Here is a 57671-nt window from a genome sequence, read left to right on the forward strand (position 1 = left end):
CACGACTGCCTTTCCGGTTAGCCTTTATGTACTCGACTAACGGATCTTGCTTTTTTCTCTTTGTCTTCATAGCTTTATTGCTTTTATATCGCTTTCACGAACGCAAAGATACGAAAAGAATTCATTTCACCTCACTATCGTCCCAAGGGTATTTTCTTTTCGGATTTCGAGGGAACCAGCCTTTCTGCACACGCTCCTCCTGCTCGAAAATCTCCTTGATCGTCCAGAACGATGAGAAGGCGAATACGCCGCAAATAGCGGACACAAACACGCTGTCTATAAACAGGGAAGCTATCACCCCTAAAATCCCCAAGACAAGGAATATCCACCAGCACTTCGTCCCCCAATAATACTCGGCCTTCACGACTACCGGATGAAACAGACCGATAATCAAGAATGTAACGATACCGATCAACAACCCATCAAAATTTATCATATCCATATCTGAATATTTATACTTATTACTATTATATGTAACAAATATACAAACAATATTCCACTTAACTAATCATTTCTTTCTATGAAGAGATAGAAACTTCTATTCGTAATAATCGTCTCACAAAGATGAAACGATCTTTTCATATACGTGATACGATCTTTTCACCCTTGTGATACGATCTTTTCACATAGGTGAAAAGATCAAGACCTAAAGAAGCTTACACTTAAAGTAGCACAAAAAAAAGTCACATCCATTGTTAGTGGACATGACTTCTATATTGTTTTCAAATAAGATTCTTATCTGTTGCTTTCCTCCGCAGGTGTAGTAGTAGCGGGAGTTTCCTCTGCCGGAACTGCCGGTTGTTGAGCCGTACCAAAGTCCGGAGCGATCGTATTCGGATCGATAGAGATAGCGTCGTTTACTTGTTGCTTGATCTCAGATTGAGCGGCATGCTCCGCTCTGGGGATAAATGCGGTAATCAAGATACTCAATACGATTACGGTACCCGCCAAACTCCAAGTAGCTTTCTCCAAAAAGTCCGTGGTCTTACGTACACCCATGATTTGGTTAGAAGAAGAGAACCCTGAAGCCAAACCTCCACCTTTCGAGTTCTGGATCAACACGATCAAGATTAATAGTATAGAGGCGATCAGGATTAAGATAGAAATAAATACGTACATCTTAGTTTTATTTTTTAGTGTTAATAATCAACTTTTCCAAAAATCTGATTTGGTCTGCAAAGTAAACATTTTTTTCTGGATATTTCAAGCTTAAGTTTTTAATAATTTGCAAAGCCTTATCATATCGCTTCTGTTTTATATAAATCCGAGCTAAAGTTTCCGTAAGGCACGAGTCTTCCAGCGATTTGGACTGCTCATCATCCAAATCTTTCACCGACTCTGGAGTCTCCGCACGGCTGTTTTCCTCTCGGATTTCCAGCCCGCTACCCGGCATACGCTGTTGGTCATTTTTAATGAACGAATCGATCAAGTCGTGATGTCGAAGCCTATTCTCCGCATCCTCTCCAGATGGCTTCTCTTCTTCCTCTTTCGATAATGACCAAAACATATAATCTGACGATACCGATGGCTGGAACAGGAACGGAGCTTCTTTCTTAGGCTCCGGTTCCTCGTTACGGTTAGAGAGGAATGCGTCTATCAAGGAGAAAGTATCCTCTTTTCGCATATCCGGCTCATGCTCCACACGGGAGTTCAAGCCATATTTATCTCCCTCTATCAGTTGGAACAGCTTTTTCCGATCCGGCAAGAATATCGCCATCCTCTCCAGCTCCGAGGTAAAACTCATATCATTTAATACGGCCAGATTCTTTAGATACAACATCCGTGCCACTTGAAAATACGGGTAATCCTCCACGATTCGTCGCAACTCAAGAAGAGTCCCCTCGGTCAATTCCGAAGGCTCCTCCATCAAACGATATAAATCCTCCGCCCTCATTCTACCAATTGGCAACCGTAGCGTTATAGATTTGGTCTACTATTTCCTCTATGATTTCCTCGCATAATGTTCCCTCTACCTGCTGCGGCATCAAGTTACTGTCGAACTCACGGTAAGCGGAGAACGACTGCTCAAAATCCTCATCCGGGTTAACCCGGTTGGAGTAACGAACCCGCACCGTGATCGTCAACCTCGTCTGCGAGGCGATAGCATCCTCCTTCACGGCCATTGGAGCGAAATCGTAACCAGTGATCTCACCCTCCAACTCAAGGTCGCCATTGCTCGGAACCAGTTGCAGACGAGTCTGACGGATGTAAATATCCTTCAAATCCTCCGTAAACTGCGGCGCAAGGGTCGGATTCACGTAGGGAGCTTGGTTCGTGAAGTCACGAATCGTAATGGTCTTCACCTTCGTATAATCGATAGAGGCTCCATTAAACTTATAGGAAATAGAGCAAGCCGTAGCCAATACCGTCAAAAATGAGAGTATAAGCCAATTGGCTGCCGACAAACGTATGTTGACAATCTTCTTTAGCATATTTTATTCCAAATTGTATTCCTTGATTTTTCGATATAACGTACGCTCCGATATCTTCAAGTCGGCTGCCGCGTTCTTCCGTCGCCCGTTATGCTTCTCCAGAGCCTTACGGATCATCTCCTTCTCCACCTCTTCCAAGGATAAAGTCTCCTCTTCCACATCCTCGGCATCTTGGATCGTCGGGTGCATGGCATGAACCGCCGCCGGATGGATCGGATGCGCATAAGGGGTATCGTCCGCCACCGTTGGCATCGGGATATTCCCTCCCATGATATCATGCACTAATTTCTTTAGCTCGTTCACGTCCTTTTTCATATCGAACAAGACTTGATAAAGGATCTCCCGCTCGCTGTTAAATATCTTTTGATCCGGATCTTGCTTCACCAATACCGGATATTTCTCAACGTTCACGTTCGGCAGATAAAGGCGCAGGACATCCGCCGTTATATCCCGTGTCTCCTCGATTACGGAGATACGTTCCGTGATGTTTTTCAATTCACGCACGTTACCCGGCCAACGGTAAGAAACCAATAATTGACGGGCCTCATCATCCAAGCGGATCGGCGGCATCCGGTATTTCTCGGCGCAATCACTGGCGAACTTACGAAATAATAAGACGATATCTTCCGGACGCTCCCGCAAGGGAGGCACTTGAATAGGCACCGTATTCAAACGATAGTACAAATCCTCCCGGAATTTACCTTCCGAAACCGCCTGCACTAAATTCACGTTCGTAGCGGCAACGATACGAACGTTCGTCTTCTGTACCTTGGAGGAACCGACCTTGATAAACTCACCCGTCTCCAACACACGAAGCAAGCGTGCTTGCGTAGGAGTTGGCAACTCTCCTACCTCATCCAAGAAGATCGTTCCACCGTCCGCTACCTCGAAATACCCTTTACGGTCGGCTAACGCCCCGGTAAAAGAACCTTTCTCGTGCCCGAAAAGCTCCGAGTCTATCGTCCCTTCCGGAATGGCGCCACAGTTTACGGCTATATATTGTCCATGCTTACGCTGACTGTTCTGATGAATAATTTGAGGGAAAGTCTCCTTTCCGACACCACTCTCTCCTGTAATAAGAACAGATAAGTCGGTTGGCGCTACCTGGAGCGCAACATCGATCGCACGATTTAATCCGGGGTTATTACCAATAATCCCAAAACGCTGTTTTATCTGTTGTACATCAACCTTCATCACTCTTTCACTTTTAAAATCTGTAATTATTTCAGTTACTCTGCCAAAATTACAAATCTTAATTCAAACTACCACTATTGATAACAGATTCTATCGGTCGTTTCTTATTTTTTAGCACCATATGTACGTTTATACAAGAACTCGGCAAGATCCTTGTCTTCCGGGATGGCGGCGATCTCTTCCGGCGAGATAGGCTCACCGATATATACATCCGCTTTCTTTCCACGCTTATTGAAAGCCTCTGTAGGAATACGCAAGGTACGTATTTGCCAGCTGATATTCCCTAGCCAATAGAAAAAATGGGTATTTTGGAAATCAAAATAAACAGGGTATACCGGTGCTTTCGCCTTACGAACTAAGCGGATCACGCTATGCGCCCACGATAAATCCCGTACCTGTTTCTCTTTTTTATTATAAAATGAGATCGCTCCAGCAGGGAAGAAACCCATCGGATGACCTTCTTTCAAGCGTTGCAGGGATAGTCGAACGCCATTGACATTCGCCGGATTCGCCCCTCGCTTGTGGGAATCGGGCACCACGGATATGAAATTATCCTCCATCGCCCCGATCTTGGTCAAGATGCCATTCACCATCACCTTAAAGTCCGGACGGCGGGAAGCGAAAATATCAATCAGCATGATTCCATCCAACGACCCGATCGGATGGTTGGAAACGGTAACAAAAGCCCCTTCCGGCAGATGATCTAAAATCTCCTTATTATGAACCTCATAGCTGAGATCGATAATGGGGTCATGCAATAAAGCGGAAGTAAACTCAGCGCCCCGTAAATGACAATTCCGGGCATGTACCTTATTAACCAGATCCACACGTAAGCACTTTATCAGCAACTTACCTAACCATGTCCCCACTCGCCCCTTGAAGAACGGGGCCATCTCTTGCAAATCGTAAATGTCAACAACACTCTTCTTCATACTTTATCCTAAAAACGAGGCACACATCTTCTCATGTTTCCTCATCACTATCGCTAGTACGATGTTCAACACGATGATCTCGTATAGGTAATAAGCCCAGACCTGTCCCGTTAGTACGATCACAAACATAACCATCGTCCGGCCATTAAAGGTCAACAAGTCTATGTAACGCATTAAATGACGACTCTGTTTACGAAAGTCCACACGGATATTCTCCGGAATATTATCCCCATACTTCGCGTGCAAATTTTGTAACATACTCTGTAAGGTAGGCGTAGCCTTCACTTGCAACATCGTATACCAACGATATAAGAAGTAGAAAAACTTGTTAATGCCATACTTCATCTCCTTATGTTTCGCCTCCACCTGCTCCAAAGACTGAAACTCCGAGCCTTTATCCTTACTGATAAAATAAAGGTGAAGCGTCTTATAATAATCCGTGATATTCGCTTGGACTAAATGAGACAAACCGGATAAGACCGCCAAGGCAAAGAACCAATCCGTACCGTAATCATGAGACAAACGAAGAGCGAATCCGATATAGATCGAAGCGAACCAGATATCCCCGGCGAATCCGTCCAAGATACGCCCGATAGCGGACTTGATTCCTGTAAGACGTGCCAGCTGCCCATCCACGCAGTCGAGGATATTGGCAAATACCAACAATAATATACCGCAGATATTATATGTCAAATTATCGTGATAAAACATAAATCCGACCGTCGCACCCACGAAGATCGAGATAACCGTAATCATATTCGGGGTAATCCCCGTGCCTCGCAACATACGAGCAATACGAAATCCTATCGGACGATAAAAAATTCGGTCTATCTTATTTTCTGTTTCTATCGACTTTAACGATGCTTCGTATTCCTTATCCAACTCGCTCATTTGTTTCTTATTTATACGAGTAACCGCCATCCACAACGACTACCTCGCCATTAAAATAACTATTCTCTATCAACATTTTATAAACTTCCGCCAATTCATCCGGGTCGCAGAACCGTCCCAAAGAGACCTTGTTCTCTATATTCCGACGGATCTCGGCAGGCTTTGTTTTCTGCCATTCCGTATCGACAAAACCGGGAGCCACGGCATTCACACGCAGTTCATAGGGAACTAAGAACTTCACCATGTTTTTGACCAGCGCATGAACAGCACTTTTCGTCACCCCATATGCCAAAGATACCGAATGAGGCTGTATTCCCATCAAGGAACCCGTAAACACGATACTTCCCCCCTTATTAATCCGTCCAACAATCTTCTGTAAAAGGAAGATCGGGAAATGGATATTAGCAAAGAAAACCCGGTCCCAATCCTCGAATGAAAGTTCCTCAAAAGGATCCCGACAGGTCATTCCCGCATTGAACACAAGGCCGTCCAAACGTAGCCTATTCTCCTCCAAGAAAGAATCGATAACCCCGATCGTATTCCGATCCGAGATATCGGCCCGCAGAATAGAAACCTGTATATCGAAACGCCCCACCAACTCGCTACGTACCTCCTCGGCGGTCGCTTGGTCGGAAGCATAAGTCAGTATAAGGTTATATCCGGCCTTTCCTAAACAGGACGCTACCGCCTTTCCTATCCCTTTTGTCCCACCGGTAATTAAAATAAATTTATCCATGAAACTGATCGTTATTTAGCGGCAGATCCTTTCACTGTTTCCGGCTTCGCCTGACGTTGGGTTGTCAGATTCGCCTCATAAGAATCATGTATCGTTTTTTTCAGATTCGAGGAGGAAACCCCCGTTCCGTAAGGGAAATAAAATACCTGAACGCCTAAATCTTTCAGATAGTCGTACTTTCCGAACCAGTCATCACCTACCACGAAAGCGTCGATGTTCAGCTTCTTCACGATTTCCGTGTGATCCAAGGAATGTTGTGGAATAACGATATCGGGAGTCTTCAACGCCTCGATGATCTGCAAACGTTCATGGAACGGAATGATCGGCTTCGCTTTATAAGAAGAGACCAACTCATCTGTACTAACCCCGACGATCAATATATCCGCCAAACTACGGGCGTAATTGATCATCCTAAGATGATTATAATGGAACATATCAAACGTTCCGGATGTATATACTATCGTTTTGTCTTTAAACATAATCGTAATTTTCGTTTTAAACCGCAAACTTACGCAAACTTTTCCTATCTTAAAAGTTTAAAACCAAAAAGCGTCCCACGTCCCATACAAAAATGTCATGTCAATAACATCCATTCGTTATTAACATGACATTTTATGTATTTATTGAAACTTGTCAGGAAAGATCTACTATAATCCGTCCGTATCGTCGTCTTTCGTCAAATCCAATTTCTCATTATCTCCCCCCCTATCGAAATATTGCTTACGCAACGGGTTGGCGGTAGCCTCCTGATAACGTAACCGGTTCCGGAAGATATCCAACGCCGCATATAAGGCTTGGCGGAACGACTCTTCTGAGGCCACGTTCTGCCCGGCTATGTCATAAGCTGTTCCATGTGCCGGAGAAGTCCGTACGATCGGCAATCCTGCCGTATAGTTCACCCCGTCATCCATCGCCAACGTCTTGAAAGGAGCGAGCCCTTGATCATGATACATCGCTAAGACACCATCAAATTTATCATACATCTGCGAACCAAAGAAACCGTCAGCCGCATAAGGGCCAAATGACATTACGCCTTTTTTCTCCGCCTCTTGCATTGCCGGTATGATAATCGTCTCCTCTTCCGTACCCAGCAATCCGGCATCACCGGCATGAGGGTTTAAGGAAAGAACCGCGATACGTGGCTTCACAATACCGAAGTCTTGCTTTAACGACTGATTGAAAATACGCAGCTTATTCACGATATCGCCCACGTTGATGGAAGACGCAACTTGCGACAATGGAATATGCCCCGTCACCAAAGCGACACGAAGATCATCTTTCATCAAGATCATCAAGGCTTTTTTATCCAAGCCACCGAAGCATTTCTCCAAATACTCAGTATGCCCGGGAAAATGAAAATCCTCGTTCTGGATATTATGTTTATTGATCGGGGCGGTAAGCAGTACATCCACTACTCCCCGCTTCATATCCGTAACTGCCGCTTCCAACGCCTTGAAAGCCGACTCACCGGCAACCGGCGTAGATTTCGACAACTCCACCTTGGTCTCGTCCTCCACGCAGTTAATAATGTTCACCCGGTTTACTCCTGCATCCTCCGCATGCGAAATAATATTCATATTGATAGGAGGAAGCTCCAATGCCTTCCGGTGATAAGCGGCTATCTTGGACGAGCCATAGATAATCGGCGTGCAAAGCTCCGCCATGCGGGTATCGGAAAAGGTCTTTAATATCACCTCATAGCCGATACCATTTATATCTCCGTGGGTGATCCCCACTTTAATCAGTCGTTCTTCCATATATTTTGTTTGTTTATTACTTTTTCTCTTTTGGGATATCTAATGTCTCAGTTACCGGTTCATCAAATTCACCCGGCAAACGTAACGTAAATAAGGCAGCTTCTATTCTACGCATGAAATTACGCTTGTCTGTCTCCGGAGCATACACAAATCCCTCGGCTACAACCACACGATGATTCTTTTCATCCAAGCGGGTGTGGCTTACGAACGGGCCTCCCATCATATCGCCTTGCATTCTCCACAAACCGCGCATCACGCCGCAATATTTACCATTTAAGGTTATTGGCGTATACTCCACTCCCGCACGCGTTTCTGTTTGCATATAGGAACCCGGGAACGAACCCGGCAGATTCGCCTTCAATACAGAATCTCGTTTAGCGACCAGATATTCCTCCGTAAACGTATTCGGATCAGTATAAGGGAAAGTATATACGATTAAGTCCATACGGCCTGTGTTAGCGTTATTGGAAGACCAGAAGAAATCTGTCGTATCCTTATAGTACGTGAAGTTTGCCGGAGCGTTTAACATCACGTTCAGGTCGCTTTTCAAGTTATCCATAACCACCATACTATATTCCTTTTGTAATTGCTCTATCGCACGATTCATCTCCACCTTTACGAAGAAGTTGACCAACGCCTTCTCATGGGTCTTTGAATACTCGACGATCGACTCCGTATTAGGAGCTTTCAGCGAAACAACCACCTGTCCTCTAGCCCAGACATTATTCTCGTAGCCTACAGAAACTTTCGTATAAGCGGTGGGATCTATCGTAACCACTAATATATTCCTTACATACCGTAACAGACCTGTAAAATCCTTTGGTTGTACGTAGGTAATCTTCAAAGAAGGCTCGGCTTGCGGCAGTCCGGGCACCGAAGAGGCCAACTCAGACTTTATGGCTTCTCCCGCAGGGCCTTTCCAATCCTTTTGATCCATAACCACGACAACCTCATATGCGAAGCCCGTAGCTTGAGTCATCACAGAACCTGAATTACATGCTCCCATCAAAACAAGAAGCAGCAACATACCGATGAATAAAGAACGTGTTTTCATACCTGTGTGTTTTATATTATACAAATGTAACATTTTTCGCGGTAGAAAGCATTCCACAAGCGGCGAAAATATCCTCCCCTCGTGATGCCCTTATCGTACATACAACTCCTTTGGCGTTTAAGAAATCCCGGAACGCCTCCATTTTAGCGATATCGGAAGTCTCTAAAGACACATTCGGTATCGCATGAAAACGGATCAAGTTTACCCGACAAGGTATTCCACCTAATAAACAACTCAAAGCTTCGGCATGTTTCAAGCTATCGTTCAAATTTTTAAAAACAATGTACTCAAAAGAGACACGTCGTTGATGCGAAAAATCATATTGTTTGATTAAATCGATCACCTCCCTCGCTGGGAATGCCTTTTCAACCGGCATCAAGGAAAGACGTTCCATAGGATAGGGCGAGTGCAGACTTACGGCCAGATGACATTCGCTCTCCTCTAAAAAGCGTTTCAAGCCTTTCGTCACACCGATGGTTGAAACCGTGATACGCTTCGGGCTCCACGCATATCCATACGGGGCCGTGAGTATTTCCAAAACCTTGAAAAGCTCGTCTACGTTATCCAGTGGCTCCCCCATTCCCATGAAAACGATATTCGTCAATGAATCGTTTTCCGGCAAAGACTGGATCTGGTTCAATATCTGGTTCGCTGTCAGGTTTGCCGTGAAGCCTTGTTTTCCCGTCATACAAAACAAGCAATTCATTTTGCATCCGACTTGAGAAGAGACGCAAAGAGTCGCCCGATCATCCGTAGGAATATAAACAGACTCAACAAAACGCCCCGGTCCGGCAGCATATAGATATTTGATCGTACCGTCTTTCGACTTTTGATACTCAGATGGCGGATAAGCCCCGATCTCGAATGAATCCTCTAATAAAGCACGTTTGGCTACCGCTATATTCGTCATCTCCGAAATCCGGGTTATTTTCTTCTTATAAATCCAATCGGCCATTTGCTTAGCCGCATATGCGGGAAGACCCACCTCAGACGCTACACCTTTCAGTTCCTCCAAGGTCATCCCTAATAATTGTCTTTTGTCAACCATTCTATCGATATTTTCTTATTCGCGAAAGTACGAGAAATATTCCACAAAATAAAGATCCCCTGTTTTGTCGTCAAGATATATTTATTTTGACGGCAAAACAGGGGATCTTTTTTATCTTAAGTATAAATACTCTTTATTAATAGAAACGGATACGGTTGTCTTCCACCTTAGCGTTGTTGACCATAGATTGGATAGCTTGGAATCCTACACGATACGCATTCGAAGCATCCAACGCACGGATTTCCTCAGCCTCGTTGAACTCCTTACCATCTTTATTTCTTGCGTATACTTTGAACACATATACACCGTTGTTACCTTTAACCGGAGCACTTACTTGGTCAACTTGAGCCATAGAAACCATAGCGTTCAAGTTCGGTTCGATACCGATACCAGCGATACGGCGAGTACCAAAGTTCACGAACTTCACAGAGTCTACAGAAGAACCCATCGTTTCAGCATATGCCTCAACTGAAGTTAAATTCTTAGCAGCCAATTCCTGAGCGATCTTATCGCCTTTCTTCTGGGCAGCCAATTCAGCTCTCAAAGCCGGAGCGACCATATCAACCGGACGATACCCCTCGGAAATACTTCCTTCTACAGCAGCCACGACAAATTTATCACTACACTCGAAGATCTCAGAGATAGAACCTTTATCGTTCTGGAACGCCCAACGAATTACCGGACGTGAATTCTTGATAGAACCTAACAACTGATCATCTGTAGTAACCGTTGCACCTGAAATCAAGTTATAACCGGCTTCCTTCGCATTCTCCTCCAATTTAGCCATAGAGTTGTTCTTAGATACGAACTGATTCAACTCATTGTAGATGTTGCTATAGGTCTTAGAGCTAGGAGATACAGTCATGTCGATATCTGCGATCTTATATTTTTCAACATTTCCTGTTTTCTCTGTTACTTTTACAAGGTGAGTACCATATAAAGATTTCACAACCGCTACCTCATTCAATGGAGTTGAGAAGACAGCCTTCTTAAAATCATCATTCACACCTCTCAAAGCGGTAACCTCTGTAAACCAACCTAGTTCACCACCATTCTCGGCAGCTTGGTCTGCTGAGTATTTCTTAGCTAATTCAGCGAAATTAGCGCCACCTTTCAACGCCCCCATCAAGCTATCAGCCAAAGCTGTTGTCTCAGCCTCAGATTTACCGGCCAACATGATGTGGCTAACTTTTACTGAGTCCGGAGCGACCGTCTTATCGACTAGCTTAAACATTCTGTATTTGTCATTCTCGAATACAGGACCATAAACAGCGCCAACCTCAGAAGTCGTAGCGAATTGTTTCATCTCAGGATCCAAAGCCTTCTCCGTGAAGAAAGCGTCAACATAAGGAACCTCAGAGTTCTCGTTTACTACATCAGCCACTCTTTCAGACGTAGCCAGCTCCTCTTTCAAGCTCTCGATCTCGGCCTGTGCCTTATCATAATCCTCTTTACTCGGACGGATATCTACGGCGATATATTTAATTACCTTAGATTCTTTTTGTTTATAAAGCTCCTTGCGTTGGTTATACAATTTCTCGATCTCGCTCTTGCTTACCTCAATCGTTGAATCCGGAATCGTAGCATATGATTGCATAGCGTAAATGATATCCGAATTCTCGGCATTATCATTATAAGCTTCCTTAGCGTCCAATGAATTCGCGGAAATAGCCTTGCTCAATAATGTCGTATATTTTTGCTCCAAACGTTGACGTTTGATGTTCTTCTCCCAGAACAACCAGAAGTTCTTAGCTTGAATCAGCTGTGCCTGTTGATCTGCCGGATAGCTAGCGATATTATCGGAATCGATTTGTTTCAAGAAATTCAACAAAGCGGCCTTATCAAAAGCACCAGTCTGAGGATTCGTAAACATTTGCATTTGTTGGATCAACGGAGAGATATTCTCACCTTGAACCATATCGAACAATTCTTCCGGACTTACTCCCATACCTAATTTAGCAGTAGCCTCGTCCAACACGACCTCTTGTACCATCGCATCGAATACGGACTGGCGAATCTGTGTCATATATTCCTCGGGCAGGCTGGCTGAACCGGATTGCATCTTATACATCTCGGCCATCTCATCAACGCGACCTTGATAATCTTGAATTTTTACAACCTCTCCATCAATCTCGGCGATCCGTTCCTGTGATTGCCTAAAATAAGTAGAACCAGAGTTTAAAAAGTCTCCAATGATAAAAGCGAACAATGCCAAACCCACCACGAGTACCAGCAGTCCTGCTTTGCTTCTAATTTTTTCCAGCGTAGCCATTTATCTTTATTATTTTTTAAAGTTTATTATTTCACATTTTAAGGGCACAAAGATATGAAAAAAAGGAAATTCCACAGCATATAATCCTTTTTTTTATCAAATCCCTACTTTCATACGTACAAGTTCGATCTTCGTAGCCGTTACTTTGATTATCTTAAACGAATATTTATCGATCTGGACAGTCTCGTTCAATTTCGGGAATTTTTGATAGAAGTGCAAGATAAAACCGGCGATGGTGACATAATCATCCGACTCCGGAAGATCCAACCCGAACATTTCGTTCAAGGTATCAATCTCCATTCTACCCGACAGCAAATACTCATTGTCCGATACTTTTTTAGCCACATGCGACTTCATATCGTGCTCGTCCTCAATCTCTCCGAAAATCTCCTCCACCAAATCCTCAAGTGTCACGATACCCGACGTACCGCCAAACTCATCCACGACAACAGCCAAGCTCTTCTTCTCTTGCATCAGCAGTTTCATCAGTTTATTCGCCGCCATCGTCTCCGGAACGATCGATACGCTACGGATATGCTGGGTCCAATCCTCCGGATTCTTGAAAAGCTCGGAAGAATGGATATACCCGATAATATCGTCAATATTCTCGTTATACACCAATATCTTCGAAAGTCCTGTCTCGATAAACTTAGAACGCAATTCCTCTATCGTAGCAGACGTATCACAGGCTACAATCTCCGTCCGGGGCACGATACAATCCCTCAAACGGACATTCGAGAAGTCTAAGGCGTTTTGGAAAATCTTAACCTCCGTATCCATATCCGAATTTTGCGGAGCATCTTCCAGACTTTGCTGTATAAAATAATCCAAGTCTACCTTGCCTAATGCCTGAGGTGAACTTTTCAAGTTCTTCACGCCCCCTAACTTCAAAATCAAAAAAGATAGCAGGGATGAGAACTTGGAGACCGGATACAGGATGATATATATGATAAATAATGGTATCGCAAATATATTGAGTGATAAATTAGGATTCAACTTAAATATGGTCTTGGGAATAAACTCCCCGGCAAACAAGATCAAGATCGTAGATATCACGGATTGGATAAAAACGATCAATGCCTCATTCGCAACCACCTTGGCTATAAACGGCTCCAATACGATTGCCATCTGAAGACCATAAACGACCAACGCAATATTATTTCCTACCAACATGGTAGAGATAAACAAATTTGGATTACGATAGAAAATACCCAGTATCTTACTGGATAGACTACGTTCCTTCTTATCCAGCTCGAAACGAAGCTTATTGGAGGAGATAAAAGCGATCTCCATCCCGGAAAAGAATGCGGAAAATGCGAGGGAAATTAAAATATAAGTCAGCGTCCCCACCTTAATTACTTTTTATTGAATCTATTTGTGACACATCTACCCGGGCACTATCCCCCTGAGCTGTCCGTGTCGTATCGGCCGGAGCATCGCTCACCGGGAAAATACCTTGTGAGTTAAATATCTTATACTGAGTCATATCTTGGTTCGACTCAAAACCTATACCTGTTATGATCTTATCTTCTTGCTCGATACGCATAAACTTATCAGAATAAACCTTCTCTTGCTTCTGGTCCCAGAACAATTGGGAAGTCTCAAAATGCTCCCCTTGCAGACTTTCCACCTCTACATTACCGATCAGCTCCCAAAGCCCTTTTTTATCATAATAATAGGCTGTATCCGCCTTAATACTCGCTTCTGTCTGGAATAAGGTATCGAACTTCTCCACGTAGATCCCCTCGGGGAAATACCAATGGGGTTCCGCCGCCTTCCCATAAATCTGCCACTCTTTCGCTTTCAAGCGATATCTCGTGATACCAGAATCGGAGATCAAGGATGACACATCCGTAGCCTTCATCGTATAAGTCTTGTCCGGGTCAAACTCAACATCAACCACCTCCTTATGCTCCTTACTGCAAGAGGCAGAAAACAAAAGAAGCATAACAACCACCACGAAGGTAGTTGTTATGCCCATATTTTCCGTTTTACAATGAAAACGATTTCCTATCATAATTACCGAATCGTTGTACGCTCTCCGATCCAACCACCGACAGTGAAAGGTTTGCCCTTCTCCAAATCCGGGTGCATGAAGATCTCCTCCGTAGAAGGAAGGTGAGCACGATAAGATGATATCAAAGTATTAGCCTCTTCAGCAACACTCGGATCTACCTGTTTCGCTTTCTCAAATTTATCGATAGCGGCATTATAAGCAGCTCTTGCCAATACTCCATCATTCGGGAAGACAGATTTAGAAGTAGCGGCATACATCTTGCCGATCAATAAATAAGCATTGCCATAGTTAGGATTTACCTCCAAAGCTTTCTGGCAATATTGTCTAGCCTTTGAATAAGCATTTTGCTCAAACAGCAACAATGCGATCATATAATAATCATCAGCTTTTGAAGTCGCGTCCGTTTCTAAATTCGCGGCCTCATCAAAGTATTTAATAGCCGTATCATAATCCTTTATCTTAACGGCTTTCTTTCCTAGCCCAACAGCAGCCTCGGCACTAGGTTCTTGACGATAAGCATAGTCTGATGCCAAAAAGTAAGCCTCGATTTCTTGGCAACCTGTTCTTCTCAACAAGGATATAGTCTCTTTCAAATAAGGTAAGTTGTCCTTATTCTCCTCGATCTTAGCAGCATACAAATTCTGCAAAGTCTCGCAATCGGCAGCACCACTATTCGCAAAGGCATTATCAACACCACTCTTATATGCGGTCAAGGCATTCACTTCTTTTTGATTGTTTGCAGCCTGCGCAGCTTTTAACTGAGCATCCAAGCCACCAGAAACCTTCAAATAATCTTGAATATACTGTTCTTTGAAATTCGGATCGTTAACCATTTTCTTCATAGAAGAGAAACTAAACAAGGAGAGACCTAGAGCCTCCGTATCAGCACCTTTCTCATCAACGATCTCCTTCAACCAAGTATAGGCCTGATTATAGTCGGCATTATCGCCAGTTTGCGCTAAATAATCTTGCACTTTTCGAGCAACGATCCAGTCTTTTCCATACCGGCGATCATTTCCAAAATATTTCACACGCTTGTCGTAAACTCCCATCAAATCATCAATAAGAGCTTTCTTCTTAGCGGGATCTTTCTCTTGGGCGATCTTCCAGCCCATGATTTTCACACCGTACAAATAGATATCTTTTGTAGCGGCAGGACACTCATCGTACACGATCTTCCAGAAATCAAAGGCGTCTTTGAAGTTTCCGGCTTTCGCGTAAGGAACGAACAAGCTGATATTGGTAATACAACGTACGCTATCCTCACCGGAACCGAACTGTGTACCATTATCTACTCCTTTCTGCGCATAAGCGCCTAACGTACCCATAGTACATCCAAGCGCTAGTAATAAAACTTTGATCTTCATATCTCTTTCTATTAAAGTTAGCTATAATATTTATATTCCTTCAAAAAAGTATCATACTCATTAGACCCTTTCGGCCATTCCCGGTTTAATCCACTTTTCGTTTAAAAAACCATAATTCGTTAAATGTATAGTTCACCGTAAACCGGAAATACTGCTCATCAATCATTGTACGTAATTCCGGACGGATCTTCACGTATTCAAATGACAGGTTCACTAATGAACGGTTATCGATCAATGGAAGCCCAAAACCGACACTCGCCCCATATTCATTATAACCATGTCCTTTATAACCATTCTCCTCGGAGCGACTGACTCTTAAGTACGAATTGCTATAATGAAAACCGGCACGGTATCTGATACGCCCCAAATAATTACGATTATCATAACGAGGAATAAACTCGGCACCAGCCGCCACACGTGTACGGTTCTTGAATTGGCCTTTCTCGTTATCAAAATAAGCGTTCGCCCAGTCCTCATATAAGAAGTCCGCGGCTAATGTCAACCGATTCTCTTTCACATAGGAGATACCCGCTCCGTAAGAGTTCGGCATATCAAACCGATAATTCTTAATTGTATCGTTCCTTGTATATCCGGATGTAGCCGAAGAACCGACAAGCTGAGTATCATACACAGTCGTATTCAACTTTTTTCCGGGAGAGTAAACGAAACCTACCGTGACATGCTCCGTCTTACTCAAAGGATGCGTATATTGAATACCAAAATCTAACTTTAAATCACGAATCTCATAACGTTGGTTTCTATACACATCGTCCGCCCCTGTCGAGCTCGGGAAAATCAAGTTGCGGGAATGTGTTATATTTCCAAATAAAAATCCGGCGTTCACACCAATGGAAAGACGCTTCTTCCAAATATCATAGGAGAGCCCTAAATAGGCATCGCTTAAGCCACCTTCGCCACTAAAGCTTTCTCCCCAACTTAAACCACCCTCGGTACGGCTCTCGCCGAAATCATATCCTACATATGAATAAGGTAATAAACCAATACTCATCGCTAAACGCCGGGTGATCGGAAATTGCATGGCGATATACTCCACGTTTCCATTCATCTGTCGTTGCTTGTTCGTACCGTCATAGAACCAAGACACCTGACCGGACGCACCAAAATCAAAAAGGAATGTCAACGAATCCATGCAACTATAAGATGCTGGATTTAATGGATTTATCTGTTTAGAGGACCTTAATCCATAACCGACTCCACCCATCGCCCTTCCGGCACCAAAAGATCGATCCGCCAACTCTCCATATCCAAATCGCGTATAAGGCGAGTTCGTGTTATTTTGAGCCCACAATGGCAATTGTGTAAAGATAAGAAAACTTATTATTACTACCTTATTAATTTTCAACATTATACTCTAAGATTCTGTTTAATCCTGTCAACACTAAATTAATGTCTGCAAAGATGGAGTTTTTTAGCCGTCTTTCAAAATAAAACGAATGACCGCCTGTTAAAAAAACCAAAAGATCCGGATATTTTACTTTCAGCTCGTCAATATATCCGTCCATCTCGTAAACAATCCCATTCACCACACCCGCTTGGATAGCCGTTTCCGTACTTCTCCCGATAAGCGGTATATCATCCTCTTCCGTTACCAAAGGCAGTTTCTTCGTAAAATGGTTCAACGCTCGAAAACGGGTTGTCATCCCCGGAGAGATATTCCCTCCCAGAAAGATACCCGGCGCTTCTATCACCTCATACGTGATAGCGGTACCGGCATCGATAACCAGCAGATTTTTTCCCGGCCGCAAATAATTCGCCCCCACGACAGCGGCCAAACGGTCCTTGCCTAGCGTTTTCGGCGTCCCATATTCCACCTTGATCGGTAAAGCTACATGTTCATCCAGAAAGACAAAACGCTGAAGCTTATTTTTTAGATAAGCGATCAACTCATCGTCCGTATCTATCACCGTCGATAAAATGCCTTGCGTAAAAGCGTACTTCTCAAAAAGAGCAGCGACCACAGATACACCGAATTGCTTGTATACAAAAGAAGCCTCTATATGCCCATTTTTATACACAGCGACCTTTGATGACGTGTTACCTTGTTCTATAATAAGATTCACTTCTCTGATATTTTCCGCAAAGAAAAACAAAAATGATGAAATAACACGCAAAAACATCGTATAACCTCTAAAATTCTTCTTGAACAAAAAGGATCGCATCTCTGTTTGAAGAAAAATCTAAATAAAAAACAAGTTATGAATTACGGGATTAGTGTCTTATTCAGGGCGATTCCATTGCTAATGGCCCTCTTTTGTTTCGGTTATGGATTTTTTGTCTTTAACTATGGAGTGGACTCCAGCAGATTCGTCGCCGGACCTGTCGTATTCTCTCTTGGCTTTATTTGTATAGCCTTGTTCGCTACGGCAGCGACCATTATTCGTCAAATTATCCATACATATAATAATGTAGCCAGATTCGCCTTGCCTATCCTTGGATATCTCTCGGCAACCATCACTTTTCTGGCGGGCTTTATCTTACTCATGTCCTCACCGGCGCCAGCAGACTTTGTCGCAGGCCATGTCATTTGCGGGGTGGGCCTTATAACCGCATGCGTAGCAACAACGGCTACCGCCTCTACCCGATTCACCTTAATACAAATGAACGCCAAAAGCGACGATCCCAGAATACCAGACAAAGCGTTCAACTTTTGGCAGGGGGTATTCTTGATCCTTGTAGCATCATTTATATCCATAGTCGCATGGATTTGGGCTTACCGGTTGCTAGCGCATAGCGACGAGCATTCCCAATACTTTGTCGCCGGGCATGTGATGGCCGGACTAGCATGTATTTGCAGCAGCTTAATCGCTTTAGTCGCCACGATCGCCCGACAAATAAGAAACACATATTCCCGATTGGAAAAAAGGCTATGGCACCGTTTTGTCATCCTGATGGGATCTATCAGTCTGATATGGGGCCTCTTCGTATTAGGAGATAGCGACCCGGCTAATGCCTCAACCGGATATATCATGATCGGCCTTGGATTAGTTTGCTATAGTATCTCCAGCAAGGTGATCTTGCTGTCTAAAATATGGAGGGAAGAATTCAAGCTTGCCAACCGGATTCCATTAATTCCCATATTCACGGCTTTATTCTGCCTTTTCCTCTCCGCTTTCCTTTTCGAGATGGCGGCCGAGCATAGTTATTATGCCATTCCCGCACGGGTATTGGCCGGACTGGGAGCGATCTGCTTTACGTTGTTCTCCATCGTCAGCATATTGGAAAGCGGAACCTCTTCCAAGTAAACTGTTTTTTCATCGTGATGAAAATACTTTTTCTTCACGGTGAAAATACTTTTTCTTCATGATGAAAATATTTTTTCCTCACAATGAAAAAATCAACATTCTTTGATAAACCATCGGCCACAACACATAAAACATTCTTTAACACTACCAAAAGCATAAGGTTTTCAATTCTTTATAAACAATTATCATCCCAAGAGTAAGAAAACGCTTGCAAAGTAAAAAATAATATCTACTTTTGCACCCGGGTAAGTCCTACACGGCATGCTCCCTCGGAATCCCCCAGGGCTTGACCGCAGCAAGGGTACTTGGTCGTAGCGGCGCGATGTAGTAAGCTTACCCACCTGCCTCTTTAGCTCAGTTGGCCAGAGCACGTGATTTGTAATCTCGGGGTCGTTGGTTCGAATCCGACAAGAGGCTCAGATAAGACACATCTTAAAGAAGGAAGCTTATAAGTAGGCTTCCTTTTTCGCATTTTAGGCATAATATAGTTGCGCATTTGCATTAATATATTAATTTTGCTGATAAGAATTCAAAACTGCAGCATCATGGAAGAGAATAAGAATTTACTTTTAAAAGGCGCTATGACTTATGGTTTGGCCATGGGTATATATTGGGTAGTGAAATACATCTTTTTCATCTTCAGCGTTTCCGTCCCCTCCTTAAGTCTTGTCTATTGGCTATTGACGCTCGCCGTCCCTTTCATCGCCTACTACATGACGAAAAGATATCGGCACGACATCGGTGGAAGGATCAGTTTCTTTCATGCATGGAGATTCGGCACGATGTTGTATTTTTTCGCCGCATTGATCGTCTCGCTTGAATACTTTGTCTTTTATCAGTTCATCGCCCCGCCTGATTTCGTGGCAAATGCGATCGGGCAATTAACGACTGTACTAAAGGATAGCCAAGTCAGCTCGGAGATGATCGACTCGCTCAGCAAGATTCGTATCTCGCCAATCCACATGGCCATACAAGGAATATTTAATAACGTATTTTACGGCATCATACTTTCTATACCGGTAGCGGCTCTCTTGTGCAGGAACAATTCGACAGGTTCCATCACTGAAAACCGCTAAAAAGTTAATTACAGACAAATAATGGACATATCAGTTGTTATCCCGTTGTATAACGAAGCCGAGTCTTTACCCGAGTTATTCTCGTGGATAGAGCGGGTGATGAAAGAACATAATTATACCTATGAAGTCATTTTCGTGAATGACGGCAGTACGGATAATTCTTGGGAAGTGATCGAGGAGTTGAAGCAACGTTCTCCACACGTCCGGGGAATCAAGTTCCGTCGCAACTACGGTAAGTCGCCGGGATTGCATTGCGGATTCCAACGGGCTAAAGGTGACGTGGTCATTACCATGGACGCCGATCTGCAGGACAGCCCGGATGAGATACCCGAACTTTACCGGATGATCACCGAAGACGGGTACGATCTGGTATCCGGCTGGAAAAAGAAAAGATATGACCCGTTGTCTAAGACGATCCCCACGAAATTATTCAACGCGACAGCTCGTAAATTCTCGGGAATAAAGAACTTACACGATTTCAATTGCGGATTGAAAGCGTATAAGAATGTTGTCATTAAAAATATAGAGGTGTATAACGATATGCACCGTTACATACCTTATTTAGCTAAGATTGCCGGATTTCACAAGATTGGCGAGAAAGTAGTGAAACATCAAGCCCGCAAGTACGGAACTACTAAATTCGGGTTGGATCGCTTCGTGAACGGTTATCTTGATTTGATCACGCTTTGGTTTACTTCCAAATTCGGAAAGAAACCGATGCACTTCTTCGGTTTATGGGGAAGCGCTATGTTCTTCATTGGTTTTATCGCTCTAGTAATCGTACTCAGCATGAAATTGATCTCGATGTACTCTGGAGATCTAAGACCTTTGGTTACAAGTTCCCCTTATTTCTATATTTCATTGACAGCGATGATTCTGGGAACCCAGATGTTCCTAGCGGGCTTTATCGGGGAGTTGATTTCCCGCAATTCTCCGAATCGCAATAACTATAAAATAGAGGATGAGATATGAGTTTCCTAGAATTAGCGAGAAAACGTTGTTCTATCCGAAAGTATGCCCCCAAAAACGTAGAGCAAGAAAAGATTGATTATATCCTAGAAGCAGCTCGTTTGGCCCCTTCGGCGGTAAATTATCAACCTTGGTATTTTGTATGGGTTCAAAGTGCGGAAGGAAAAGCTAAATTACAAGAATGCTATCCCCGGGAATGGTTCAAGCAAGCGCCTTATTACTTGATCGTTTGCGGAGATCATCAGCAATCTTGGAAACGGGGCGATCATAAGGATCATATGGATATCGATGCGGCTATCGCCACGGAACATATTTGTTTAGCCGCAGCCGAACAAGGATTGGGAACTTGCTGGGTTTGCAATTTCGACACGGAGCTTTGCCGGAAACATTTTAAAATCCCGGAAACGATCGAGCCTGTTGTATTGATACCGTTCGGCTATCCTTCCGACCCGGCATTATTCGATGAGACTCCAAAGAAACGTAAGCCCATAGAAGAAATTATTAAACGGGAATCATTCTAGTATGTTATACATTGAAGTTCTGCTACTAGCGATCGGCTTATCCATGGATAGCCTAGCAGTATCAGTTACCGGCGGCGCAGTTCTTAAGAGTAACTGCACCGCCGGTAATATTATTAAGATAGCGAGTGTGCTCGGTATATTCCAAGCCGGAATGACCGTGATCGGTTATACGATGGGATTAGGATTCGAAAAATACATTTGCGCCTTCGACCATTGGATCGCATTTACCCTCTTGCTTTACTTAGGTGGAAAAATGATATACGATAGCACGAAAGAAGAGGAGGAAGACGGGAAATTCGATCCTCTATGTAACCGGACATTATGCGGATTGGGAATAGCGACAAGTATCGATGCCCTCGCCGTAGGAATCTCTCTGGCGATCTTAAAATCACCACTCTTGCTGCAAGCCTCGACTATCGGTGTTGTCACCTTCGCTATCTCTGCCTTCGGTGTCTATTTCGGTAACCGATTCGGCAAGAGAATCGACTTGAAGCTGGACCTCATCGGAGGTTTAATCTTAATCGGTATCGGTACAAAAATTTTAATAGAGCATTTATTCTTTAGCTAGGGATACCTTATTGAATAAATAACCTTATACATTAATTAATAGACATGAAAAGCCAGCAATTACGAAAACTAGCGCCGGAGCTGGATTCACTCCGGCTAGGCAGCGGTTGGAAAATCGACGAATTGAGTAAACCGCAAATCATTGTAGAAAGCAGTTACGGACATAGCCATCCGGGAAGCGCCCATCTGGATAAATTGGTGGACGAGGGCGGAATCGGTATAAAGGAAAAGGGGGGACGTGCCGCAAACTACTTCGTCACCGATATTTGTGATGGAGAGGCGCAGGGACACGATGGTATGAACTACTCATTAGTCTCCCGTGATATCATGGCCGCCATGATGGAAATTCATGTAAAAGCGACTCCTTTCGACGCTGGTGTCTTTATAGCCAGTTGCGACAAATCCGTCCCTGCGCATTTGATGGCGATAGCCCGGCTAGATATGCCTGCTATATTCATGCCCGGTGGTATAATGAAAGCCGGTCCCAACCTACTCACGTTAGAACAAATCGGTACCTATAGCGCCCAATACGAGCGAAAAGAAATAACGGAAGAACAATTCATGGTTTATAAGCGTGACGCATGTCCGGATTGTGGAGCTTGCTCTTTCATGGGTACCGCCTCTACGATGCAAGTAATGGCAGAAGCGCTTGGCATCGCTTTACCGGGCTCCGCCTTGATCCCCGCCCATTTACCCGAGTTAAAAGAAACCGCCCGTAAAGCCGGAGAACATGCACTCGGACTGGCGAAAGAAGAGTTAAAACCCTCCGATATCATGACGATACAAGCGTTTGAAAATGCGATCATGGTACATGCCGCCATAGCGGGTTCCAGCAACAGCCTGCTTCATCTTCCAGCTATCGCCCATGAACTGGGAATCCAGTTATCACCGGATTTGTTCGACAAGATACATCGTAAGATCCCCTACCTTTTAAATATACGTCCCAGCGGTTTTTGGCCCGGCGAATATTTCTGGTATGCGGGAGGCGTACCGGCGATCATGGAAGAAATTAAAGAATTCCTCCATCTCGACGTCATGACTGTTACCGGCAAAACATTGGAAGAAAACTTAAAAGATTTACAACTCAACGGCTTCTATGAGAATTGCCATAAATATCTTCCTGCCCTAGGAGTAAAGGTTGGCGATATTATCAAACCTCTTCATACACCGATCAAGGCACAAGGAGCCATCGCTATATTGAAAGGAAATTTAGCGCCCGAAGGGGCAGTCGTAAAACATTCGGCGATTTCACCCCGCTTGATGCAAGTCACCCTGAAAGCGAGGGTATTCGATTGTGAGGAGAACGCTATTGAGGCGGTATTACAAAAGAAAATCCATCCGGGAGAAGCGGTATTTATCCGTTATGAAGGACCGAAAGGAAGTGGAATGCCAGAAATGTTTTATACGACAGAAGCGATCGCCTCCGATCCTGAGTTGGTAGAGACCATCGCATTGATCACCGACGGTCGTTTCTCCGGAGCGACCCGAGGCCCGGCGATCGGACATGTATCCCCGGAGGCTTCCGAGGGGGGACCAATCGCCTTGGTCGAAAACGATGACTTGATCCGTATCGATATTCCAGCGAGAACATTGGATATAATCGGTACCGACAGTATTGAGAGAAGCGTGGAAGAGATAGAAAAGATCCTATCCGAAAGGCGTGCACATTGGATAAAACCAGAGTCACAATATAAAAAAGGAATCCTTGATATTTATACACACAATAGCGTCTCCCCCATGAAAGGGGCATATATGGAATTTTTTATGTAAGTTCGCGACATAAAATTTCATAATGATGCGCAAGAATATTTCCATATTAGTCAGCCTGTTGATCTTATCGCATACGGCTTGCTCGGACAAGGGCCAATATTTCGAAGAGAGTGGTTCTGTTTTTCATACAAGTTACCACATCAAATACAAGGCCAAGCAAATCCTAACCGATAAGATCGACAGCGAGCTGCAACGTTTTAACCTCTCCTTAAATCCTTTCAACCCCAACTCCACGATCGCGAAAGTCAATAATAACGAGGATGTGGAGGTAGACGAATGGTTTACCGAAGTATTCAATAAGGCGGAAGAAATCTCCCAAAAATCAGGAGGAGCTTTTGATATTACTTGTGCTCCATTAATTAATCTATGGGGATTCGGATTCAGTAAGATGGATAGCGTAACCCCGCAGATGATCGATAGCATAAAGGCTTTCGTCGGTTATCAAAAAGTGAGATTGGAAGGAAAGAAAATCATCAAAGAAGATCCCCGGATTCTATTGAATTGTTCGTCCATCGCAAAAGGTTATGCTTGCGATGTCATCGCCCGCCTGCTGGAAAAGGAAGGCGTAAAGAACTACATGGTAGAAATAGGTGGTGAGGTCACCATGAAAGGCGTAAATCAACAAGGAGACTGTTGGCGAGTCGGCATCAACAAGCCGGAAATAGGGACAAGCGGCGTAACAAATGATGTTGAAGAGATCGTACAATTATGCCAAAAAGGAGGTGTGGCTACTTCTGGTGACTACCGAAACTTCTACATCAAGGATGGTAAGAAATATGCCCATACGATCAATCCGGCGACCGGTTATCCCGCTGGACAAAATATTCTTAGCGCGACAATCGTGGCGGAAGATTGTATGACAGCAGACGCTTACGCTACGACTTTCATGGTTTTGGGAGTCGAGAAAGCGAAGCTACTGGCACAATCCATCCCCCAAATAGAGTATTTCATTATTTATGCGGACAACAACGGACAACAGAAAGTCACCTACTCAAAAGGTATGTTGGAATACCTTCCTAACAGAAAAACATTGGCTATCCTCGAAAATCCTTAAGTTCCTACATGAAGCGTTATCTAAATCAACTTGAATGCAAAATACTGAGAGCCGGAGATTCCCTGTTTAATACCACAACCACGGATAACCTATTAATCTTCGTATTTTCGGGAAAACTTATTATTTACAGCCAAGAAGGGACACATATAGCGGAAGTGGCAAAAGATCATTTCATGCTACTTGCGCAAAACACCAATCATAAGGTTATAGCCTCAGCCCCTACCCGCCTTATCTTAATACATGCGGGCAGTCTATCCGACATGATCATAAATGACCCGGAATGGAATGTGGAGAAACCGGTCGTCTTACCGATTCCCCCAGCCTTAGCGCACACATTAAATCAGATAGAATATTATATGAAGGATAAATACTTTACCTTGAATTGAGATTAAAAATGTTTCAATTCCTGATAAAGCTTTTGCACAGGTAATCCCATCACGTTATAAAAGCTACCATTGATAGCCTCTACCCCGATATAACCGATCCACTCCTGAATGCCATACCCTCCCGCTTTATCATAAGGTTTATATTTATCCAAATAATAATTAATCTCTTCATCACCCAATTTTGCGAAACAAACCGCAGATTCGACGGAAAAGCCTACATTTTTGTCCTTCGTCATGATACAAACGCCAGTTATTACCTGATGTACATGATCCGACAAAGCATGAAGCATAGCATAAGCTTCCTCCCGGTTCGCAGGCTTCCCCATAACCCCGTCAAACGTCCAGACGATCGTGTCCGCCGTGATCAGCAATTCATCATCTGCCATAGTCGATTTATAGGCCTCCGCTTTCGAACGGGCAATATATAAAGGGATCTCCATGGAGTCAATAGAATCCGGGTAAGACTCGTCAATATCCGGAATTACCCTCACCTCGAAGTCGATATCCAGACCAGATAACAAATTCCGTCGTCTCGGAGAATTAGAGGCTAAGACGATCTTGTACTTTTTTAAATTCTCTAACATAACCTATTCGATTAAGCGTTACACATTCACCAAAATTTTACCACCCAAAAGCCTCCTCGCCGAACCAGTGTCCTTGAGCCCGCATCGTTTGCTCGATCACGTCCCTAGCTACGCCTTCGCCACCTCGCCGGGAGGATATATATTTCGCTATCTCCTTGATCTCCGGAGCCGCATCCGCAGGTGCCACCGGCAATCCGACTCGCGTCATTACCTCATAATCAGGAATATCATCACCCGCATACATGATGTGCTCAGGAGACAAGCCCGTTTTTTCCATGAAATCCTTAAAGTCATGCACCTTTACAGCGCTACGCATATAAATATGTTGTATTCCTAAACGAGAAAAGCGAATCTGTACGGCTTCCGTATATCCGCCCGTAATTATAGCGACCTCATAACCTTTCTTCACGGCCAATTGCAAGGCATAGCCATCCTTGATATTGACAGTACGCATCGGATCGCCATTCGGGTGAAGCGGAATCACATCGCAGGATAGCACCCCGTCTACATCAAAGACAAAAGCCTTTATTTTTCTCAAATCATAGTTTATACTACTCATGTCGAGCCTCCTTATGTATACTTCGGCTAATCAGCTCATATAGATTTCGCATACCCGGATCTTTAAGCATAGCCATATGTTTGTTTATCACATTTTCGTCATATCGTATAGCTGGTCCCGTTTGGGCTTGCGCCGGCGACATTACATGTACCTTAGCGGCTGTCTCGTCTATCAAAGGTAGCAAGACCTCTCCCGGTATTTGCTGTTCTTCCAAGATCTTTTCAGCTAGCGCATACATATGATTCGTAAAATTACAAGCGAAAACCGCCGCTAAATGTAAGTTCTTTCGCTTCTCGGAGGAGAGGAAACGGACATCACTGGAGAGCGCCCTAGCCACCTCTCCCAGCACCGTCTCATCTTCAGACGAGTTCGCCTCTAAAAAGAACGGTATTTTCTTGAAATCCACCTCCCTACTCTTACTAAACGTTTGTAACGGATAAACCACCCCATATCTAGCCGTAAGACCTTCAAATACAGAGATTGGCATACTCCCTGCCGTATGCACCCACAAACCGTTATTCGGTTTTACACGGGCGATAACATCTTGGAGCACGGCATCTTTCAAAGAGAAAACATACAAGTCGGCATCTTCCACAATCTCTTCCGGGATCACGGTCCACCCACATCCCAATTCATCAGCTAAAATCTTAGCATGCTCACTTGTGTGACTATATACTTGCCCGATACTCATTCCGGACTTACGCATTTCCAACGAAAGCCGGGTAGCTAAGTTTCCGGCACCAACAAATACGACTCTCATTCTCCCGTCTCTTTATTTTCTTCCGGAAGAGAGAACTTTCCTATATGTATCTTCTCCCATTGTAAATGGGATTCATCAAAAGGCTTACGAACCTGATCCTTATAACCGATACCAATGATAGACAAGACATCCAATTGATAAGGGATATCCAGCAACGAACGAACATAATTATTCGAATCCACCTCGTCCTCTGTTACCCGGTTCCGGATCTGACACCAGCAACTGCCCAGTCCCAAATCCTCCGCTTGCAATTGCATATAAATAGAAGCGACCGAAGCGTCCTCGATCCAAACATCGCTTTCCATCACATTCGCCAAGACAACCACGGCCAAGGCACAACCCTCCAGAAAAGCGGAACCATTTTTCTTACACCCGGCAAGTTTCTTCAACATTTCCTTATCTTCCACGACCACGAACTGCCAAGGATTACTACGTTTTGAGGCCGGAGCCATCAACGCCGCCTTCAAGATCAGTTCTACCTGCTCGGGTGAAAGTAGTTGTTCGGTAAACTTACGTGTACTTCTTCTATTTTGTATAAGTGTTGCAAAACTCTCCATTTTTTTCGTTCTTTGTACTCTTTTAATATTAAGATTCGCAAATATAAATATAATTTTTTGCACCCATATATACGTATCGTTCTTTTTTCTCGTTAGTATTTTTATAATTGAACAATAGATTATGAAGATTCGTGCGATAGCTGCGCTGCTATTTATACTTATTTCCGTGAGTGCCTTTGGCGAGGGCCGCATAAAAATCACTGGTTATGTCCGTGACGCCGACGGTAACCCTCTGGAATTAGTGAATGTCCGGGTTAAGAACACGTTGATCGGCTCCATGACCAACGAGAAGGGATATTATTCCTTTTCCATATCGCCGGGGGATTCTATCTCCGTTATTTACTCTTGTCTGGGATATAATAAGGCTGAGCGTATCATTCCCTCGGCACAAGCGGATATGCGCCTGAACGTACAGATGAACAATACCTCATTTGATTTAGGGGAAGTATCCGTTACTGCCATCCGCAAGCAGACCACGACCATGGAGTCCCTAAATGCGGACAAAATTAAGTTATTGCCCGATCCCTCCGGAGGTAGTATAGAGAGCTTGGTCGTTACGTTTGCCGGAGTATCGTCCAATAACGAGTTAAGTTCCCAGTATTCCGTACGTGGAGGTAGTTATGATGAAAATATCGTTTATGTGAATGGGATCGAGGTATTCCGTCCGCTTCTGATTCGCTCGGGACAACAAGAGGGCCTTAGTTTTATCAATCCGGACCTGACGGAGGCGGTCAATTTCGCCGCCGGTGGCTTCGAGGCTCGTTACGGAGACAAGATGAGTTCCGTGCTGGATATTACCTATAAAAAGCCTAAGATATTCGAAGGCTCGGCTTCCGCGAGCTTGTTGGGAGCGAATGCTTATGTAGGCAGTTCTATCGGTAAATTTACCCAAGTAACGGGTTTCCGCTTTAAAAGCGGTCGGTCTATTTTGGGTACCATGGATACAGACGCTGAATACGACCCTAAATTTATCGATCTGCAAACTTACATCACGTACCAATTGGCCCCTAAATGGGAAATCAATTTCTTAGGAAACCTCGCTAACAATAATTATAAATTCACCCCTTATAGCCGGGAAACCTCTTTCGGTACAGCCGAGCATCCCAAGAACTTCAAAGTCTATTTCGACGGAAGGGAAAGAGACCGTTTCCAAACCTTATTCGGTGCGCTTACATTGAAACACAACCCCAATGAGAACACAGAGTTGGGACTTCAAGCCTCCGCTTTCAAAAGCAAGGAAGAAGAGGGATACGATATCGCCGGAGAATATTGGCTGAGCGAGAACGGAGCGGAAAATCCGGATGACGACGCGTCAGCCGCCATGTCCGTAGGCCGTTATCACGAGCACGCACGAAACCGTTTGAACTCCACCGTCATGAATGTCGGGCACTATGGGATGGCCCGCCTTTTAAACAATACGTTGAAATGGGGAGCCACGGTACAAATGGAGAAAATCAATGATAAGATCAGTGAATGGGAAAAAAGGGATTCCTCAGGTTATTCTTTGCCCCAAACCGGTAATAACGTAAGTGTATATTCGAACCTCTTTTCTGATAATCAGATAGAAAGCACACGCTTTTCCGCTTATGCGCAAGACGCATTCAAATTCAGGACCAAGCAAGGTCTGTTCACGTTAGTCGCAGGGGTTAGAGGTAGTTATTGGACTTATAATAAGGAGTTCCTTTTCAGTCCCCGTGCCTCATTGGGCTTTATCCCGAACTTCGACCAAGACTTGACGCTCCGTTTCGCCACCGGACTGTATTATCAATCGCCCTTCTACAAGGAATTACGTAGAGTAGACAAAGATAAGAACGGCAATAATATCACGGTATTGAACAAAGATCTAAAGTCACAACGCTCCATCCATTTCATATTGGGAGGAGATTATACGTTCCGTGCCGTAGACCGGAATTTCAAGGTGACCGCCGAGATGTACTATAAAAAGCTGGACAATCTGAATCCCTACACCGTAGATAACGTCAAGATCCGCTATTACGGTGAGAACTGCGCCAAAGGTTACGCCATGGGACTCGATGTCAAATTCTTCGGAGAATTCGTACCGGGTACCGACTCATGGATCAGCTTCTCCTTGATGAAAGCCCAGCAAACCATCCGGGAAACAACGACCGTTCCTATGGCCAATAGCCAAGGCTACAACATCTCACTCTTCTTCCAAGATTATTTCCCGGGCTATAAACGAGTCAAGCTAAATCTGAAAGGAGTTCTATCCGGAGGACTTCCCCAGACAATCCCGGGCAAAGGATACGAAGCCGGCTATTTCCGTACGCCCGCCTACAAACGTGTAGATATCGGCCTCTCCTATCAATTGGCAGGAGGCACGGACGCTATCATGGACAGGGGCTTCTTCCGCCATTTGAAAAACATTTGGCTAGGTCTGGATGTATTTAACATATTAGACATCAAAAACGTTAGTTCCTACTATTGGATAACAGATGTATATAATGTCCAATACGCAGTTCCAAACTATCTGACCGGACGTCAATTGAACGTTCGTCTGATTGTCGATTTTTAATAAAATGTATCTTTAAACACATTTACTGGGAGATAAAAACAAAAAATTATTTCCTCATTCATAAAAAGTAGTGTACATTTGCACACAATAGAAACAAACATTTACTAAATCTTTAAATTATTATTGACATGGAACTTACACATATCGAACATTTAGGTATCGCAGTGAAGAGTATCGAGGCTTGTTTACCCTATTATGAAGGCGTTCTTGGATTAAAATGCTACAATATCGAAGTAGTAGCAGACCAAAAAGTAAAAACCGCATTTTTCAAGGTAGGACAGACTAAGATTGAATTACTAGAGCCGACCAGCGAAGATAGCACGATCGCAAAATTTATCGAGAAAAAAGGTGAAGGTATCCACCATATCGCATTCGCGGTACCTGATGTACAGGCAGCTTTGAACGAGGCTGAGGAAAAAGGCGTTAAATTAATCGATAAAGCTCCCCGTGGTGGCGCGGAAGGCTTGAACATCGCTTTCCTTCACCCGAAATCAACTTGCAGCGTATTGACAGAGCTTTGCATGCCGGGCAACAAATAATTAATCCGTTCATTTCTAACAACAAATCAAAATACAATGAGTAACCAGCTTGAAAAAGTAAAAGAGCTCATCGCACTTCGTGAGCAAGCTCGCTTGGGTGGAGGAGAGAAAAGAATCGAATCACAGCACAAAAAAGGCAAATATACCGCTCGTGAGCGTATCGCCATGTTGCTTGACGAAGGTAGTTTCGAGGAATTCGACATGTTTGTTCAACACCGTTGTACAAACTTCGGTATCGAGAAAACTAAATATTTAGGCGATGGTATCGTAACAGGTTATGGTACGATCGACGGACGTTTGGTATATATCTTCGCTCAAGATTTCACCGTATTCGGTGGAGCCTTGTCTGAGGCTTTGGCTATGAAGATCTGTAAAGTAATGGATCAAGCCATGAAGATGGGCGCTCCCGTTATCGGTTTGAACGACTCTGGTGGAGCTCGTATCCAAGAAGGTGTAAACGCCTTGGCAGGATACGCAGAGATTTTCCAACGTAACATCTTGGCTTCCGGTGTTGTTCCTCAGATTTCCGGTATCTTCGGCCCTTGCGCCGGTGGAGCCGTTTATTCTCCGGCTTTGACAGACTTCAACATCATGACACGTGGTACCAGCTATATGTTCTTGACTGGTCCGAAAGTCGTAAAAACCGTAACAGGTGAGGATGTAACCCAAGAGCAGTTGGGTGGAGCCAGCGTACACACTACCAAATCGGGTGTAGCCCATTTCGCTGTCGATACAGAAGAAGATGGTTTGCAATTGATTCGTAAATTGCTCAGTTTCTTACCTCAGAACAACTTAGAGGAAACGCCGTTAGTTGAGTGCAAAGACCCGATCGATCGTCTGGATGATGTATTGAACGATATCATTCCCGATAACGCCAACCAATCTTACGATATGTATGAGGTTATCGGTACGATCGTCGATAACAACGAGTTCCTAGAGGTCCATGCGGACTACGCTAAGAATATCATCGTAGGTTTCGCTCGTTTCAACGGACAATCCGTCGGTATCGTAGCTAACCAGCCGAAGGTTATGGCAGGATGCTTGGATAGCAACGCATCTCGTAAAGCAGGTCGCTTCGTTCGTTTCTGCGACGCTTTCAATATTCCTTTGGTAACATTGGTTGACGTTCCGGGATTCCTTCCGGGTACAGGTCAGGAATACAACGGTGTAATCCTTCACGGCGCTAAATTGCTTTACGCTTATGGTGAGGCTACCGTTCCTAAGATTACCGTTACATTGCGTAAGTCTTACGGTGGAGCTTATTGCGTGATGAGTTCTAAACATTTACGTGGTGATATGAATTACGCATGGCCGACAGCCGAGATCGCCGTTATGGGCCCGAGCGGTGCCGTAGAGGTTATCTTCGCCAAGGAAGTAGCAGCCGCTGAAGATCCGAAAGCATGCGCAGCAGAGAAAGAAGCTGAATATAAGAAAGCATTCGCTAATCCTTATAACGCAGCTCAATACGGTTATATCGACGATGTTATCGAACCGCGTAACACTCGTTTCCGTATAATTCGTGCTTTGCAGCAATTGCAGACTAAGAAGCTAAGCAATCCTGCTAAGAAACATGATAACCTGCCTCTATAATCCGTAAAACAGGAGATGAATATGATAAATAAGAAAATAGGGGTATTGCTACTGTTCGCTTTGCTCATTTCATTCGGGGCAAAGGCACAGCGCGCAACCTCCATGCGTATTAATGAAGTATTGGTTATCAACGAGGATAACTTCGTTGATGACTATGGCAAACGTCATGGCTGGATTGAGTTGTTCAACACTTCGGCCGGAACGGTAAATATCGCGGGATGTTATTTGACAGACGACAAAAACAATCCGATGAAATATCCGATCCCGAAGGGAGACGTATTGACTCAGATCCAACCCCGCCAGCACACACTATTTTGGGCTGACGGACAGCCGGGCAGAGGTACATTCCACGTTAACTTCGTATTAGATCCCTCTAAGGAGAATTATATAGCTCTGTATGATGCAGATGGTAAAACATTGATCGACGAAGTTACGATCCCTGCCGGACAAATGGCTGATATCAGTTACGGTAGAGTGATCGATGGTAAAGATGAATGGGCACAGCTGAAGAAAGTTACTCCCAGTACGAATAACCTAACATTGGATTCTAATGAGAAAATCGATAATTTCAAACAGAATGACTCTTTAGGTATCGGTATGACCATTACCGCTATGGCTGTAGTGTTCTTGGGATTATTTTTGTTATACATCATCTTTAAGCAGATCGGTAGATTGTCTATATCCGCGAGCAAACGTAACGCTCAAAAAGCTGCGGGAACAACAAGTGTATCGGTTGACGCCGGACAAGAGTCTGGTGAGATCTTTGCCGCTATCGCTACCGCTTTGTACGAGATGAGTGATGACAATCATGACATCGAGCACACGGTTCTTACGATCCACAAGGTACAAAGGACTTATTCTCCTTGGAGTTCAAAACTCTACGGTTTGCGTCAAACCCCACATAAGTAATTATCTAAAAACGAACAAAGAATGAAAAGTTTTAAATATACCATTAACGGTAACGTATATAAAGTACACATCAATTCTGTAGTGGATGACATCGCAGATGTTGAAGTAAATGGTACACCTTATCAAGTAAAATTAGAGAAACCGGCGAAGAAACAAATGGTTACATTGAAACGTCCGGCTCAAGCACCGACAACAGCAAGTGGCGACCCTGTAGTTACTCGTCCGGCAGCCTCTACTACACAAGGTGCTGTTAAGACTCCGCTGCCAGGTGTTATCTTGCAGGTTAAGTGCAACGTAGGTGATACCGTGAAGAGAGGTCAAACATTGATTATCCTTGAGGCTATGAAGATGGAGAACAACATCAACGCAGACCGTGACGGTAAGATTATAGAAATTAAAGTACACAAGGGAGACTCTGTGCTAGAAGGTGCTGATCTCGTAGTAATCGGATAAGACTATGCAAGAGAGCTTTTTAACATTCTTAGGTGAGAACTTACAACTGTTCCTTACCTATACAGGTGTATACAACGCTACTCCGGGACATCTCATCATGATTCTGGTAGGTCTGTTGTTTATATTCCTGGCGATTAAATATGAGTTTGAACCGATGCTTTTGATCCCTATCGGATTTGGTATCTTGATCGGTAATATCCCTTTCAAGGACGCAGGTCTTCAGGTAGGTATTTATGAGCAAGGGTCTGTACTGAACATCCTCTATCAGGGTGTGACTTCTGGATGGTATCCGCCATTGATCTTCCTCGGTATCGGGGCCATGACCGACTTCTCCGCATTGATCTCCAATCCTAAGTTGATGTTGATCGGTGCAGCGGCTCAGTTCGGTATCTTTGGTGCTTATACGATTGCTCTTCAAATGGGATTTGAGCCGAACCAAGCAGGTGCTATCGGTATTATCGGTGGTGCTGACGGTCCGACGGCTATCTTCCTTTCTTCTAAGTTAGCGCCAAACTTAATGGGTGCGATCGCGGTATCCGCTTACTCATACATGGCGTTGGTTCCTATTATCCAACCGCCGTTCATGAGATTGCTTACGACTAAGAAAGAGCGTTTGATCCGTATGAAACCGCCGAGAGCCGTTTCTTCCACGGAAAAAATTATCTTCCCGATCGTTGGTTTGTTGCTTACTTGCTTCTTGGTTCCGTCCGGTTTACCATTGTTAGGTATGCTATTCTTCGGAAACTTATTGAAAGAAAGTGGCGTGACTCGTCGTTTGGCAGAGACTGCTCGTGGTCCGCTGATCGATACAATCACGATCTTATTGGGTATCACGGTAGGTGCTTCTACCCAAGCTACTCAATTCTTAACATTGAACTCTATCAAGATCTTCGGTTTAGGAGCATTGTCTTTCGTGATCGCGACTTGTGCCGGTGTATTGTTCGTTAAATTGTTCAATTTAATATTGAAAGACGGTAACAAGATTAACCCGCTTATCGGTAACGCTGGTGTATCTGCTGTTCCAGACTCAGCTCGTATCTCTCAAGTCGTAGGTTTGGAATATGACCCGACCAACTACTTGTTGATGCATGCTATGGGTCCGAACGTAGCAGGTGTAATCGGTTCCGCTGTAGCTGCCGGTATCTTGCTAGGATTCCTTGGTTAATAAAACAACTATCTATATTAAAAAAGGCGAGGTCCGAAAGGATCCCGCCTTTTTATGTTATTGTTCTCAGTTAGTTTGCTCTATAGAAACCGGAGTAATCTCCGTACTCGTATCCTCCACCAACGTTGTCCCGAGGAACAACCAGATCATCAAAAGGATTATAGCGACAACCACACCAAATACCAATAGCGTATTCACACTTTTCTTTCTCATGTCTTTAACTGATTTATTCATTTTAGAATAAACAGCCGGAACATGAATTTGGTTGTGTACCCTTACTCTTATTTGTTTTTCCCTAACGCCTCGTTCAGCACTTTGTTCTTAGCGATCGTTGCTTGGAATTCTTTCAAATAGAAAGGCTCAAAATAAGCCACATTCTCAAAACGGCCATCATCATATGCTTTCTGCGACAAGGATGCCATATTTACAGCCAATGGATAGATACCAGCAATAAAACAGGCGTTCGGAGAAGTGATTACCGTCTCACATTTAGCGGCACCGTCTCCAAAGAAACAAACCTTACCGTTCTCTAAAAAAGAAGCATACGAATCAGCATCTACGATATCAGCAGTCGTGGCACGTATCGTGTTGAGATGGGAATCATAAATCGAAGAGTAGACTTCCATACGGCGGGCATCCAACATAGCGCAATACAAGCAATCGGCCTCCTCCTTATTTTTCCGGATAGCGGCAGACGCTAAAATATCCAGCGTATGAATACCGATCAAAGGAATACCATACCCAAAGCATAATCCTTTAGCCACAGACACCCCGATGCGTAATCCCGTATAAGATCCGGGTCCGCTACTTACCGCCACGGCATCCAGTTTCATCCCTTTCGACTTCGCGGCCTCTAATGCCTCTTCCATATAAACGCCCAATAACGCCGCATGAGACGGCCCCTCAAAGGAAGCCTTCTCAAAGACCACCTCCTCCCCTTCCGACAGGGCTACTGAACATACGGAAGTGGATGTCTCGATATTTAAGATCAATGACATAATAATTAACTATTAACAATTGATAATTGAACGAACAAACAATCTCAATCCTTCAATCTGATTAGGTTGCGAAGGTATACAAAAATTCATTATACTATCAAGGCAGCCCTATGAGAAACATCTATTTATGAGAAAATAAACATCAAATCTAAAAGGAAACCACTATCTTTGCGCAAACTTTTGAGAAAAATGATACAATCAATGACTGGGTTCGGTAAGGTTACTGCCGAGCTCCCTTCAAAAAAAGTAACCGTAGAGATAAAGGCTTTAAACAGTAAGCAATTGGATTTGTCCACCCGTATCCCTTCCATATACAAGGATAAGGAAATGGAGCTTCGGAGCCTGTTACTTCAATCTTTGGAGCGGGGAAAAGTTGAGTTCAATATCTTTATAGAATATATAGGCAAAGATACTCCTACACAGATCAATCTTGCCGCCGTAGAGAATTATTACAACCAAATCAAGGAGATCGCAGAGAAACTGAATATCAGCGTTCCGAACGATTGGTTCCAGACCTTGCTCCGGATGCCGGACGCAATCAAGTCCGAGACCGTAGAACCGGACGAATCCGAATGGGGGGTGGTTTTAGAAACGGTAAAGGACGCTATCAAGCACCTGTGTGATTTCCGTATCCAAGAAGGAGCCATGCTTCAAAAGCTTTTTGAGCAAAAGATAGCCAATATCGCCACTCTGTTGAAAGAAGTGGAGAAATACGAGGGGGAACGTATCGAGAAAATCAAAGCTCGTATCATGGATAACCTGCAAAAGATAGCCGAGAAGGACTATGACAAGAATCGTTTCGAACAAGAAATGATCTATTACATCGAGAAGCTGGATGTCAACGAGGAAAAGAACCGTTTGGACAACCACTTGAAATATTTTATCTCAACCATGGAATCCGGTCACGGCCAAGGCAAGAAGCTCGGTTTTATCGCTCAGGAAATGGGGCGTGAGATCAATACGCTCGGATCAAAGAGCAACCACGCCGAGATGCAGAAGATCGTGGTCCAGATGAAAGACGAGTTGGAACAAATCAAGGAACAGGTACTAAACGTATTATAATAAGATTAACGAGAATGGCTGGCAAATTAATTATCTTCTCCGCACCCTCGGGTTCCGGAAAATCAACCATTATTAATTATCTTTTGAAACAAGATTTACACCTTCGTTTCTCCATCTCGGCTACCAGCCGGGCTCCGCGGGGAACCGAGAAGAATGGTGTGGAATATTATTTCCTTACGCCGGAAGAGTTCCGCAGTCGTATCGCTAATGGAGACTTCTTGGAATATGAGGAGGTGTATACCGATAAATATTACGGTACGTTAAAGAGCGAGGTAGAGCGTATCTTGAACGAAGGGGATAACGTGATTTTCGATGTGGATGTGGTAGGCGGATGCAATATCAAGAAATTCTATGGAGACCGTGCCCTGTCTGTCTTTATCCAACCTCCTTGCATCGATGACCTACGGAAGCGATTGGAAGGACGGGGAACAGACAGCCCGGAAGTTATCGAAAGCCGTATCGCCAAGGCTGAGTATGAATTAGGGTTCACGGGACAGTTTGATAAGGTTGTCGTAAACGATGATCTGGAGACTGCCCAAAAAGACGCGTTGAAGATCATTCGTGAGTTCTTAAACAAATAGTCTATGTCTAATATATTCAAGAATACCCGTTTTATGATGGGGCTTTCTATCGTTTGTGGGATAGCGAGCCTCGTATTAGGTGGTATTAGCCTGTATTATAAGGAGTATATCATCGGGGGTGCCCTGATATTTAATATATTCATTTGTTTCATCAACTATAAGGGTTGGCAAAAGAAGGGCTAAGTAAAAATCGTATGGGACTCAAGACCGGGATTTACAGTGGATCATTCAATCCCATTCACATAGGCCATCTCGCCTTGGCGAACTGGCTATGTGAGTTCGAGGGATTGGATGAGGTGTGGTTCGTAGTCACGCCTCACAATCCGCTGAAGAAAAAGGATGACCTGCTCGATGACTCACTACGGCTGGAAATGGCCCAAGCCGCTATTGACGGATATCCTAAATTCAGGGTCTGCGATATTGAGTTCTACCTACCGAAACCTTCTTATTCCATTGATACCCTACGAACCTTATCCCGTAACTATCCAAATCGGGACTTTTATTTTATCATGGGAGCCGATAACTGGCAGCTTTTTCCCCGATGGAAAGAACACGAAAAAATACTCCAAGACTACAAACTGCTGATTTATCCCCGCCTAGAATTCGACATCTCGATCCCTGCCATTTATCCGAACGTGAAAAAGGTAGACGCTCCCTTGATGGAAATCTCCTCCACATTTATCCGTAACGCTTACCAAACCGGCAAGGATATCCGTTTCTTCCTGCCGGAAGGAGTGCGGCCTTATTTCGGGTCAGTAGCAAATCAGTGACATACCTGCGATAGAAGATATACTTACTTGGGCTATGAAGTATATATCCTATGCCACTTGAAGTATATATTCTTCGAGAAGGGAAGTTATACCGTGATTATTTACAGCTTTGCCATCTTAGGGCAATCTGCCAAAATTCCCATTAAAACATGTTTTACAGCACAGCCGTTAAAGATGATCCCCGTAACATCAAAACAGGCTCACCCGATAATCTTTTTGGAGTATCCAAATATATAATTTGAGCCTTGTCAAGTGAATAACTAATGGCTAGTCAAGTGAATAACTAACGGTTAGGGGTAGCCGTTAGTTATTCACTTGGGAAGTGATTAGTTATTCATTTGGGAGGCTTTGTACCTATAGCTTACGCTATTACATAAAACACTATTACATAACAAATTACATCAATACAATAAGTCATTTCTCGAACAAATTAAACGTGGGACAGAACAATCGAATTCGCATAGCTAACTTATATGCATATCTCCACTAATTTTCTACTGTAGCAATAGAAAGACAATATACATTAAACAACAATAAAAAAGACATAATATACCCCATGTTTGATATTTTTTAATTTTCTTTGTAATATCAAAGTATTACACATCTATTAACTTTTTAAATCTTTCAAATTATGGACAAACTCAAAAAAACTGACAAAAGTCGTACTAAACCAACAAGGTAAAGTTCTTCCAAAAGAACAAATGATGAAAATCTTAGGGGGAGGAAGTGCGTATTGTCATTGTCATAATCTTTCTTCCTCAATTGAAGTAACAAGCTGCTCTGAATGCAGTAATAAATGCTCAAATTATGGTGGCGTACAAAACTGTAACACTACAGGAGGTTAGCAACAAAAGAAAGGGCTGGTTTTAGCTGGTGATATCTGCTAAAACCAGCTTTTTTCTTAAAACAAAAATGACCATGATCTATCTTCTATTTTTAGTCACTCTTTTGCTTATCAGTTGTAATCCGGATCAAGCCAAGGATAATGGCAAGGACGAAACAATCGAGTATTTTATTCCACTCTCACATCGGGTAGAAAAAGACGTGGATGAAATGTTTGAGGAATATCGGTATGTCCCCTTGGAAACAAGGGATGACGCATTGATAGATGTGCTTTACAATGTTAAAAACATCGCTATCTTTCAAGAGGATATTTACATAGGCTCCGGAGAGCAATTAATCGTTTGGGATAAATATGGAAAATTCAAACGAGTCTTATCCAAAAAGGGAAATGATCCGCAATCATACCTCCACTTTAACCATTTCATGATATGGCCCAATGGAGATCTATCGATCGCTTCTCCCATTGAAATCGTAACCTATTCAAATTCACACCAATTCATCAACAAAAAGCGTTGCGAGAATGTCGGCTATATAGAGGCGATCACTCTTTTGAACGATAGTCTATACATCATAAAATGTATGCCTACCCCCGAACAGCTACGATACCGTATCATCAACCATCATACGGGAGCCATTATAAACTCGTATGATTCCATCATCAACTGCAATCGATATATCAGTTCATTCACAAACTCATTTGAACGGTATGAAGGACATATTATCTCTCATGGTTATCAAAGCAACGACATCCTTGAATGCACTTTGGATAGTTCAAAAATACGATACAAAATAAACGTAGATAACAGGATACCGCCCGCCGGCTTTTACACGCAAGAGGGAAAAGAAGGCATGCAACTCATACAGGAAGAAGCGGAGAAAGGATACATCGGCCATATCCCGGACTACGTGGAGTCCAAGGAAACGATATTGCTCTCCTTTAAGGGGAAAAGAGAAGACCTAAACGGAATAGCCTTAATCGACAAAAAAGACGGAAACGCAAGAGTTTTAGAGAACATCAAGTTCGATGACAACTTCCGGTGGTTGCCCAAACAGTTCTTCTCGTTAGATGAGGGCTGGTGCGCCATGCTGATGTATCCGGAAGACGTTTTGAAGAAGGAAGAGTTCGCAAGGCGTTTCCCCGGACTGGACGAGGAGAGTAACCCGGTGTTGTTCATTGGTAAACTAAGGTAATCATTAAAGACCTAAAGCAATGGAACATGACAATCTATTCATCCAAATTTTAGAAATCTTATCGATAAAGCACACGGAAGATTTTACCATAAGATACTACGAGAGGCATCCACACAAAAACAATCTGTTTGGACTGTCCGAGATGCTACGTTATTATAATATAGAGAATGTAGCGGCCGAAATTCAAAAAACACAAGAAAACTTATCCTCATTGGATGTACCCTTTGTGGCTTACGTAGATCATGAGTTTGTATTGGTGCGACATGTTTCTACCGAGGCAATCATCTATTCATGGCGAGGTAAAAACATCACATTATCTATCCCGGTATTCTTGGAACGATGGTCAGGAATCGTCCTTCTTTTCGAATCCACCGATGAATCTATTGAACCGGATTATAAAGAGCATAGAAAGGAATACTTACGACAGCGGATAGTAATCGCATGTTTCGTTTCATTACTTCTATCATTAATAGGGTGTGCCCTTATCACCAACAGAGGAATGGAGATAGGAATCTGGGGGTTATGGGGTGTTAATGTGATCGGAGCATCTTTCTGCGGTATCCTGCTTTCTCGAGAGATCTTAGGCTCGGATAAATATGTCAACAAAATTTGTTCCCTGTTTTTGAAATCCAGTGATTGCAACGGGACATTGGATTCCCAAGCATCTCATTTCTTGGGGATCAGTTGGAGTGTCTTCGGCTTAGGATATTTTCTTTCCGCAATATTGTTTATCGCCTTGTTGCCCCAATATGTTATATATGCAGAGACTCTGAATATAATCGCATTACCTTATACAGCGTGGAGCGTATGGTACCAAAAATTTAGGGTAAAACAATGGTGCGCTTTATGTTTATCTGTACAAGCTACCGTATGGATCACCTTTCTTATCTCTCTATTCGCGATAGGCATGGATTTCAATCAATGGGATTTATTTGATTTCACTACCATTGGATGCGTGTATGGGCTCGTCATTCTATCGCTCCATTTTACTGTTACATTATACGTAAAAGAAAAGCAAATCCAACGAAGCAACAATAAACTTAGCAGCATAAAACTGAATGCCTCTGTATTTAAGAGCTTATTAAACGAACAGCCTCAATATGACATTGACAAAAATACAGGAATATTATTGGGCAATAGGGATGCCAAAGAGTGGATTACCATTATCTCTAATCCACATTGTGCTCCTTGCGCAAAATTACATCTCCAAATAGAAAAGTTACTCAAAGAATATAAAGAAGAGATTTGCATACAAATCATCTTGACCTCTTTTAGCAAGGAATTAGAACCTAGCGCCATGCTACTGACCTCCATGTATCTACTAAATAATGAATCGGATTATTTACGATTCCTATCTGACTGGTATGCAAAAGGGCGTCATAAAAAAGAGGATTGCTATAAAAGATACAGATTAAATCCTAATGACAAAGATATGTTAGCCAATTTTCAAGCACAAAACGAATGGGTTAGGCGCAATACAATAAGTTCCACTCCAACAGTTTTGACAAATGGTTATTTATTGCCGGAAGAATATGAGTTAAAGGATATGTCGTATTTAATAAATTAAGTACTATGAATAAATTAGCATCACAAATAGATTCGCTAAATAAGCATTTGATAGGCTCATTACATACAAGCTACCCTTTCGGGTTGGCTCATGGCAAAATGGGATTACTCATCTATTTATACCATTTGTATGATTATACGCAAGAAGCTATTTATAAAGAGAAGGCTGAGCGATTGCTGGACGATCTCTTGGAAAACGATCTCTCTAAAAACGCAGAACTCACCGTGGAGGAAGGTTTATGCGGAGTTGCGTTAGGATTGGATTATATTGTAAAAAAGCAATTTGTAGACGGTGATATTAATGATTTGCTAAGTGGTATCGATGATTTGCTATTCAAGAAGCTGGTTTTCGGAAATATGGAATCTAGGTATTCCCTGTCTCAACTCATCCATTTCTTATATTACATTTATAAAAGGCTGGAAATCCAGACAAACGATAATGAGCGTTTCCCTTTCGAGGGCTTAGCAATCAAGTTAGTTAATCAATTGGCCGATTTGATAGACGCCTCCTTTTTCGAGGAATCCTATACGTTTTCCATTTACCTATATCACGTACCGATATTGATGAAAACCCTGTCCTGTCTTATACAATATGATTTTTACAAGGATCGGATACAAAAGGTTTTGGAACAACTATCTCTGTATATGTTCTCCCATTTGCCTCATCTGCATTTGAACCGACTATATCTGTTATGGGGCATACTACCTTTACGGAATTGTTCGCCGGATTGGCAAAGATATGTGAACGAACTAAGAAAATCAATCAATCTAGACATAATATATAATAGAGAGATCAAAGGCAAGGATATCTATATCAGTAATGGATACGCTTCTCTATATTTCTTGTTGGAGGGATTAAAAAGGGACTTCCCCGAATACACCATCCCTTTCAATCCGCACCTAATTTACGATCGGATCATCTCGTCTGACGCTTGGGATGCCCTAATGGAGAACGAATACTACTATAATATACACAGAGGATTGCTGAATGGTTTCCCCGGTACGGTGTTGGCATTGTTAAACATTAAGCAAAGATATTTATGCGAATAGACTTGACAGATACAACATTTATTATTCCTGTACGGATCGATTCCATGATCCGTTTGGAGAACCTGTTGATGTCCGTGGACTCAATAGTACGTTATTTCCGGACACGCATCTTAATTATGGAGGCCTCATCATACCAAAATGAGATTATCCCCTCGTTAATAAAAGATGATACGGTGAAGTACACTTTCCTCGTGGATAAAGATCCTGTATTCTACAAGACCAAATACTTGAATATCCTCGCAAAGCAGGTTGATACTCCACTTGTTTGTATTTGGGACGCAGATGTGATACTGGACCACCTTCAAATATTGGATGCGGTGAAACAGCTTAGAACTAGGACTTCTGATGTCGCTTATCCATATGATGGTAATTTTTTAGATACGTCAGATATATTGAGGGAACATTATTGGCTCCATCGTGACTTAGATTTCCTAAAAAAACATCAAGCAAAGATGAACTCTTTGTACACAGTAGAGGGAGTGATAGGCGCAGTCGGGGGAGCGGTCTTCGCCCAAACGGAAAAATACCTGCAAGCGGGTATGGAGAATGAGGATTTCTATGGCTGGGGCTTGGAGGACGGAGAAAGACATTACCGTTGGTTGAGTTTTGGCTACCGGATTTATCGGAGTGAGGGCTGTTTATTCCATTTGTCTCATCCCCGGGATCAAAACGGGATGTAAAGATAAAATTATTGGGTCTTAAGTTCATTGGCCTACAAACCTAAGATACTTCACCAAGGATCCTAAGATACTTTACCGATGAACCTAAGATACTTTATCCATGAACTAACAAGATCGGTGACCTCAACCTTTTACCACATAAGTCAGCATAAATCAGAAATATTTTGTACTTTTGCGCCGTATTATACAAAATAATAGCATAATGAATCTATTAGAACTGAGTGAACAGGAAATAATAAGACGTAATAGCATGGAGCAGTTGCGTCAGATGGGGATAGAGCCTTATCCCGCAGCTGAGTATGTAACGAACGCATTTTCCAAAGAGATAAAAGAGACATTCAAAGATGACGCTGAGCCACGCCCGGTACGTATCGCCGGCCGTATCATGAGCCGTCGTATCATGGGAAAAGCCTCTTTCATGGAGTTGCAGGATTCCGAGGGCAGAATACAGGTCTATATCTCCCGTGACGATATTTGTCCGGACGAGAATAAAGACACATACAATGTCGTTTTCAAGAAATTACTGGATATCGGTGATTTCGTCGGGATCAAGGGATTCGTTTTCCGTACTCAGATGGGAGAGATTTCCGTTCATGCGCAAGAATTGACAGTTCTGTCTAAATCACTTCGTCCTCTACCGGTCGTTAAATATAAGGATGGTGTCGCTTACGACGGTTTTAATGACCCGGAGCTTCGTTATCGCCAGCGTTACGTGGATTTGGTAGTAAACGAGGGTGTAAAAGATATTTTCATGAAACGTGCGGCTATCATCAAGACCATGCGTACCGCCTTGGATGAGGCCGGATACACGGAGGTAGAGACTCCGATCCTGCAATCTATCGCAGGAGGAGCCAGCGCACGTCCATTCATCACGCATCACAACTCTTTGGATATCGATCTGTATTTGCGTATCGCTACCGAGTTGTATTTGAAACGATTGATCGTCGGTGGATTCGAGGGTGTATATGAGATCGGTAAGAATTTCCGTAACGAGGGTATGGACCGTACGCACAACCCGGAGTTCACTTGTATGGAACTTTATGTCCAATACAAGGACTATAACTGGATGATGAGCTTCACTGAGAAGCTGTTGGAGCGTATCTGTATCGCCGTGAACGGTACGAGCGAGAGCACGATCGACGGTAAGACAATCAGCTTCAAGGCTCCTTTCCGCCGCTTGCCGATCTTGGAGGCGATCAAGGAAAAGACGGGTTACGACTTGGAAGGTAAGACCGAGGACGAGATTCGTGCGATTTGCAAGGAATTGAAGATGGAGATCGACGATACGATGGGTAAAGGTAAATTGATCGACGAGATCTTCGGGGAGTTCTGCGAGGGTACGTTTATCCAGCCGACCTTCATCATCGACTATCCGGTTGAGATGAGTCCGCTGACTAAGATGCACCGTAGCAAACCGGGATTGACCGAACGCTTCGAGTTGATGGTAAACGGAAAGGAATTGGCGAACGCTTATAGCGAGCTGAACGATCCGATCGACCAAGAAGAACGTTTCAAGGAGCAATTACGCTTGAGCGAGAAAGGGGACGACGAGGCGATGTTCATCGATCAAGATTTCTTACGCGCCCTTCAATTCGGTATGCCTCCTACGTCGGGTATCGGTATTGGTATCGACCGTCTGGTTATGTTGATGACCGGACAGACAACGATCCAAGAGGTATTGCTTTTCCCTCAAATGCGTCCGGAGAAAACCGTAAAGAAAGATAACGCCGACAAATACGTGGCCTTGGGCATTTCCGAGGAGTGGGTTCCCGCTTTGCAGAAAGCCGGCTACCTGACGGTTGACACGCTGAAAGAAGCGAACGCCAACAAATTAAGACAAGAGCTTTGCGAGCTTAATAAAAAATATAAGTTAGAACTGCAAAATCCTACGGTCCAAGAAATAGAAGCTTGGATAGCCAATGTAGGAGAATAAAAGCGTGATACGATGGATTTGCCCGGAAAAATCGCGATAATGGGAGGTGGTAGCTGGGCTACCGCCTTAGCCAAGATCGTACTTTCAACTCAAGATAGTATCAACTGGTACATGCGTAGGCCCGATCGTATCGAGGAGTTCAAGCAGTTGGGACACAATCCGTGTTACCTCACCGCCGTGAAATTCGACACGAACAAGATAAACTTCTATTCCAATATCAACCAAGCGATCAAGGACTCGGATACCTTGATCTTCGCTACGCCTTCCCCTTTCTTGAAACAACATTTGAAGAAGGTGAAGACCTCTTTGAAAGATAAGTTTATCATCTCGGCGATCAAGGGTATCGTACCGGATGAGAATATGTTGATTACGGATTACTTCGCGGAGTATTACAAGGTTCCAACAGAAAATATAGCAGTTATCGGTGGTCCCTGTCATGCGGAAGAGATCGCTCTGGAACGGCTCTCGTACATTACGTTGGCTTGTTCTGACATCGAGAAGGTCCGTACGATATCCCCCGTTTTCAAGAATCAATACTTAAAGAATTCCTTCTGTAAGGATGTGACCGGTATCGAATACGCCGCCGTACTGAAGAACGTGTACGCTATCGCCGCCGGTATTTGCCATGGAATGAAATATGGCGATAACTTCCAAGCCGTATTTATCTCGAACGCTATTGAGGAGATGCGTAATTTCGTGGACGCCGTACACGGGCTGGAGCGGGATATCACCGACTCCGTCTACCTTGGCGATTTGCTGGTTACCGCTTATTCCCGGTTCAGCCGTAACCGTACTTTCGGAACCATGATCGGTAAAGGATATTCCGTGAAGACAGCGCAGCTGGAGATGGAAATGATCGCCGAGGGATATTATGGAACCAAGTGTATGCGTGAGATCAACGAGAAATATAAAGTGAACATGCCGATACTGGACGCTGTTTATGATATATTGTACGAGAAGAAATCGCCGACAACGGTCATTCGTCAATTAACGGAAACGTTTAAATAAAATAGCATATGAAAAACATCAGTTTAAACATCGACAAGGCTCTGGGCACTGTCTCCAAGGAACAGGTTTACGCTCAAGAGGCCAAGGCAATGGAATGTATTGCCACATTACATAACGGTAACGGAGCAGGTAACGACTTTTTGGGTTGGTTACATCTCCCCTCTTCTATCACGGACACAGAGTTGGCCGACATCGAGAATACGGCGAACGTGCTTCGTTCTAAATGTGAGGTGGTCGTAGCCATTGGTATCGGTGGTAGCTATTTGGGTACCAAAGCGGTAGTAGAAGCGTTAAACAACAGCTTCGACTGGTTGCAAAACGGCCGTAAAAACCCGGTTATGTTATACGCCGGACACAATATCGGAGAGGATTATCTTTATGAATTAAGCGAAGTCTTGAAAGGTAAGCAATTCGGTATTATCAATATCTCCAAGTCTGGTACGACTACAGAGCCGGCTTTGGCTTTCCGTATCTTGAAGAAACAATTGGAAGATGCTGTTGGCAAGGAAGAGGCTAAACATCGTATCGTAGCTATCACGGACGCTAAGAGAGGCGCTTTGCGTACTTTGGCAGATCAAGAAGGTTACAAGACTTTCATCATCCCTGATAACGTAGGTGGACGTTTCTCTGTTTTGACTCCGGTAGGTTTGCTCCCGATCGCCGTGGCAGGTATCAGCATCCGCAACTTGGTTGCTGGAGCTGTTTCCATGGAAAAAGCTACAGACGCGAGCGTTCCTTTCGCTGATAATATGGCTGCTATCTATGCCGCTACTCGTAATGAGTTATATAAGAACGGTAAAAAGATTGAGATCTTGGCTAACTTCCATCCGAAATTGCACTATATCGCAGAATGGTGGAAACAACTTTACGGAGAGAGCGAAGGTAAAGACGGTAAAGGTATTTTCCCAGCATCCGTAGATTTGACAACCGATTTGCATTCCATGGGTCAATGGATCCAAGACGGTGAGCGTACGATTTTCGAAACGGTTATCTCCGTGGAAGCTACAGCTCATAGCGTATTGGTCCCTACAGATGAAGCCGATTTAGATGGCTTGAACTTCTTGGCAGGCAAGCATGTAGACGAGGTAAACAAGATGGCCGAATTAGGTACTCAGTTGGCTCACGTAGATGGTGGTGTTCCTAATATTAAGGTTAATATGCCAGAAGTAAGCGCATTCTATATCGGTCAGTTGTTCTATTTCTTCGAGAAAGCTTGCGGTATCAGTGGTTATATGTTAGGTGTGAATCCTTTCAATCAACCGGGTGTCGAGGCTTATAAGAAGAATATGTTCGCCCTGTTGAATAAGCCGGGATACGAGAAAGAAAGCGAAGCTATCAAAGCACGTTTATAATACGATTTACCCCATAAAAAAACGGTTTTCTCATCACGAGGAAACCGTTTTTTCGTTTGAATAGTTTTTATTACTCATTTAATTCTTTAAGTAAATCGCTCCCGGCTTTGAATTTGACCGAGACACGTGGAGTAATCATTACTTCCTCCCCTGTTTTCGGATTACGTGCCAATCGCTCGGATTGTTGCCAAGGTACAAAAGATCCAAATCCTTTCATGGAAATAGATTCTCCTTCCCGTATTCCTTTCGCCACAACAGTCGGTAACGCATTCACTACGGCCCTAACAACATTTTTCGGCAATCCTGTTTCTTCCACAAGAGATTGTACTAATTCTCCTCTATTCATACTAGATAATAAATATACCATTCTTCACCAGAAAAGAGTCCGGTGAGAACTCTAGTTAGCGCATTAATAACGAATTTTCAAAGGCTATAACTTGCTATGAATAAGTGATATCATAATACTGTATACTATTTCTTATTAATTATATTTCTACCAAAGTCTCACTTGTCTATCTGAAAGGGGTTCAATTATACCTGCATTTAGGTATATAATATTTCTGTATGCATTGATTTTTAATATATGATATTTTGATATTCCCCAAATATTCATATATTTGCAATGATTAAACAACTAAGTTCTCACCGAACTACGTCATAATTTATTGATTAATTATCTCAACGAAATAAATTTATATCCCTTATTTTTCAATACATCTATCAACTCATCCAGATAATTATAAAATTTATCAATCCGGTTAGGGTGTACATGTAGGTGGATCAAAAGTAAGCACCCATTTAAACCATTTTTGTTTCATAAAATGAAATTCCATTATATATCATATTTATTTAATTTCAAGAAGCTTTCCTCCCATTTCTGTTAATTCCAATTTATTACGTACCTTTGTATTGGTTTTTAAGAAGGTAATAACATGATTCAAGAAGCGATTATCCGATATCTGCGTAAACACAGGCAGGAATCCCTTTCTCCCAAAGCTGTTCTTTTCGATATGGATGGTGTATTATATGACTCTATGCGTTTTCATGCACGGGCATGGCATGAGGTAGCGACCCTCCATCAGCTAACTTCTCGGCCGGAAGACTTTTATATGTTCGAAGGACGTACTGGGGAAAGCACGATCAACGAGCTATACCAACGCACTTTCCAACGAGACGCTACCGCCGAGGAGAAGCAAACGATCTATAAAGAGAAAGCGGATCTATTCAATACCTATAATGACGGTGCCCCCATGACCGGCGCCGCAGAGGTTCTAAAAGAAGTGGAAGCATCTGGACTGCAACGATTGGTTGTCACCGGTTCCGGCCAACATAGCTTGATCGATAAGCTAAACCATACCTATCCGGGACATTTCAACCGAGAGAAAATGGTTACGGCTTTCGACGTGAAATATGGCAAGCCACACCCCGAACCTTATTTAATGGGACTTCAAAAAGCGCATGTGAAGCCTAACGAAGCTTTTGTGGTAGAGAACGCTCCCATGGGAGTAGAAGCTGCCGTAGCAGCCAATATCTTTACGATAGCCGTAAACACCGGACCTCTCCCCGATCAAGTTTTATTAGATGCCGGAGCGGATTTACTATATCCGGATATGGAAAACTTAGCTAAAGATTGGAAACAAATCATCGAGCTTGCGAAATCCACCCGATTGAACGAGTATTCCAAATAAGCGAACATAAAAAAAGAGGCTACCCGATAATGAAGTAGCCTCTTCTTTTTTATCATCGAACGGATTATTTCACATAATCAGCCTTATTCAAGAAATCATAGCTCTGCTGAACGCTGGCAACCGGATCATTGTTTGTATATTGCTCAACTTCAACATACCAATCCTTTACGTTATTAGCGTACATTTGATCGAAGATAGGCTTGAAATTCATCTTGCCACTTGCGCCGATCTCTTTCTCATCCTTGATATGGATAGCCTTGAACTGGCTCGGACGGTTCTTCAAGTAAGCGACAGGATCACCGCCACCCATCATTACCCAGTATACATCCATCTCGAAGAATACGTGGTTCGGGCTTACGTTATCCAACAAGAAATCATAGATCAATTGATCGTCGATCTTACGGAACTCGAAGTCGTGGTTATGATAACCGAACGCAATGCTAGCGGCAGCGGTCTTATAACCAACCGTGTTGAAATAATCGCAGTACATCTTCAAGTCATCCAATGTAGTCTTATCGTTAACCGGCATCCACGGTTGAACCATATATTTAACGCCTAACTCATTATGAGCATCAATCGCTTGATCCCACCAACTCATAACCTCGGCTTCTTTTTCTTTCGTAAATGCCTGTCCAAGGTGAGCGCTCGTACACTTCATACCTAGGTCATTCACCATTTTCTTAAATTCAGCGGGAGCTAAACCGTAAATCTTACCGTTATCATAGCTTGCTGTCTCCAGATTCTTATAACCCATCTTAGCGGCGGTTTCCAATACTTTCTGGATACCTTCTTCTTTTACAAGGTCTCTTAAAGAATACAATTGAAGCCCTATATATTTAGAAGACTCCGATGCTGTAGCGGCAGCTTGTCCTGATTTACCGCCACAAGAAGATAATAACTGCGGGGCTACCAACCCACCCGCAAGCATCAAAGAGGCTTGCTTCAAAAAATTACGTCTGTTCTGCATAGTACTATTAATTAAGTTTGATTGAGAATTTTTACAAAAGTAAGACTATATTCTTAGGTTTATATCTTTATGGAAGTTAAAATCTTCAAAAAGGACATTGTATTTTAATTTTCGTTATCTTTGGAGGATATATTATTACTTAAATCATTTATATCATGAAAAAATTATCAATTCTAGCGATGGGCCTTCTCTTTGTCCTGACCACAGCCTGTAGTGTTTCCGGCAGTGGTACCTTATTCGATGGCAAAGATAGTAACAAATGGAAAATGACAGGCGATGTCTCCGTTCAAGACGACATAATGACCTTGAAAGGTACGGATGCACTGGCCGTACTGAAAAACGGCAAATACAAAAACTTCGATCTGACCCTTGATTTACGTACTACCCCGGGAGGCAAAGGCGCCGTCTGGTTCCATACGGACCCGACCTTGAAGAAAGGATATCGTATCGCTATCAATAATGACCGGGCTGATAAGGTTTGGTGGAAAATGACAGGAAGTCTTGTTTCCGTGAGGAATTTGACCAAAAGCTTCGTAAAAGAAGATCAATGGTTCAAGATGGATATCCGGGTAGCCGGACAAGAGATTGATGTAAATATAAACGGCGAACCGGTTGTGGAGTATATCCAACCGACCGCCCCATATCGTACGGACGCTAACGCCTATGCCTTATTATCGGAAGGGACATTTGCCATAGAGAGTGATGGTAGCGGTGAGATCCAGATCAAGAACATCACCGTGAACGTAATTGATGAATCCACGATCGATATCAACGCACAATTGGCGGAAGCTAACGATGAGCAAAATGACGAGATCATTAAATTACATCAATCGGATTTCCCGGTATTAGATTATCACGTGCACTTAAAAGGTGGCTTAACCAAGGAAGTTGCCGCTAAGCAATCCCGCAAGACCGGTATCAATTATACGATCGCACCGAACTGCGGCATCGGTTTCCCAATCACGAACGACCAACAAGTCATGGATTACCTAAATGAGATGCGCTCACAGCCTTTCATCCTTGGCATGCAAGCGGAAGGACGCGAATGGATAACCACATTCTCTCCCGAGACTCTTAAAGAATTCGACTATGTGTTTACGGACGCTTTGACGTTCAAGGACAATAAAGGTCGCCGTACCCGCCTATGGATTCCGGAAGAGACTTGGATCGAGAATGAGGAGCAATATATGGACATGATCGTAGATCGTATCTGCTCCGTATTGGAAGAGCCGGTAGATATCTATGTAAATCCTTGTTTCTTGCCATCTCCGATGGATAAGCGTTTTGACGAATTCTGGACGGAGGCCCGCATGAACCGTTTCGTCGAGGCATTGGCAAAAAGCGGAAAAGCTTTAGAGATCAACGAACTATACAATATTCCAAATAAAGCGATCATTATGAAGGCGAAAGCCGCCGGCGTTAAATTCACGTTTGGAAGTAACAACGTGACACCAAACGTCAGCGATCTGTCTTACAGTATCCGCATGATGAAAGAATGTGGCCTGACCGCTGAGGATATGTATAAACCGAAAGTTAAAATCTAATCACACATTTACCCTCACCCTAATCCCCCGTTTAGGGACACCCTAAATGAGCGATTAGGGTAGACCTAAACGAGGGATTATTCTCTTTCTCGCAACATCCGTCGCATCTTCATATACCGATATTGCTTTATAATCATCTTGCGGCTACGTATGATCTGATAACGGTAAATGATACAAGACAAGATGAAATATACACCTGCCTGAATCCATAATACCCGATATTCATGCGCCACCTCATGCAAGGAAGCGCCAGCCGTATTGATACGGATAAATCCCTGGATACCCGGAGTAGAAGGAAACAAATAACCCACCACTTTCCAAAACGGAGGAATAGCCGCCTCCGGCCAAGAGACACCCGAGATAAATAACAAGATGACAGACGTGAAAACGAACACCAACATAGGCGATTCGCGACTCGTCATAAATCCCGATAACGTCATAGACATAAAAATACAGGCAAACAGGTAAGGCAGTAAAAACAACAAAATAGTCAGTGGCTCACCAACCTGAGGTAAGGAGAATAACTTAGGGACAATAGCCAATACCCAGATGCAAACCACCACATACAGCAAAAGATAAGTCAGCGACTTGCCGAACACGATACGCAAAGTCCCGTTAAAATGCCTGCAAATAGGTACCAGACTATGGAAACGATTCTTTTCCCGTGCCGTTCCTCCCAACATTCCGATGCCCAATATCAAGGTCTGTTGCAATACCAAGATCAAGATAGCCGGTACCAAAAAACTGGCAAAACCATTCTGGGAATTAAACAACGCTACCGATTCATACGGGATCGGGTCTACCGTGATCTGGTCCATCTTATCCGTAGACGACGGATTATTATGCATCCGAAGTTCCTTACCCATATCCAACGATACCTCTGTCGCCGCCAAAAGGAAAGCCTTATAAAACAATAAGGCGCTCATATCGCAATACAACGAGACGGTTGTCTGTCGCCCTTCATGCAGGTCCTTACTATAATCCGGGGGAAAGAGCAAAATTCCATAGGCCTTCTTCTCATCTAACATCTTCTTGGCTTCCGCCATATCCGGACAAACACCCACTACTTCCACATCCGGCGTGGCGTTAACCCGTCTGGTAAACTCACGACTCAAATAGGAATCACTTTGGTCTACCACCACCATCTTCGCCTCGTGTACTACCTCGTTATTATATATAAATGAATAAAGCAGCGGATATACGAAAGGCACCAAGAAAAAGAAGATCATGACCCCCGCATCCTTAAACACGTTTCTCAATTCATCTTTCCAAATATAAAACGTATCCAGAAGACCTTCCTTTATGATATATCGTAAACGATGTTCTCTTTTCATCACATACAGTTTTTACGGTAGATATTTGAAATCCAACAACGCTCTCTTCAAGTTCCGCCCGATAAGGAAGGGCAGGATCAAGAATCCCAACAACCAAGCGTACTCGCCCAACGTATAGAATAGCGCCCGCCCGTTCAAGGCTTGATCGACATAAATCAAGAAATAATGCCGCAAAGGGAACAAACGAGCCAACGCTTGCAACGTAGGGTCCATACCTTGTACCGGAAACGAGAATCCGACAATGGAGAACGAGATCATTCCGAACAGGCTGGCGAAGCTAAGACCTAAACGGGGAGTCGGTAATACGCCGATCATAAATACGCCTACCGCCTGAGAGGATATAATCAGCAAAAACATCGCCAAAAGCATCGGAAACCAACCGCTATTTAACGGGAAAGAATTAATTCCATACAACACCGCACAATACATAAAGCCTACGACCGTAAAAATAGCTGTCTGCGGCAATAACTTTCCCAACAAACTAACTGCGATGGAATTCCCTCCCATATCCAACCATTTACGGGATGTGGAATATTTAATTTCCGTACCGATACTGAATACTGTCACCAGAAATACCATCAACTGAATGATACCCGGCAAAACCGTATTATTCAAATATACCGAATAATTCAACCACGGATTGCCGATCGGGTGCGTATCGATCACGATCGGTTGTAGCTGTCCCATGATCTGCGCTTCGGTATATCCTTTAGCTTGTCCGGTCTGTAAACCCACAGCGGCCCCCGCCAATACCGACATTGTTTTCATATCCCGAAACAGCAAGGAAGCGGCGATCAAATAGGTACCATTCGTATAGAAAGACAACCGGGGCTGCTTTCCAGATGTGGCGTCCACGGCGAAACCGGATGGAATGTAAAAAATTCCATATACATTCCCTTTCTGCATTTCCTGACGAGCCTCGGTAAACGACATGGTTTTCATATACACCTCTGTCTGCTCAAAGGCATCCAACTGGCGAATCAAATTGCGTGAGGTAGCAGAGTTATCCATATCCACCACTGCTATCGGCAGATCGGTCGGCAATCCCTCATGCATCAACGATACAAAGAAAATGACACAGATAGCCGGAGCGATCAGCATACAAAAGAAGTAAATCGGTTGAGCCACCAGCCGATGCACCTCACGCTTCGCGATAAGCCAGATTCTATGCAAACTTTCTTTATAGGTCATACGATCTCTTTCCCTTTTTTCTTTAAGATCACGGACATTCCCGGACGAAGATCAGCGACTTTCTCCAACGGACGGGCACGCACCTCGAAAGTCTTCGAGTCATATTGTCCATTCGTCTTTGTCGCTTTCCATGCGGCATACGAGCCCATATCCTTCATATAATAGACTTTCAACTTCACCGGTAGGTCCCCCAACGCCGGGATAAAAGCATTTACTTCCGAGCCAATCTTGATATCTTTCAACAGATCCTCACGAATACTGAAAGTTACCCATACATCATTTAAATCAGAGATATTCATGATCGGAGCGCCTGTACCAACCAACTCGCCGACTTCCGGGAACCGTTCTGAAACCTCCCCGTCAATCGGAGCCACCAAAGCGCTCTCGCCCACATACGACTCCACTTCGGCGATAGCACCTTCCGCACGTTGGACCATAGCGGCAGCGGCAGCCTTATCTTCCTCACGGGCACCTTCTTTTGCCATCTCATATTGAGAACGGGCAGCCTTCTCTGTCGCTACCATAGCGTTATAATTAGCCTCCACCTCGTCTCTTTTTTGAGCGGACATCACCCCTTTCTCGTATAAATTCTGAATACGATCGAAAGATTTCTTAGCGATAGTTAATCCGGCTTGCGCCTTTTGCCACATCTCATAAGCGGCCGTAATTTCCTGTTCACGGACTCCTTTAATCGCTTTAGCGTTCTGCGCCTCCGCTGCCGCACGAGCCGCCTCCGCTTGTTTCAGCTTCGCCATAACCTCGGGCGTATCTAAAAAGACCAAAGTATCTCCGGCTTTTACCTGATCGCCTTCGCCAAAACGATAAGAAGCGATACGTCCGGGAACCTTACCGGAGATACGAACTTGGGTGGCCTCGGCCTGCCCCATTATAATATTGTCAGGCGGTGTAAGCAGGAAGAAACCCGCCAAGGCTACCAATCCGATCACGACCAATACCGTGATAAAAGCTAACATCATGTTACTGATAGAAAACTTCTTGTTCTCGTTCATCTCTGTGTATATTTTTATTTGTTATTACTCTTATTCATTTGCGGACAGTTTACCCAAAGCCTTGCTTAGATAAACTTCTGTTAATTTCACCTCGATTTGAGCATCAATCAAACTAGAGCGAGCAGAAACCCATGCTGTCTGCGCCTCCATTAAGTTCAAAGCTGGGATAACCCCTTCCTCAAAACCGAAATTCGCACGCCGCAAATTCTCTTCCGCATTTTCCATATTACGGGAAGAAGCGATCAACTTTTTGCCCGCTTCATTCACTTTATAAACGGATTGATTTACCTGCAACTCGATCTTTTCACGAGCATCCTGCCATTCCAGTGTTTTTATGCGCGTTTCCGCTTTCGCCGAGTTACGCCTATAAGTGCCTTCCCACCAACCGGACAAGGGTACCTTTACCATAACTCCGACATTAAACATACCGGCGAAATCATTTTTAAAACCATTAAAAACATTCGGATTCGTGACGAAGTAATTCGCCGCTAAAGCGAGATTAGGCAACATCTCTGCCAAAGCAATACGTTCTTTTCGCTTATAGATTTTCGTTGCCAGATCCAAACTTCTCAGTTCATTACGATTCATGAAAGCCTCATTCAGATCGGCCGAGGCTTGTGTTGTCTCTACCGGAAAATTATCCAGCTTCTCGTCTGCAAGCGATAAATCCTCCTCTAAAGACAGACCACAAATTTGCGCTAAAAGCATTCGGGTTAAAGCCAGACCATTCTCAACCTTAGTCTGAGCCATCTCCGCCTCATTCAGTTTCACCTTGACAGAAAGACCATCGGCCTCGGTAGCGACTCCCTCATAGATCATAGCGGTCACATCACTATCCATCTTACGGAGCAAATCCACATAAGCGTCCGCCAATTTCTTCTTATTCACCAAAGATATGACCTGCCAATAGGTTTCGTCAGTCTTATAAATCAAGTCCTGCAACTGTAAATTATTCATTGACTCCGCTAATTGCTTGGCAAACTTAGTGATTTGGTTATAATTAACGATCTTCCCACCCATGAATACAGGCTGTACCAACGATACATTACCCACCCAGATATTCTGCACATCCAAATGTTGCATATCGTTCACCCCACTCATCAAATGTTGGATCATCGGTAATTGGGCCAAGCCACCTAAAGAAGAGCTCAAGGATGAGGACAAAGCGCCCATGTCCAGTAAGTTTATATCCTTCTGGTTCCACATATAGGCACCGTTTGCCGATAATTGAGGAAAATACTTGGTAAAAGCGGCTTTCTTCTCGTTATCCGCCATCTTGATCTTTTCGCCAGAGATTTGTAGCTCCTTATTGTTCTGGATCGCCAGATTCCGGCACTCTTCCAATGTCAACATTCGCTGAGCGTGCATACAGCTCACCGTGACTACAAATGTTAATAGTAAGATAGTTCGTTTCATCTTTATATCGTTTTAACCTACCTATATAATGCCATCATATTCCCTATGTGACAAAAATATAAAAACCCGCACAAAAGTATAGGTTTAAAGCGAATATAAAATTGAACTAATTCAATAAAGGATACGTTTCTTCAACTTACAATACCAAGAATCACTAACCCCCATATATTGAGCTATATATTTATCAGGGACCCGGCTTACGATCCATTGGTGGTTCGTATAAAGATATTTCAGGAATTCTTCCGCCTTACAGGTTTGACGGACAGCGAACATTGAATAGAGCTTGGAAATAATCATCAGCATCACATTCTGATAACAGGTAGCGAAAGCTGGATATCCCAACGACAAACGTTCGATATCCGTCCGGGAAAAACAGAGCAATTCACCATCCTCGATAGCTTTCACCTCAAACTCGGAAGGGACTTGTGTAAAATAACCTATTGTAGAAACAAAAGGGTACATACTATCCGAGGAGAAACCGGTTACGCATTCATTCCCATTCTCATTAATATATTGATTGATAAAAAGCCCT

Annotated in this window: 59 protein-coding genes and 1 tRNA gene (2 of these 60 only partly in view); 28 read left to right on the forward strand and 32 right to left on the reverse strand. The window is 43.5% G+C overall.

Annotated features, from left to right (window positions below):
• The 19 genes from NBH07_RS16760 to NBH07_RS16850 form a co-directional block, all read right to left on the reverse strand.
• Positions 1–70, reverse strand: partial view of a hypothetical protein gene (locus NBH07_RS16760; RefSeq protein ID WP_005861590.1) — the 5' end (the start) only. It extends 131 nt beyond the left edge of the window; the window shows 70 of its 201 coding nt (coding positions 1–70); its start codon is at positions 68–70; its stop codon lies off the left edge, out of view.
• Between the two features lie 51 nt (positions 71–121).
• The gene (locus NBH07_RS16765; protein WP_008774116.1) at positions 122–442 is read right to left on the reverse strand and encodes a DUF4491 family protein; all 321 of its coding nucleotides are present in this window, start codon (positions 440–442) and stop codon (positions 122–124) included.
• Positions 443–735: 293 nt separating this feature from the next.
• Positions 736–1119, reverse strand: a complete 384-nt coding sequence (gene secG, locus NBH07_RS16770; protein WP_005861586.1) for a preprotein translocase subunit SecG — start codon at positions 1117–1119, stop codon at positions 736–738.
• Positions 1120–1126: 7 nt separating this feature from the next.
• Positions 1127–1894 carry a DUF8458 domain-containing protein gene (locus NBH07_RS16775; RefSeq protein ID WP_009018769.1) on the reverse strand — a complete coding sequence of 256 codons (768 nt, stop codon included), beginning with the start codon at positions 1892–1894 and terminating at the stop codon, positions 1127–1129.
• A gap of 1 nt (position 1895) precedes the next feature.
• Entirely contained in the window at positions 1896–2432 is a 537-nt protein-coding gene (locus NBH07_RS16780) for an LptE family protein (RefSeq protein ID WP_005861582.1), read from the reverse strand.
• A gap of 3 nt (positions 2433–2435) precedes the next feature.
• Positions 2436–3626, reverse strand: coding sequence for a sigma-54 interaction domain-containing protein (locus tag NBH07_RS16785; RefSeq protein WP_005865833.1), 1191 nt, complete (start codon positions 3624–3626; stop codon positions 2436–2438).
• Between the two features lie 104 nt (positions 3627–3730).
• Complete coding sequence (locus NBH07_RS16790; protein WP_005861578.1) at positions 3731–4558, reverse strand: lysophospholipid acyltransferase family protein; 828 nt, start codon at positions 4556–4558, stop codon at positions 3731–3733.
• Between the two features lie 3 nt (positions 4559–4561).
• The gene (locus NBH07_RS16795; RefSeq protein WP_039849141.1) at positions 4562–5449 is read right to left on the reverse strand and encodes a CDP-alcohol phosphatidyltransferase family protein; all 888 of its coding nucleotides are present in this window, start codon (positions 5447–5449) and stop codon (positions 4562–4564) included.
• 7 nt (positions 5450–5456) lie between these two features.
• Positions 5457–6185: an SDR family NAD(P)-dependent oxidoreductase gene (locus NBH07_RS16800; protein ID WP_005861574.1), complete on the reverse strand. Its 729-nt coding sequence runs from the start codon at positions 6183–6185 to the stop codon at positions 5457–5459.
• A gap of 11 nt (positions 6186–6196) precedes the next feature.
• Entirely contained in the window at positions 6197–6664 is a 468-nt protein-coding gene (locus NBH07_RS16805; RefSeq protein WP_005861572.1) for an FAD synthase family protein, read from the reverse strand.
• A gap of 168 nt (positions 6665–6832) precedes the next feature.
• Complete coding sequence (gene pdxA / locus NBH07_RS16810; protein WP_009018771.1) at positions 6833–7942, reverse strand: 4-hydroxythreonine-4-phosphate dehydrogenase PdxA; 1110 nt, start codon at positions 7940–7942, stop codon at positions 6833–6835.
• Positions 7943–7958: 16 nt separating this feature from the next.
• Positions 7959–8996: a DUF4837 family protein gene (locus NBH07_RS16815; protein ID WP_005861568.1), complete on the reverse strand. Its 1038-nt coding sequence runs from the start codon at positions 8994–8996 to the stop codon at positions 7959–7961.
• Between the two features lie 16 nt (positions 8997–9012).
• Positions 9013–10044, reverse strand: coding sequence for a dual-specificity RNA methyltransferase RlmN (gene rlmN / locus NBH07_RS16820; RefSeq protein ID WP_005861566.1), 1032 nt, complete (start codon positions 10042–10044; stop codon positions 9013–9015).
• A 136-nt stretch (positions 10045–10180) separates the two neighbouring features.
• Positions 10181–12316, reverse strand: coding sequence for a peptidylprolyl isomerase (locus NBH07_RS16825; RefSeq protein ID WP_005861564.1), 2136 nt, complete (start codon positions 12314–12316; stop codon positions 10181–10183).
• Between the two features lie 96 nt (positions 12317–12412).
• A complete protein-coding gene (locus NBH07_RS16830) occupies positions 12413–13666 on the reverse strand; it encodes a hemolysin family protein (protein WP_005865821.1) in 1254 nt (417 codons plus the stop codon).
• A gap of 1 nt (position 13667) precedes the next feature.
• Positions 13668–14333, reverse strand: a complete 666-nt coding sequence (lptC, locus tag NBH07_RS16835; RefSeq protein WP_008774124.1) for an LPS export ABC transporter periplasmic protein LptC — start codon at positions 14331–14333, stop codon at positions 13668–13670.
• A gap of 2 nt (positions 14334–14335) precedes the next feature.
• Positions 14336–15700, reverse strand: a complete 1365-nt coding sequence (locus NBH07_RS16840) for a tetratricopeptide repeat protein (protein ID WP_005865816.1) — start codon at positions 15698–15700, stop codon at positions 14336–14338.
• A gap of 85 nt (positions 15701–15785) precedes the next feature.
• Positions 15786–17066 carry a BamG family beta-barrel-assembly machinery protein gene (gene bamG / locus NBH07_RS16845; RefSeq protein ID WP_005865814.1) on the reverse strand — a complete coding sequence of 427 codons (1281 nt, stop codon included), beginning with the start codon at positions 17064–17066 and terminating at the stop codon, positions 15786–15788.
• Positions 17053–17880, reverse strand: a complete 828-nt coding sequence (locus NBH07_RS16850) for a type III pantothenate kinase (RefSeq protein ID WP_005861554.1) — start codon at positions 17878–17880, stop codon at positions 17053–17055. The genes bamG and NBH07_RS16850 overlap by 14 nt, the downstream gene beginning before the upstream one ends.
• 36 nt (positions 17881–17916) lie before the next feature.
• Here NBH07_RS16850 and NBH07_RS16855 point away from each other — a divergent pair, with 36 nt between their 5' ends.
• From NBH07_RS16855 to NBH07_RS16895, 9 genes are all read left to right on the forward strand, one after another.
• Positions 17917–18963: a DUF2776 domain-containing protein gene (locus NBH07_RS16855; RefSeq protein ID WP_005861552.1), complete on the forward strand. Its 1047-nt coding sequence runs from the start codon at positions 17917–17919 to the stop codon at positions 18961–18963.
• 343 nt (positions 18964–19306) lie between these two features.
• Positions 19307–19380 (forward strand) — tRNA-Thr (locus NBH07_RS16860).
• 128 nt (positions 19381–19508) lie between these two features.
• A complete protein-coding gene (locus NBH07_RS16865; protein WP_005861548.1) occupies positions 19509–20039 on the forward strand; it encodes a DUF4199 domain-containing protein in 531 nt (176 codons plus the stop codon).
• A 21-nt stretch (positions 20040–20060) separates the two neighbouring features.
• Complete coding sequence (locus tag NBH07_RS16870) at positions 20061–21011, forward strand: glycosyltransferase family 2 protein (RefSeq protein WP_005861546.1); 951 nt, start codon at positions 20061–20063, stop codon at positions 21009–21011.
• Positions 21008–21529: a nitroreductase family protein gene (locus tag NBH07_RS16875; RefSeq protein WP_009018774.1), complete on the forward strand. Its 522-nt coding sequence runs from the start codon at positions 21008–21010 to the stop codon at positions 21527–21529. The genes NBH07_RS16870 and NBH07_RS16875 overlap by 4 nt, the downstream gene beginning before the upstream one ends.
• A gap of 1 nt (position 21530) precedes the next feature.
• Complete coding sequence (locus NBH07_RS16880; RefSeq protein WP_005861542.1) at positions 21531–22097, forward strand: manganese efflux pump MntP; 567 nt, start codon at positions 21531–21533, stop codon at positions 22095–22097.
• Positions 22098–22141: 44 nt separating this feature from the next.
• Positions 22142–23866 carry a dihydroxy-acid dehydratase gene (gene ilvD, locus NBH07_RS16885; RefSeq protein WP_009018775.1) on the forward strand — a complete coding sequence of 575 codons (1725 nt, stop codon included), beginning with the start codon at positions 22142–22144 and terminating at the stop codon, positions 23864–23866.
• Between the two features lie 22 nt (positions 23867–23888).
• Positions 23889–24920 (forward strand): FAD:protein FMN transferase, encoded by a 1032-nt coding sequence (locus NBH07_RS16890; protein ID WP_009018776.1) that lies wholly within the window; start codon positions 23889–23891, stop codon positions 24918–24920.
• A gap of 8 nt (positions 24921–24928) precedes the next feature.
• The gene (locus NBH07_RS16895) at positions 24929–25306 is read left to right on the forward strand and encodes a hypothetical protein (RefSeq protein WP_005865798.1); all 378 of its coding nucleotides are present in this window, start codon (positions 24929–24931) and stop codon (positions 25304–25306) included.
• Between the two features lie 2 nt (positions 25307–25308).
• On the opposite strand, the gene NBH07_RS16900 is transcribed toward NBH07_RS16895, so the two are convergent.
• Genes NBH07_RS16900 through NBH07_RS16915 form a run of 4 tightly spaced genes read right to left on the reverse strand, consistent with a single transcriptional unit; the run spans position 25309 to position 27766 of the window.
• Positions 25309–25890: a Maf-like protein gene (locus NBH07_RS16900; protein WP_008774130.1), complete on the reverse strand. Its 582-nt coding sequence runs from the start codon at positions 25888–25890 to the stop codon at positions 25309–25311.
• 37 nt (positions 25891–25927) lie between these two features.
• Positions 25928–26449 (reverse strand): KdsC family phosphatase, encoded by a 522-nt coding sequence (locus tag NBH07_RS16905; protein WP_005861532.1) that lies wholly within the window; start codon positions 26447–26449, stop codon positions 25928–25930.
• Positions 26442–27209, reverse strand: a complete 768-nt coding sequence (locus NBH07_RS16910; RefSeq protein ID WP_009018777.1) for a Rossmann-like and DUF2520 domain-containing protein — start codon at positions 27207–27209, stop codon at positions 26442–26444. Before NBH07_RS16910 ends, NBH07_RS16905 begins: the two co-directional genes overlap by 8 nt.
• Complete coding sequence (locus tag NBH07_RS16915) at positions 27206–27766, reverse strand: nitroreductase family protein (RefSeq protein WP_036616854.1); 561 nt, start codon at positions 27764–27766, stop codon at positions 27206–27208. Before NBH07_RS16915 ends, NBH07_RS16910 begins: the two co-directional genes overlap by 4 nt.
• A 121-nt stretch (positions 27767–27887) precedes the next feature.
• Here NBH07_RS16915 and NBH07_RS16920 point away from each other — a divergent pair, with 121 nt between their 5' ends.
• The 6 genes from NBH07_RS16920 (at position 27888) to NBH07_RS16945 (ending at position 34955) form a co-directional block, all read left to right on the forward strand.
• Positions 27888–30299, forward strand: a complete 2412-nt coding sequence (locus tag NBH07_RS16920; RefSeq protein WP_009018779.1) for a TonB-dependent receptor — start codon at positions 27888–27890, stop codon at positions 30297–30299.
• A gap of 128 nt (positions 30300–30427) precedes the next feature.
• The gene (gene mce / locus NBH07_RS16925; protein WP_005861524.1) at positions 30428–30838 is read left to right on the forward strand and encodes a methylmalonyl-CoA epimerase; all 411 of its coding nucleotides are present in this window, start codon (positions 30428–30430) and stop codon (positions 30836–30838) included.
• Between the two features lie 36 nt (positions 30839–30874).
• Positions 30875–32428, forward strand: a complete 1554-nt coding sequence (locus NBH07_RS16930) for an acyl-CoA carboxylase subunit beta (RefSeq protein WP_005861522.1) — start codon at positions 30875–30877, stop codon at positions 32426–32428.
• Positions 32429–32449: 21 nt separating this feature from the next.
• Entirely contained in the window at positions 32450–33337 is an 888-nt protein-coding gene (locus NBH07_RS16935; RefSeq protein WP_005865789.1) for an OadG family transporter subunit, read from the forward strand.
• A gap of 21 nt (positions 33338–33358) precedes the next feature.
• Positions 33359–33790 (forward strand): biotin/lipoyl-containing protein, encoded by a 432-nt coding sequence (locus NBH07_RS16940; RefSeq protein WP_005865787.1) that lies wholly within the window; start codon positions 33359–33361, stop codon positions 33788–33790.
• A 4-nt stretch (positions 33791–33794) separates the two neighbouring features.
• Entirely contained in the window at positions 33795–34955 is a 1161-nt protein-coding gene (locus NBH07_RS16945; protein WP_005861516.1) for a sodium ion-translocating decarboxylase subunit beta, read from the forward strand.
• A gap of 66 nt (positions 34956–35021) precedes the next feature.
• Here the strand turns inward: NBH07_RS16945 and NBH07_RS16950 are convergent, their stop codons facing one another.
• Both NBH07_RS16950 and tsaB read right to left on the reverse strand, forming a co-directional pair.
• Positions 35022–35168, reverse strand: a complete 147-nt coding sequence (locus NBH07_RS16950; RefSeq protein WP_186761462.1) for a hypothetical protein — start codon at positions 35166–35168, stop codon at positions 35022–35024.
• A gap of 68 nt (positions 35169–35236) precedes the next feature.
• On the reverse strand, positions 35237–35953 hold the full coding sequence (gene tsaB / locus NBH07_RS16955) for a tRNA (adenosine(37)-N6)-threonylcarbamoyltransferase complex dimerization subunit type 1 TsaB (protein WP_009018782.1): 717 nt from the start codon (positions 35951–35953) through the stop codon (positions 35237–35239).
• A 189-nt stretch (positions 35954–36142) separates the two neighbouring features.
• On the opposite strand from tsaB, the gene NBH07_RS16960 reads away from it, so the two are divergent.
• From NBH07_RS16960 to NBH07_RS17010, 11 genes are all read left to right on the forward strand, one after another.
• Positions 36143–37015 carry a YicC/YloC family endoribonuclease gene (locus NBH07_RS16960; protein WP_009018783.1) on the forward strand — a complete coding sequence of 291 codons (873 nt, stop codon included), beginning with the start codon at positions 36143–36145 and terminating at the stop codon, positions 37013–37015.
• Positions 37016–37029: 14 nt separating this feature from the next.
• Positions 37030–37596, forward strand: coding sequence for a guanylate kinase (gmk, locus tag NBH07_RS16965; protein ID WP_005861508.1), 567 nt, complete (start codon positions 37030–37032; stop codon positions 37594–37596).
• Between the two features lie 3 nt (positions 37597–37599).
• Positions 37600–37779 carry a hypothetical protein gene (locus tag NBH07_RS16970; protein WP_005861506.1) on the forward strand — a complete coding sequence of 60 codons (180 nt, stop codon included), beginning with the start codon at positions 37600–37602 and terminating at the stop codon, positions 37777–37779.
• A gap of 11 nt (positions 37780–37790) precedes the next feature.
• Positions 37791–38366: a nicotinate (nicotinamide) nucleotide adenylyltransferase gene (gene nadD, locus NBH07_RS16975; RefSeq protein WP_156682354.1), complete on the forward strand. Its 576-nt coding sequence runs from the start codon at positions 37791–37793 to the stop codon at positions 38364–38366.
• 918 nt (positions 38367–39284) lie between these two features.
• Complete coding sequence (locus tag NBH07_RS16980) at positions 39285–40400, forward strand: DUF4934 domain-containing protein (RefSeq protein WP_034527793.1); 1116 nt, start codon at positions 39285–39287, stop codon at positions 40398–40400.
• A gap of 19 nt (positions 40401–40419) precedes the next feature.
• Positions 40420–41967 carry a thioredoxin domain-containing protein gene (locus NBH07_RS16985; RefSeq protein ID WP_008780764.1) on the forward strand — a complete coding sequence of 516 codons (1548 nt, stop codon included), beginning with the start codon at positions 40420–40422 and terminating at the stop codon, positions 41965–41967.
• Between the two features lie 5 nt (positions 41968–41972).
• On the forward strand, positions 41973–43016 hold the full coding sequence (locus tag NBH07_RS16990; protein WP_250833561.1) for a glycoside hydrolase family protein: 1044 nt from the start codon (positions 41973–41975) through the stop codon (positions 43014–43016).
• Positions 43007–43696: a galactosyltransferase-related protein gene (locus tag NBH07_RS16995; RefSeq protein ID WP_008780762.1), complete on the forward strand. Its 690-nt coding sequence runs from the start codon at positions 43007–43009 to the stop codon at positions 43694–43696. Before NBH07_RS16990 ends, NBH07_RS16995 begins: the two co-directional genes overlap by 10 nt.
• A gap of 202 nt (positions 43697–43898) precedes the next feature.
• Positions 43899–45629, forward strand: coding sequence for a lysine--tRNA ligase (lysS, locus tag NBH07_RS17000; RefSeq protein ID WP_009018786.1), 1731 nt, complete (start codon positions 43899–43901; stop codon positions 45627–45629).
• A 12-nt stretch (positions 45630–45641) separates the two neighbouring features.
• Entirely contained in the window at positions 45642–46637 is a 996-nt protein-coding gene (locus NBH07_RS17005; protein WP_005861487.1) for an NAD(P)H-dependent glycerol-3-phosphate dehydrogenase, read from the forward strand.
• Between the two features lie 8 nt (positions 46638–46645).
• Entirely contained in the window at positions 46646–47989 is a 1344-nt protein-coding gene (locus NBH07_RS17010) for a glucose-6-phosphate isomerase (protein WP_008780760.1), read from the forward strand.
• 70 nt (positions 47990–48059) lie between these two features.
• On the opposite strand, the gene NBH07_RS17015 is transcribed toward NBH07_RS17010, so the two are convergent.
• Positions 48060–48335 (reverse strand): HU family DNA-binding protein, encoded by a 276-nt coding sequence (locus NBH07_RS17015; RefSeq protein ID WP_008780759.1) that lies wholly within the window; start codon positions 48333–48335, stop codon positions 48060–48062.
• Positions 48336–48921: 586 nt separating this feature from the next.
• Here NBH07_RS17015 and NBH07_RS17020 point away from each other — a divergent pair.
• Positions 48922–49677 carry an inorganic diphosphatase gene (locus NBH07_RS17020; protein WP_005861483.1) on the forward strand — a complete coding sequence of 252 codons (756 nt, stop codon included), beginning with the start codon at positions 48922–48924 and terminating at the stop codon, positions 49675–49677.
• A 64-nt stretch (positions 49678–49741) separates the two neighbouring features.
• Here the strand turns inward: NBH07_RS17020 and NBH07_RS17025 are convergent, their stop codons facing one another.
• Positions 49742–50644: a sugar phosphate isomerase/epimerase family protein gene (locus tag NBH07_RS17025; protein WP_005861481.1), complete on the reverse strand. Its 903-nt coding sequence runs from the start codon at positions 50642–50644 to the stop codon at positions 49742–49744.
• 155 nt (positions 50645–50799) lie between these two features.
• Here NBH07_RS17025 and NBH07_RS17030 point away from each other — a divergent pair, with 155 nt between their 5' ends.
• The gene (locus tag NBH07_RS17030) at positions 50800–52188 is read left to right on the forward strand and encodes a DUF1080 domain-containing protein (protein WP_005861479.1); all 1389 of its coding nucleotides are present in this window, start codon (positions 50800–50802) and stop codon (positions 52186–52188) included.
• Positions 52189–52265: 77 nt separating this feature from the next.
• Here NBH07_RS17030 and NBH07_RS17035 read toward each other — a convergent pair whose 3' ends face one another.
• The 5 genes from NBH07_RS17035 to NBH07_RS17055 form a co-directional block, all read right to left on the reverse strand.
• A complete protein-coding gene (locus NBH07_RS17035; RefSeq protein ID WP_005861477.1) occupies positions 52266–53522 on the reverse strand; it encodes an ABC transporter permease in 1257 nt (418 codons plus the stop codon).
• A 12-nt stretch (positions 53523–53534) separates the two neighbouring features.
• Entirely contained in the window at positions 53535–54713 is a 1179-nt protein-coding gene (locus NBH07_RS17040; RefSeq protein WP_009018788.1) for an ABC transporter permease, read from the reverse strand.
• A complete protein-coding gene (locus tag NBH07_RS17045) occupies positions 54710–55723 on the reverse strand; it encodes an HlyD family secretion protein (RefSeq protein WP_009018789.1) in 1014 nt (337 codons plus the stop codon). Before NBH07_RS17045 ends, NBH07_RS17040 begins: the two co-directional genes overlap by 4 nt.
• A 30-nt stretch (positions 55724–55753) precedes the next feature.
• Entirely contained in the window at positions 55754–57139 is a 1386-nt protein-coding gene (locus tag NBH07_RS17050) for a TolC family protein (protein ID WP_156682352.1), read from the reverse strand.
• A 111-nt stretch (positions 57140–57250) separates the two neighbouring features.
• Positions 57251–57671: the 3' portion of a Crp/Fnr family transcriptional regulator gene (locus NBH07_RS17055; RefSeq protein WP_005861469.1), read on the reverse strand. The gene runs 173 nt beyond the window's last position; 421 of the gene's 594 nt are visible here — the last part of the coding sequence; the start codon falls outside the window, past its right edge; it ends in the stop codon at positions 57251–57253.

Origin of the sequence: Parabacteroides sp. B2-S-102 (genome assembly GCF_023656665.1) — a bacterium.
GTDB lineage: Bacteria > Bacteroidota > Bacteroidia > Bacteroidales > Tannerellaceae > Parabacteroides > Parabacteroides distasonis.

What these genes read in the sequence shown, in the direction of transcription:
- NBH07_RS17045 (WP_009018789.1), bottom strand. Translation starts at nt 55,723, where the DNA reads ATGAACGAGAACAAGAAGTTTTCTATCAGTAACATGATGTTAGCTTTT.
- NBH07_RS16880 (WP_005861542.1), top strand. Translation starts at nt 21,531, where the DNA reads ATGTTATACATTGAAGTTCTGCTACTAGCGATCGGCTTATCCATGGAT.
- NBH07_RS16940 (WP_005865787.1), top strand. Translation starts at nt 33,359, where the DNA reads ATGAAAAGTTTTAAATATACCATTAACGGTAACGTATATAAAGTACAC.
- NBH07_RS16950 (WP_186761462.1), bottom strand. Translation starts at nt 35,168, where the DNA reads ATGAGAAAGAAAAGTGTGAATACGCTATTGGTATTTGGTGTGGTTGTC.
- NBH07_RS16870 (WP_005861546.1), top strand. Translation starts at nt 20,061, where the DNA reads ATGGACATATCAGTTGTTATCCCGTTGTATAACGAAGCCGAGTCTTTA.
- NBH07_RS16850 (WP_005861554.1), bottom strand. Translation starts at nt 17,880, where the DNA reads ATGCGATCCTTTTTGTTCAAGAAGAATTTTAGAGGTTATACGATGTTT.
- NBH07_RS17035 (WP_005861477.1), bottom strand. Translation starts at nt 53,522, where the DNA reads ATGAAAAGAGAACATCGTTTACGATATATCATAAAGGAAGGTCTTCTG.
- tsaB (WP_009018782.1), bottom strand. Translation starts at nt 35,953, where the DNA reads ATGTCATTGATCTTAAATATCGAGACATCCACTTCCGTATGTTCAGTA.
- NBH07_RS16905 (WP_005861532.1), bottom strand. Translation starts at nt 26,449, where the DNA reads ATGAGTAGTATAAACTATGATTTGAGAAAAATAAAGGCTTTTGTCTTT.
- NBH07_RS16785 (WP_005865833.1), bottom strand. Translation starts at nt 3,626, where the DNA reads ATGAAGGTTGATGTACAACAGATAAAACAGCGTTTTGGGATTATTGGT.
- NBH07_RS16960 (WP_009018783.1), top strand. Translation starts at nt 36,143, where the DNA reads ATGATACAATCAATGACTGGGTTCGGTAAGGTTACTGCCGAGCTCCCT.
- NBH07_RS16995 (WP_008780762.1), top strand. Translation starts at nt 43,007, where the DNA reads ATGCGAATAGACTTGACAGATACAACATTTATTATTCCTGTACGGATC.
- NBH07_RS16855 (WP_005861552.1), top strand. Translation starts at nt 17,917, where the DNA reads ATGAATTACGGGATTAGTGTCTTATTCAGGGCGATTCCATTGCTAATG.
- secG (WP_005861586.1), bottom strand. Translation starts at nt 1,119, where the DNA reads ATGTACGTATTTATTTCTATCTTAATCCTGATCGCCTCTATACTATTA.
- NBH07_RS16865 (WP_005861548.1), top strand. Translation starts at nt 19,509, where the DNA reads ATGGAAGAGAATAAGAATTTACTTTTAAAAGGCGCTATGACTTATGGT.
- NBH07_RS16895 (WP_005865798.1), top strand. Translation starts at nt 24,929, where the DNA reads ATGAAGCGTTATCTAAATCAACTTGAATGCAAAATACTGAGAGCCGGA.
- NBH07_RS17030 (WP_005861479.1), top strand. Translation starts at nt 50,800, where the DNA reads ATGAAAAAATTATCAATTCTAGCGATGGGCCTTCTCTTTGTCCTGACC.
- NBH07_RS16945 (WP_005861516.1), top strand. Translation starts at nt 33,795, where the DNA reads ATGCAAGAGAGCTTTTTAACATTCTTAGGTGAGAACTTACAACTGTTC.
- NBH07_RS16915 (WP_036616854.1), bottom strand. Translation starts at nt 27,766, where the DNA reads ATGGAGAGTTTTGCAACACTTATACAAAATAGAAGAAGTACACGTAAG.
- NBH07_RS17010 (WP_008780760.1), top strand. Translation starts at nt 46,646, where the DNA reads ATGAAAAACATCAGTTTAAACATCGACAAGGCTCTGGGCACTGTCTCC.
- gmk (WP_005861508.1), top strand. Translation starts at nt 37,030, where the DNA reads ATGGCTGGCAAATTAATTATCTTCTCCGCACCCTCGGGTTCCGGAAAA.
- NBH07_RS16930 (WP_005861522.1), top strand. Translation starts at nt 30,875, where the DNA reads ATGAGTAACCAGCTTGAAAAAGTAAAAGAGCTCATCGCACTTCGTGAG.
- NBH07_RS17015 (WP_008780759.1), bottom strand. Translation starts at nt 48,335, where the DNA reads ATGAATAGAGGAGAATTAGTACAATCTCTTGTGGAAGAAACAGGATTG.
- pdxA (WP_009018771.1), bottom strand. Translation starts at nt 7,942, where the DNA reads ATGGAAGAACGACTGATTAAAGTGGGGATCACCCACGGAGATATAAAT.
- NBH07_RS16765 (WP_008774116.1), bottom strand. Translation starts at nt 442, where the DNA reads ATGGATATGATAAATTTTGATGGGTTGTTGATCGGTATCGTTACATTC.
- NBH07_RS16890 (WP_009018776.1), top strand. Translation starts at nt 23,889, where the DNA reads ATGATGCGCAAGAATATTTCCATATTAGTCAGCCTGTTGATCTTATCG.
- NBH07_RS16780 (WP_005861582.1), bottom strand. Translation starts at nt 2,432, where the DNA reads ATGCTAAAGAAGATTGTCAACATACGTTTGTCGGCAGCCAATTGGCTT.
- NBH07_RS16815 (WP_005861568.1), bottom strand. Translation starts at nt 8,996, where the DNA reads ATGAAAACACGTTCTTTATTCATCGGTATGTTGCTGCTTCTTGTTTTG.
- NBH07_RS16990 (WP_250833561.1), top strand. Translation starts at nt 41,973, where the DNA reads ATGAATAAATTAGCATCACAAATAGATTCGCTAAATAAGCATTTGATA.
- NBH07_RS16800 (WP_005861574.1), bottom strand. Translation starts at nt 6,185, where the DNA reads ATGGATAAATTTATTTTAATTACCGGTGGGACAAAAGGGATAGGAAAG.
- bamG (WP_005865814.1), bottom strand. Translation starts at nt 17,066, where the DNA reads ATGTTGAAAATTAATAAGGTAGTAATAATAAGTTTTCTTATCTTTACA.
- ilvD (WP_009018775.1), top strand. Translation starts at nt 22,142, where the DNA reads ATGAAAAGCCAGCAATTACGAAAACTAGCGCCGGAGCTGGATTCACTC.
- NBH07_RS16840 (WP_005865816.1), bottom strand. Translation starts at nt 15,700, where the DNA reads ATGAAGATCAAAGTTTTATTACTAGCGCTTGGATGTACTATGGGTACG.
- NBH07_RS16910 (WP_009018777.1), bottom strand. Translation starts at nt 27,209, where the DNA reads ATGAGAGTCGTATTTGTTGGTGCCGGAAACTTAGCTACCCGGCTTTCG.
- NBH07_RS16805 (WP_005861572.1), bottom strand. Translation starts at nt 6,664, where the DNA reads ATGTTTAAAGACAAAACGATAGTATATACATCCGGAACGTTTGATATG.
- NBH07_RS17005 (WP_005861487.1), top strand. Translation starts at nt 45,642, where the DNA reads ATGGATTTGCCCGGAAAAATCGCGATAATGGGAGGTGGTAGCTGGGCT.
- lysS (WP_009018786.1), top strand. Translation starts at nt 43,899, where the DNA reads ATGAATCTATTAGAACTGAGTGAACAGGAAATAATAAGACGTAATAGC.
- NBH07_RS16900 (WP_008774130.1), bottom strand. Translation starts at nt 25,890, where the DNA reads ATGTTAGAGAATTTAAAAAAGTACAAGATCGTCTTAGCCTCTAATTCT.
- NBH07_RS16875 (WP_009018774.1), top strand. Translation starts at nt 21,008, where the DNA reads ATGAGTTTCCTAGAATTAGCGAGAAAACGTTGTTCTATCCGAAAGTAT.
- NBH07_RS16775 (WP_009018769.1), bottom strand. Translation starts at nt 1,894, where the DNA reads ATGAGGGCGGAGGATTTATATCGTTTGATGGAGGAGCCTTCGGAATTG.
- NBH07_RS16795 (WP_039849141.1), bottom strand. Translation starts at nt 5,449, where the DNA reads ATGAGCGAGTTGGATAAGGAATACGAAGCATCGTTAAAGTCGATAGAA.
- NBH07_RS16825 (WP_005861564.1), bottom strand. Translation starts at nt 12,316, where the DNA reads ATGGCTACGCTGGAAAAAATTAGAAGCAAAGCAGGACTGCTGGTACTC.
- mce (WP_005861524.1), top strand. Translation starts at nt 30,428, where the DNA reads ATGGAACTTACACATATCGAACATTTAGGTATCGCAGTGAAGAGTATC.
- NBH07_RS16985 (WP_008780764.1), top strand. Translation starts at nt 40,420, where the DNA reads ATGGAACATGACAATCTATTCATCCAAATTTTAGAAATCTTATCGATA.
- NBH07_RS16920 (WP_009018779.1), top strand. Translation starts at nt 27,888, where the DNA reads ATGAAGATTCGTGCGATAGCTGCGCTGCTATTTATACTTATTTCCGTG.
- NBH07_RS16980 (WP_034527793.1), top strand. Translation starts at nt 39,285, where the DNA reads ATGATCTATCTTCTATTTTTAGTCACTCTTTTGCTTATCAGTTGTAAT.
- NBH07_RS16970 (WP_005861506.1), top strand. Translation starts at nt 37,600, where the DNA reads ATGTCTAATATATTCAAGAATACCCGTTTTATGATGGGGCTTTCTATC.
- nadD (WP_156682354.1), top strand. Translation starts at nt 37,791, where the DNA reads ATGGGACTCAAGACCGGGATTTACAGTGGATCATTCAATCCCATTCAC.
- NBH07_RS17040 (WP_009018788.1), bottom strand. Translation starts at nt 54,713, where the DNA reads ATGACCTATAAAGAAAGTTTGCATAGAATCTGGCTTATCGCGAAGCGT.
- NBH07_RS17025 (WP_005861481.1), bottom strand. Translation starts at nt 50,644, where the DNA reads ATGCAGAACAGACGTAATTTTTTGAAGCAAGCCTCTTTGATGCTTGCG.
- NBH07_RS17020 (WP_005861483.1), top strand. Translation starts at nt 48,922, where the DNA reads ATGATTCAAGAAGCGATTATCCGATATCTGCGTAAACACAGGCAGGAA.
- rlmN (WP_005861566.1), bottom strand. Translation starts at nt 10,044, where the DNA reads ATGGTTGACAAAAGACAATTATTAGGGATGACCTTGGAGGAACTGAAA.
- lptC (WP_008774124.1), bottom strand. Translation starts at nt 14,333, where the DNA reads ATGATAGGAAATCGTTTTCATTGTAAAACGGAAAATATGGGCATAACA.
- NBH07_RS16790 (WP_005861578.1), bottom strand. Translation starts at nt 4,558, where the DNA reads ATGAAGAAGAGTGTTGTTGACATTTACGATTTGCAAGAGATGGCCCCG.
- NBH07_RS16935 (WP_005865789.1), top strand. Translation starts at nt 32,450, where the DNA reads ATGATAAATAAGAAAATAGGGGTATTGCTACTGTTCGCTTTGCTCATT.
- NBH07_RS17050 (WP_156682352.1), bottom strand. Translation starts at nt 57,139, where the DNA reads ATGAAACGAACTATCTTACTATTAACATTTGTAGTCACGGTGAGCTGT.